Source organism: Sphingorhabdus rigui (genome assembly GCF_014196595.1).
In the GTDB taxonomy this organism is placed as follows: domain Bacteria; phylum Pseudomonadota; class Alphaproteobacteria; order Sphingomonadales; family Sphingomonadaceae; genus Sphingorhabdus_B; species Sphingorhabdus_B rigui.
On record NZ_JACIEA010000001.1, the window covers coordinates 1507993 to 1563486 of the forward strand.

60 protein-coding genes and 2 tRNA genes (2 of these 62 cut by a window edge) are annotated in these 55494 nt (G+C 57.2%); 28 read left to right on the forward strand and 34 right to left on the reverse strand.

The features are described from left to right. Window positions 1–831 carry the 3' portion of a C13 family peptidase gene (locus tag GGR91_RS06925; protein WP_183941344.1) on the forward strand. The gene continues 129 nt to the left of window position 1, outside the view, so the window shows 831 of its 960 coding nt (coding positions 130–960); the start codon falls outside the window, past its left edge; its stop codon occupies window positions 829–831. Here the strand turns inward: GGR91_RS06925 and GGR91_RS06930 are convergent. Next, a complete protein-coding gene (locus tag GGR91_RS06930) occupies window positions 815–1261 on the reverse strand; it encodes a MarR family winged helix-turn-helix transcriptional regulator (RefSeq protein ID WP_183941346.1) in 447 nt (148 codons plus the stop codon). The genes GGR91_RS06925 and GGR91_RS06930 overlap by 17 nt on opposite strands. A gap of 36 nt (window positions 1262–1297) precedes the next feature. Beyond that, complete coding sequence (gene maiA, locus GGR91_RS06935) at window positions 1298–1930, reverse strand: maleylacetoacetate isomerase (protein WP_183941348.1); 633 nt, start codon at window positions 1928–1930, stop codon at window positions 1298–1300. A gap of 93 nt (window positions 1931–2023) precedes the next feature. Between maiA and GGR91_RS06940 the strand changes: the two genes are divergently transcribed. Further along, window positions 2024–2446 carry a DUF2147 domain-containing protein gene (locus GGR91_RS06940; RefSeq protein WP_183941350.1) on the forward strand — a complete coding sequence of 141 codons (423 nt, stop codon included), beginning with the start codon at window positions 2024–2026 and terminating at the stop codon, window positions 2444–2446. 24 nt (window positions 2447–2470) lie between these two features. On the opposite strand, the gene GGR91_RS06945 is transcribed toward GGR91_RS06940, so the two are convergent. Then, window positions 2471–3328: an ABC transporter permease gene (locus GGR91_RS06945; protein WP_183941352.1), complete on the reverse strand. Its 858-nt coding sequence runs from the start codon at window positions 3326–3328 to the stop codon at window positions 2471–2473. Between the two features lie 91 nt (window positions 3329–3419). Here GGR91_RS06945 and GGR91_RS06950 point away from each other — a divergent pair, with 91 nt between their 5' ends. Together GGR91_RS06950 and parE are read left to right on the forward strand one after the other, a co-directional pair. Continuing rightward, window positions 3420–4094, forward strand: a complete 675-nt coding sequence (locus GGR91_RS06950; RefSeq protein ID WP_183941354.1) for a GcrA family cell cycle regulator — start codon at window positions 3420–3422, stop codon at window positions 4092–4094. Window positions 4095–4178: 84 nt separating this feature from the next. Next, the gene (parE, locus tag GGR91_RS06955) at window positions 4179–6167 is read left to right on the forward strand and encodes a DNA topoisomerase IV subunit B (protein WP_183941356.1); all 1989 of its coding nucleotides are present in this window, start codon (window positions 4179–4181) and stop codon (window positions 6165–6167) included. Between the two features lie 30 nt (window positions 6168–6197). Here parE and GGR91_RS06960 read toward each other — a convergent pair whose 3' ends face one another. From GGR91_RS06960 to GGR91_RS07020, 13 genes are all read right to left on the reverse strand, one after another. After that, a complete protein-coding gene (locus GGR91_RS06960) occupies window positions 6198–6992 on the reverse strand; it encodes a LysR family transcriptional regulator (protein ID WP_183941358.1) in 795 nt (264 codons plus the stop codon). Between the two features lie 7 nt (window positions 6993–6999). Continuing rightward, complete coding sequence (gene apaG, locus GGR91_RS06965; RefSeq protein WP_322788776.1) at window positions 7000–7410, reverse strand: Co2+/Mg2+ efflux protein ApaG; 411 nt, start codon at window positions 7408–7410, stop codon at window positions 7000–7002. Beyond that, on the reverse strand, window positions 7407–8615 hold the full coding sequence (locus GGR91_RS06970; RefSeq protein WP_183941360.1) for a trans-sulfuration enzyme family protein: 1209 nt from the start codon (window positions 8613–8615) through the stop codon (window positions 7407–7409). The genes apaG and GGR91_RS06970 overlap by 4 nt, the downstream gene beginning before the upstream one ends. Window positions 8616–8642: 27 nt before the next feature. Continuing rightward, window positions 8643–9689, reverse strand: a complete 1047-nt coding sequence (leuB, locus tag GGR91_RS06975) for a 3-isopropylmalate dehydrogenase (RefSeq protein ID WP_183941362.1) — start codon at window positions 9687–9689, stop codon at window positions 8643–8645. A 138-nt stretch (window positions 9690–9827) separates the two neighbouring features. After that, window positions 9828–10418, reverse strand: a complete 591-nt coding sequence (gene recO, locus GGR91_RS06980) for a DNA repair protein RecO (RefSeq protein WP_183941364.1) — start codon at window positions 10416–10418, stop codon at window positions 9828–9830. Window positions 10419–10455: 37 nt separating this feature from the next. Then, the gene (locus GGR91_RS06985) at window positions 10456–10776 is read right to left on the reverse strand and encodes a hypothetical protein (RefSeq protein ID WP_183941366.1); all 321 of its coding nucleotides are present in this window, start codon (window positions 10774–10776) and stop codon (window positions 10456–10458) included. Window positions 10777–10838: 62 nt separating this feature from the next. Beyond that, window positions 10839–11729, reverse strand: a complete 891-nt coding sequence (locus GGR91_RS06990; RefSeq protein ID WP_183941368.1) for an alpha/beta fold hydrolase — start codon at window positions 11727–11729, stop codon at window positions 10839–10841. A 55-nt stretch (window positions 11730–11784) separates the two neighbouring features. Further along, entirely contained in the window at window positions 11785–13722 is a 1938-nt protein-coding gene (gene uvrC, locus GGR91_RS06995) for an excinuclease ABC subunit UvrC (protein ID WP_183941370.1), read from the reverse strand. A gap of 109 nt (window positions 13723–13831) precedes the next feature. Then, the gene (locus tag GGR91_RS07000) at window positions 13832–14476 is read right to left on the reverse strand and encodes a F0F1 ATP synthase subunit B family protein (RefSeq protein WP_183941372.1); all 645 of its coding nucleotides are present in this window, start codon (window positions 14474–14476) and stop codon (window positions 13832–13834) included. Then, window positions 14469–14963 carry a F0F1 ATP synthase subunit B family protein gene (locus GGR91_RS07005; protein WP_183941374.1) on the reverse strand — a complete coding sequence of 165 codons (495 nt, stop codon included), beginning with the start codon at window positions 14961–14963 and terminating at the stop codon, window positions 14469–14471. The genes GGR91_RS07000 and GGR91_RS07005 overlap by 8 nt, the downstream gene beginning before the upstream one ends. Window positions 14964–15021: 58 nt before the next feature. Next, window positions 15022–15249 carry a F0F1 ATP synthase subunit C gene (locus tag GGR91_RS07010; RefSeq protein ID WP_125229901.1) on the reverse strand — a complete coding sequence of 76 codons (228 nt, stop codon included), beginning with the start codon at window positions 15247–15249 and terminating at the stop codon, window positions 15022–15024. Between the two features lie 43 nt (window positions 15250–15292). After that, window positions 15293–16048 carry a F0F1 ATP synthase subunit A gene (locus GGR91_RS07015; protein WP_183941587.1) on the reverse strand — a complete coding sequence of 252 codons (756 nt, stop codon included), beginning with the start codon at window positions 16046–16048 and terminating at the stop codon, window positions 15293–15295. A 67-nt stretch (window positions 16049–16115) separates the two neighbouring features. Next, the gene (locus tag GGR91_RS07020; RefSeq protein WP_183941376.1) at window positions 16116–16433 is read right to left on the reverse strand and encodes an AtpZ/AtpI family protein; all 318 of its coding nucleotides are present in this window, start codon (window positions 16431–16433) and stop codon (window positions 16116–16118) included. Window positions 16434–16754: 321 nt separating this feature from the next. Between GGR91_RS07020 and radC the strand changes: the two genes are divergently transcribed. Next, the gene (gene radC, locus GGR91_RS07025; RefSeq protein ID WP_183941378.1) at window positions 16755–17450 is read left to right on the forward strand and encodes a RadC family protein; all 696 of its coding nucleotides are present in this window, start codon (window positions 16755–16757) and stop codon (window positions 17448–17450) included. 47 nt (window positions 17451–17497) lie between these two features. Beyond that, complete coding sequence (locus GGR91_RS07030; protein WP_183941380.1) at window positions 17498–18751, forward strand: multidrug effflux MFS transporter; 1254 nt, start codon at window positions 17498–17500, stop codon at window positions 18749–18751. Between the two features lie 67 nt (window positions 18752–18818). Here GGR91_RS07030 and GGR91_RS07035 read toward each other — a convergent pair whose 3' ends face one another. The 4 genes from GGR91_RS07035 to GGR91_RS07050 form a co-directional block, all read right to left on the reverse strand. Next, the gene (locus GGR91_RS07035; RefSeq protein WP_246337061.1) at window positions 18819–20378 is read right to left on the reverse strand and encodes an amino acid permease; all 1560 of its coding nucleotides are present in this window, start codon (window positions 20376–20378) and stop codon (window positions 18819–18821) included. Between the two features lie 65 nt (window positions 20379–20443). Then, window positions 20444–20821 carry a histidine triad nucleotide-binding protein gene (locus tag GGR91_RS07040; RefSeq protein WP_183941382.1) on the reverse strand — a complete coding sequence of 126 codons (378 nt, stop codon included), beginning with the start codon at window positions 20819–20821 and terminating at the stop codon, window positions 20444–20446. 1 nt (window position 20822) lies between these two features. Then, window positions 20823–21149: a phosphoribosyl-ATP diphosphatase gene (locus tag GGR91_RS07045; protein ID WP_183941384.1), complete on the reverse strand. Its 327-nt coding sequence runs from the start codon at window positions 21147–21149 to the stop codon at window positions 20823–20825. Further along, window positions 21149–21658, reverse strand: a complete 510-nt coding sequence (locus GGR91_RS07050; protein ID WP_183941386.1) for a MarR family winged helix-turn-helix transcriptional regulator — start codon at window positions 21656–21658, stop codon at window positions 21149–21151. Before GGR91_RS07050 ends, GGR91_RS07045 begins: the two co-directional genes overlap by 1 nt. Window positions 21659–21718: 60 nt before the next feature. Here GGR91_RS07050 and GGR91_RS07055 point away from each other — a divergent pair, with 60 nt between their 5' ends. The 3 genes from GGR91_RS07055 (at window position 21719) to GGR91_RS07065 (ending at window position 23795) form a co-directional block, all read left to right on the forward strand. Beyond that, the gene (locus GGR91_RS07055; RefSeq protein ID WP_183941388.1) at window positions 21719–22807 is read left to right on the forward strand and encodes a branched-chain amino acid aminotransferase; all 1089 of its coding nucleotides are present in this window, start codon (window positions 21719–21721) and stop codon (window positions 22805–22807) included. A 62-nt stretch (window positions 22808–22869) separates the two neighbouring features. Next, window positions 22870–22944 (forward strand) — tRNA-Gln (locus GGR91_RS07060). Between the two features lie 149 nt (window positions 22945–23093). After that, the gene (locus tag GGR91_RS07065; protein ID WP_183941389.1) at window positions 23094–23795 is read left to right on the forward strand and encodes a response regulator transcription factor; all 702 of its coding nucleotides are present in this window, start codon (window positions 23094–23096) and stop codon (window positions 23793–23795) included. Between the two features lie 91 nt (window positions 23796–23886). On the opposite strand, the gene GGR91_RS07070 is transcribed toward GGR91_RS07065, so the two are convergent. Beyond that, entirely contained in the window at window positions 23887–25260 is a 1374-nt protein-coding gene (locus GGR91_RS07070) for a class II 3-deoxy-7-phosphoheptulonate synthase (RefSeq protein ID WP_183941390.1), read from the reverse strand. A 285-nt stretch (window positions 25261–25545) separates the two neighbouring features. Here GGR91_RS07070 and petA point away from each other — a divergent pair, with 285 nt between their 5' ends. From petA to GGR91_RS07110, 8 genes are all read left to right on the forward strand, one after another. Next, on the forward strand, window positions 25546–26196 hold the full coding sequence (petA, locus tag GGR91_RS07075) for a ubiquinol-cytochrome c reductase iron-sulfur subunit (RefSeq protein WP_183941391.1): 651 nt from the start codon (window positions 25546–25548) through the stop codon (window positions 26194–26196). Window positions 26197–26210: 14 nt separating this feature from the next. Next, window positions 26211–27503 carry a cytochrome b gene (locus GGR91_RS07080; RefSeq protein WP_183941392.1) on the forward strand — a complete coding sequence of 431 codons (1293 nt, stop codon included), beginning with the start codon at window positions 26211–26213 and terminating at the stop codon, window positions 27501–27503. A gap of 18 nt (window positions 27504–27521) precedes the next feature. Next, window positions 27522–28385 (forward strand): cytochrome c1, encoded by an 864-nt coding sequence (locus GGR91_RS07085; RefSeq protein ID WP_183941393.1) that lies wholly within the window; start codon window positions 27522–27524, stop codon window positions 28383–28385. A gap of 122 nt (window positions 28386–28507) precedes the next feature. Then, window positions 28508–28581, forward strand: a tRNA-Gly gene (locus GGR91_RS07090). Window positions 28582–28729: 148 nt separating this feature from the next. Continuing rightward, window positions 28730–29305 (forward strand): EF-hand domain-containing protein, encoded by a 576-nt coding sequence (locus GGR91_RS07095; protein WP_246337062.1) that lies wholly within the window; start codon window positions 28730–28732, stop codon window positions 29303–29305. A 189-nt stretch (window positions 29306–29494) separates the two neighbouring features. Next, a complete protein-coding gene (locus GGR91_RS07100; protein ID WP_183941395.1) occupies window positions 29495–29956 on the forward strand; it encodes a tRNA (cytidine(34)-2'-O)-methyltransferase in 462 nt (153 codons plus the stop codon). Continuing rightward, window positions 29953–30810, forward strand: coding sequence for an oxygen-dependent coproporphyrinogen oxidase (gene hemF, locus GGR91_RS07105; protein WP_183941396.1), 858 nt, complete (start codon window positions 29953–29955; stop codon window positions 30808–30810). The genes GGR91_RS07100 and hemF overlap by 4 nt, the downstream gene beginning before the upstream one ends. Before the next feature lie 6 nt (window positions 30811–30816). Beyond that, a complete protein-coding gene (locus GGR91_RS07110) occupies window positions 30817–31431 on the forward strand; it encodes a GNAT family N-acetyltransferase (RefSeq protein ID WP_183941397.1) in 615 nt (204 codons plus the stop codon). Here the strand turns inward: GGR91_RS07110 and GGR91_RS07115 are convergent. Beyond that, a complete protein-coding gene (locus GGR91_RS07115; protein WP_183941398.1) occupies window positions 31394–32137 on the reverse strand; it encodes a hypothetical protein in 744 nt (247 codons plus the stop codon). The two genes, GGR91_RS07110 and GGR91_RS07115, sit on opposite strands and share 38 nt — an antisense overlap. Window positions 32138–32219: 82 nt before the next feature. On the opposite strand from GGR91_RS07115, the gene lipB reads away from it, so the two are divergent. From lipB to GGR91_RS07130, 3 genes are read left to right on the forward strand one after another with little or no spacing between them, the layout of a single operon-like run. After that, complete coding sequence (gene lipB / locus GGR91_RS07120) at window positions 32220–32897, forward strand: lipoyl(octanoyl) transferase LipB (protein WP_183941399.1); 678 nt, start codon at window positions 32220–32222, stop codon at window positions 32895–32897. Window positions 32898–32912: 15 nt separating this feature from the next. After that, window positions 32913–33209: a hypothetical protein gene (locus tag GGR91_RS07125; protein WP_183941400.1), complete on the forward strand. Its 297-nt coding sequence runs from the start codon at window positions 32913–32915 to the stop codon at window positions 33207–33209. After that, a complete protein-coding gene (locus GGR91_RS07130) occupies window positions 33206–34498 on the forward strand; it encodes an NADH:flavin oxidoreductase/NADH oxidase family protein (RefSeq protein WP_322788777.1) in 1293 nt (430 codons plus the stop codon). Before GGR91_RS07125 ends, GGR91_RS07130 begins: the two co-directional genes overlap by 4 nt. Here GGR91_RS07130 and fdxA read toward each other — a convergent pair. The 4 genes from fdxA to GGR91_RS07150 form a co-directional block, all read right to left on the reverse strand. Next, on the reverse strand, window positions 34495–34833 hold the full coding sequence (fdxA, locus tag GGR91_RS07135; protein WP_183941401.1) for a ferredoxin FdxA: 339 nt from the start codon (window positions 34831–34833) through the stop codon (window positions 34495–34497). The two genes, GGR91_RS07130 and fdxA, sit on opposite strands and share 4 nt — an antisense overlap. A 107-nt stretch (window positions 34834–34940) precedes the next feature. Continuing rightward, window positions 34941–35189, reverse strand: a complete 249-nt coding sequence (locus GGR91_RS07140; protein ID WP_183941402.1) for an RNA-binding S4 domain-containing protein — start codon at window positions 35187–35189, stop codon at window positions 34941–34943. A 15-nt stretch (window positions 35190–35204) separates the two neighbouring features. After that, entirely contained in the window at window positions 35205–37979 is a 2775-nt protein-coding gene (locus tag GGR91_RS07145) for a helicase-related protein (RefSeq protein WP_246337063.1), read from the reverse strand. A gap of 4 nt (window positions 37980–37983) precedes the next feature. Continuing rightward, window positions 37984–39219: an NAD(P)/FAD-dependent oxidoreductase gene (locus GGR91_RS07150; protein ID WP_183941403.1), complete on the reverse strand. Its 1236-nt coding sequence runs from the start codon at window positions 39217–39219 to the stop codon at window positions 37984–37986. A gap of 103 nt (window positions 39220–39322) precedes the next feature. On the opposite strand from GGR91_RS07150, the gene GGR91_RS07155 reads away from it, so the two are divergent. The 4 genes from GGR91_RS07155 (at window position 39323) to GGR91_RS07170 (ending at window position 43816) form a co-directional block, all read left to right on the forward strand. Further along, entirely contained in the window at window positions 39323–40483 is a 1161-nt protein-coding gene (locus tag GGR91_RS07155) for an isovaleryl-CoA dehydrogenase (RefSeq protein WP_183941404.1), read from the forward strand. Window positions 40484–40510: 27 nt separating this feature from the next. Continuing rightward, complete coding sequence (locus GGR91_RS07160) at window positions 40511–41245, forward strand: gamma-glutamyl-gamma-aminobutyrate hydrolase family protein (RefSeq protein ID WP_183941405.1); 735 nt, start codon at window positions 40511–40513, stop codon at window positions 41243–41245. Window positions 41246–41454: 209 nt separating this feature from the next. Next, the gene (locus tag GGR91_RS07165) at window positions 41455–42846 is read left to right on the forward strand and encodes an aspartate aminotransferase family protein (RefSeq protein WP_183941406.1); all 1392 of its coding nucleotides are present in this window, start codon (window positions 41455–41457) and stop codon (window positions 42844–42846) included. Between the two features lie 169 nt (window positions 42847–43015). Further along, entirely contained in the window at window positions 43016–43816 is an 801-nt protein-coding gene (locus tag GGR91_RS07170; protein WP_246337064.1) for an FKBP-type peptidyl-prolyl cis-trans isomerase, read from the forward strand. 28 nt (window positions 43817–43844) lie between these two features. Here GGR91_RS07170 and GGR91_RS07175 read toward each other — a convergent pair whose 3' ends face one another. The 5 genes from GGR91_RS07175 to GGR91_RS07195 form a co-directional block, all read right to left on the reverse strand. Beyond that, on the reverse strand, window positions 43845–44975 hold the full coding sequence (locus GGR91_RS07175) for an ABC transporter ATP-binding protein (protein ID WP_183941407.1): 1131 nt from the start codon (window positions 44973–44975) through the stop codon (window positions 43845–43847). Between the two features lie 11 nt (window positions 44976–44986). Beyond that, window positions 44987–45823, reverse strand: coding sequence for an ABC transporter permease (locus tag GGR91_RS07180; protein WP_183941408.1), 837 nt, complete (start codon window positions 45821–45823; stop codon window positions 44987–44989). 2 nt (window positions 45824–45825) lie between these two features. Continuing rightward, window positions 45826–46737, reverse strand: coding sequence for an ABC transporter permease (locus GGR91_RS07185; protein ID WP_183941409.1), 912 nt, complete (start codon window positions 46735–46737; stop codon window positions 45826–45828). 3 nt (window positions 46738–46740) lie between these two features. Continuing rightward, complete coding sequence (locus tag GGR91_RS07190; protein WP_183941410.1) at window positions 46741–47850, reverse strand: ABC transporter substrate-binding protein; 1110 nt, start codon at window positions 47848–47850, stop codon at window positions 46741–46743. Window positions 47851–47995: 145 nt separating this feature from the next. Continuing rightward, window positions 47996–49192, reverse strand: coding sequence for a serine hydrolase domain-containing protein (locus GGR91_RS07195; RefSeq protein WP_183941411.1), 1197 nt, complete (start codon window positions 49190–49192; stop codon window positions 47996–47998). Window positions 49193–49470: 278 nt separating this feature from the next. Here GGR91_RS07195 and GGR91_RS07200 point away from each other — a divergent pair, with 278 nt between their 5' ends. The 4 genes from GGR91_RS07200 to GGR91_RS07215 are packed head-to-tail and all read left to right on the forward strand — an operon-like array spanning window position 49471 to window position 52117. Next, window positions 49471–50079, forward strand: a complete 609-nt coding sequence (locus GGR91_RS07200) for a LemA family protein (protein ID WP_183941412.1) — start codon at window positions 49471–49473, stop codon at window positions 50077–50079. A gap of 21 nt (window positions 50080–50100) precedes the next feature. Next, the gene (locus GGR91_RS07205; protein WP_183941413.1) at window positions 50101–50901 is read left to right on the forward strand and encodes a TPM domain-containing protein; all 801 of its coding nucleotides are present in this window, start codon (window positions 50101–50103) and stop codon (window positions 50899–50901) included. Window positions 50902–50912: 11 nt separating this feature from the next. Continuing rightward, the gene (locus tag GGR91_RS07210) at window positions 50913–51602 is read left to right on the forward strand and encodes a TPM domain-containing protein (RefSeq protein ID WP_183941414.1); all 690 of its coding nucleotides are present in this window, start codon (window positions 50913–50915) and stop codon (window positions 51600–51602) included. Next, the gene (locus GGR91_RS07215; RefSeq protein WP_183941415.1) at window positions 51599–52117 is read left to right on the forward strand and encodes an NUDIX hydrolase; all 519 of its coding nucleotides are present in this window, start codon (window positions 51599–51601) and stop codon (window positions 52115–52117) included. Before GGR91_RS07210 ends, GGR91_RS07215 begins: the two co-directional genes overlap by 4 nt. On the opposite strand, the gene GGR91_RS07220 is transcribed toward GGR91_RS07215, so the two are convergent. The 3 genes from GGR91_RS07220 to GGR91_RS07230 form a co-directional block, all read right to left on the reverse strand. Beyond that, a complete protein-coding gene (locus GGR91_RS07220) occupies window positions 52114–52392 on the reverse strand; it encodes an ETC complex I subunit (protein ID WP_183941416.1) in 279 nt (92 codons plus the stop codon). The two genes, GGR91_RS07215 and GGR91_RS07220, sit on opposite strands and share 4 nt — an antisense overlap. 56 nt (window positions 52393–52448) lie before the next feature. Continuing rightward, the gene (hrpB, locus tag GGR91_RS07225) at window positions 52449–54920 is read right to left on the reverse strand and encodes an ATP-dependent helicase HrpB (protein ID WP_246337065.1); all 2472 of its coding nucleotides are present in this window, start codon (window positions 54918–54920) and stop codon (window positions 52449–52451) included. Window positions 54921–54985: 65 nt separating this feature from the next. Further along, window positions 54986–55494 carry the 3' portion of a polyprenyl synthetase family protein gene (locus GGR91_RS07230; protein WP_183941417.1) on the reverse strand. The gene runs 505 nt beyond the window's last position, so the window shows 509 of its 1014 coding nt (coding positions 506–1014); its start codon lies off the right edge, out of view; it ends in the stop codon at window positions 54986–54988.

The window sequence follows — 55494 nt, forward strand, 5'->3', positions numbered from 1 at the left end:
GCCAGCTGGTATCTGTCGCAACACACGCGCCTTACCACCGCGATAGCCAGCTTGCAGCCACAAAAGCCCGGTGTCGTCGATGCCTATGTCGTCTCGATTGGGCTCGACTCCGACGCCGTGTTCGGACGGGAATCGGCTGAAGCGGCAAAGGTTCTCGCGCGCCGCTATGGCGCAACGGGCAAAACGCTTTTCCTCGCCGCTGGCGCCGACGATGCGCCATCGGGCGCGCCGCAGGGTTCGCCATCCAATCTGGCGGTCGCGCTGGCCGCGGTTGCAGGCAAAATGGATCTAAAGGAAGACGTGCTGATTTTATTCGCCACCAGCCATGGCGACCCCGTTTCGGGACTTGCCTATCGTGACGGGAACGATGGCGTCGGCATGATTGCGCCGCAGCGATTGTCCGCGCTGCTTGATGGCGTGGGCATTCACCGCCGCATGGTGCTGCTCTCCGCTTGCTATTCAGGGATATTCATTCCGTTGCTGACCAATGATCAGACCGTCATTGTGACCGCGGCATCGTCGCAACGCACATCGTTCGGCTGCGCACCGGGCAATGACTGGACCTTTTTCGGCGACGCTTTGGTGAACAATGGCTTACGCAAGCCGCAGAAATTTGATGATGCGGTTGCCGAGGCGGTTCAGCTGATTTCCCGATGGGAAAATATGTTGAAGCTTATGCCGTCCCGGCCACAGGTCTTTGTAGGCGAGAATGCGCATGTCTGGCTTGATGCGCTGGAAGTCAAAATGCCCAAGACCGAAACCCCGAAAATGGGCCGGCCCGCAATCTCCGCCGATTACGAGCCTGCGAGCGACGCTAACCCAACTCGATGACGCGTGCGCGTAACTGCGCGAGCATTACCTCCAACTGCTTCGCTTCCCCGCTGCCCAATATCTTCTCAAGCTCGGCCTCCAACTGCAGCGCTTCGGGCACGATTTGGTCATAGAGGCTGCGGCCCGCGGCCGTCAGGGCCAAATGGTGTGACCGCCCGTCGCTGCTATTCGGCACGCGGCTTACGAGCGCGCGTTCCTCCAGCATTTTGCACGCACGGTTGACCGTCACCTTGTCCATTGCCGTGGCCGCCACCAACTCGCGCTGCGTTGCGACCTCTGCCTCCCCCAAAAGCGCCATCACCCGCCATTCGGGCACCTTAAGCGCAAATTTGCCGCGATATGCGCGCGCGATCAGGTCACTGACCGCGTTTGAGGTAATCGACAATTGATAGGGAAGGAAAGCGCTGAGCTTTAGGGTCTTTTGTGGCATAAAATTCACTCTGTTGTGGCTTGCACCGCGTGTTTGTCAGTCGGGTTTCACCTGATCCGGATGGGCAGCGATGAACGCAGGCAACGCCGTCAGCGCCGCATCAATCCGCGATAATTTGGGGAACCGGTCAAATGGGGTGTCCACCCGCCGCGCATTTGCCATTTGCGGGACAAGGCAGACATCGGCAAGGTTCGGCACGTCACCACCAAATAATCCATCGTCGGGCGCCATATTCTCAAGCGCCGTGAACCCTTCGATAATCCAGTGCCGGTACCAATTATCAACGGCCTCCTGCGACTGCCCCATTTCATCCTTCAAATAACGCAGCACGCGCAGATTATCGATCGGGTGAATATCTGCCGCGATAATCAGCGCCTGCGCCAATGTTTTGGCACGATCCGCAGGGTTGGACGATACCATCGCCGGTTCGGGATATTTGGCATCGAGATAATCGATGATCGCAAGGCTTTGCGTCAGATCATGGCCATCGATCGACAGCATGGGAACAAAGCCTTGCGGATTGCGCGCGACATAGGCCGGTGCCTTTTGTTCATTTTCCAGCAGGCTTGTCGGCACGCGTGTGTAAGGCACATTTTTGAGATTGAGGACGATGCGCACCCGGTAACTTGCCGAGGAACGCCAATAGTCGAACAGGGTGATCGCATTCATGACCCAGCAATTAGCATGGCGTTAGTAAAAGGCAAAAGCATTGCAGAGCGGCCTGCGCTTGCATATGTCTGGCGCAGCTAAAAAGGACCAAAGATGACCGACGTGAAAAAATGGATGACCGCCGCTGGATTATTGATGCTGCCCTTATCGGCACAGGCCGCTTCGCCCATTACAGGTCGATGGGTCACGCAAAGCAAGGACGGCGTAGTCGAAGTCTATCCCTGCGGCGAGCATATATGCGGCAAGCTGTCCAAATTCCTTGTGAACCCGCCAGCTGGTCCCGGCGCGAAAGACATCAATAATCCCGACAAGGCGCTGCGCAGCCGGACAATCTTGGGCATGAATGTTTTGACAGGTTTCAAAGCCGCTGGCGATGAATGGAAAGGCCAGATTTACGATCCCAAATCGGGCAAAACCTATCGATCAATTGTCTATAAAGGCAAATCGGGCAATCTGGTCGTCAAAGGATGCATTGGGCCATTTTGTCAGGCACAAACATGGACACCGGCGCGTTAAATACGAACGCACCGGACGCGGATATTAAGACCGCAATTTCCAGCCCGACCGCAGCAGCAAATAGCAGATAGTGCCAAGCACTATGTTCAGCGCAAGCAGCAACAGCGCGCCAAAAACCACGGGGCTGTCCGCCGCACCGATGAAGCCATAACGGAAACCCGAAATTGCATAGAAGAACGGGTTGGCGTGGCTAATCGCCTGAAATGTCGGTGCAAGCTTATCAACCGAATAGAACGTACCCGACAGCAACGCCGCTGGTGCAACAACGAAGTTACTGACTGCCGCGGCATGGTCGAATTTCTCCGCCCAGATTGATGTCATAACGCCAATGAGCGCCAGCATCATGGAACCCATCAGGCCAAACCACAATACGGCCCACATATGCGAAGGGGTGACATTCACGCCAGGCCACAAAACCATCGCAAGCCAGATTGTGCCGCCCACCAGAAACGCGCGTGTCACCGCAGCAAATGTCAGCGCGGCCAAAACCTCTGCATTGGACAAGGGCGGCATCAGATAATCAACAATGGTGCCCTGAATTTTACCGACCAGCAAAGAGAAGCTGGAATTGGCAAAGGCATTTTGCATCATACCCATGATGATGAGGCCAGGTGCGATGAAATCCGCAAAGGAAACACCCAGAACCTGTGGCTTAACGCTTCCCAAAGCCACGGTGAAAATAATCAGATACAATAAGGTCGTGATGGCCGGAGCCCATACCGTTTGCAGCTGCACCTTAAAGAAGCGGCGTACTTCTTTCATATACAGGGTTTGAAGCCCAACCCAGTTTACGTTGCGGATATGCCGTTCGCCGTCGGGCAGTTGCACAACGGGGTTCGCGTCCCTATCTGGGCCATGAGCGCTTTTATGGTGGATAGTCATCGCGCAATCGACTATCGGCTTGCAGGCTTAACCGCAAGGCGCAAATGCGCCGCGACTGCGGTATGACACATTAGATATTGGGAAAGTTTCTATGTCCTGGACCGACCAGCGGATTGATCAGTTAAAAGCGCTTTGGGAAAAAGGCCTGACAGCAAGCCAGATTGCCGAAGAACTTGGTGGTGTTAGCCGCAATGCCGTTATCGGCAAGGCCCATCGCTTGGGACTAAAATCGCGCCCGTCGCCTGTGAAAGCCAACGATACGGACAAAAAAGCCGCGCCGAAAAAGCCCGCGGCTGCAGCGCCTGCAAAGGCGCCGGCCCCCGCTACACCTGTGCGCCCCCGCGCCGCTGCGCCGGTAGCTGAGCCTATCGCGCCAGCGCGCGCAGATGATGACGCAGCTGAAGCACCTGTCCCGCGCGCATCGTCGATGCCACGTGTTGTATCGATCGGACCTGGCGGTTTCATGCGTCAAGGCCCCGGCGATCAGCAAGCACCCATTCCGCCAGCACCGCCACGCCGCCTTGTGCCGGCAAAGCCAAGCCCCGAAATGGCGGACAAAACGTCGTTGCTGGATTTGAACGAGCGCATTTGCCGTTGGCCCTTGGGCCACCCCGGTGAAGCCGATTTCCATTTCTGCGGCGTCCCGGTAAACCCCGGCTTTCCGTACTGCGTCGAACATTGCGGCCGTGCCTATCAGGCGCAGCTTCCACGCGGTGTGCGCCGTCCTCCGCCACCAATGCCGTTCGGCGGACCACGCGTCCGCTAAACGCGGCAGAAATATCCACAGACGATTGTCAAAGCGTTGCGCTGGTGCTTGCACCGGCGACTCTCCCGCGCCTATAGCAGTGTCATGACCGATGACCTGTTTGGCGGGAGCGCGGCAGCAACTGCCGCATCCAATGATTATACTGCTTCTGCAATTGAAGTGCTGGAGGGGCTTGAGCCGGTTCGCCGTCGCCCGGGCATGTATATTGGCGGCATCGACGAACGCGCCTTGCACCATCTCGCGTCCGAAGTGCTCGACAACTCGATGGACGAAGCCGTCGCCGGCCATGCCAGCCGTATTGAGGTGCATTTGGGCGTTGGCAACCGGCTGACCATCACCGACAATGGCCGTGGTATTCCGGTTGATCCCCATCCGAAATTTCCGGACAAATCGGCGCTTGAGGTCATTCTGACGACCTTGCACTCCGGCGGTAAGTTCACGGACAAGGCCTATGCGACATCCGGCGGCTTGCACGGCGTCGGCGTGTCTGTCGTCAACGCCCTGTCGACCGATACCGTTGTCGAAGTTGCCCGCAACAAGCAATTATATCGCCAACGTTTCGCGCAAGGCCATCCGGTCGGTAAGCTGGAAGAGCTTGGCCCCACCCCAAACCGGCGCGGAACCACCATTGCCTTCACGCCTGACCCTGAAATTTTCGGCGCGGATGCGAAGTTCAAACCCGCGCGCCTGTTCAAGCTTGCCCGGTCAAAGGCGTATTTGTTCGCTGGCGTCGAAATTCGCTGGCGGTGCGACGCGGAACTGGCAAGCGCAGATGTCCCTGCCGAAGCCGTGTTCCAATTCCCCGGTGGCTTGTCCGACCATTTGCGCGAACAGCTTGGCACCCGCGCCTGCGCGACCACAGAGTTTTTCTCTGGCACGCAAGATTTCCCCGATGCGCAAGGCCGCGTCGAATGGGCGATTTCGTGGCCGCTCTATTCCGACGGATCATATAGCTGGTATTGTAACACTATTCCCACCCCCGATGGCGGCACCCATGAAGCGGGCGTGCGCGCTGCGCTGACCAAGGGATTGCGCGCTTTTGGCGAATTGATTGGCCAGAAAAAAGCGGCGCAGATATCGGCGGAAGACATTTTCAACGAAGCCGAATTGATGTTGTCGGTGTTCATCCGCAACCCGCAATTCCAAAGCCAGACCAAAGACCGGCTGACCTCACCCGAAGCAACGCGCTTGGTGGAAAACGCCGTGCGCGACCATTTCGACCATTATCTTGCCGACAATATGGAACGCGGCAAGGCGTTGATGGGCTTCATCTTGGAAAAGGTCGACGACCGCCTGCGCCGCAAGGCAGAGCGTGAGGTCAAACGCAAAACCGCAACCTCAGGCCGCAAGGTCCGTCTGCCCGGCAAGCTGACCGATTGCGCATCGGATGACCCGACCGGCACCGAATTGTTCATCGTCGAAGGCGACAGCGCTGGCGGCAGCGCAAAGCAAGCCCGTGACCGAAAGACGCAAGCGATTTTGCCGATCCGGGGTAAAATCCTGAATGTGGCGTCGGCCACAGCAGACAAAATCCGCGCCAACAACGAAATCGCTGATCTTCAACTCGCGCTTGGCTGTGGCACGCGCAAGGACTGCAACCCCGACAATCTGCGCTATGAACGCATCATCATCATGACCGATGCGGATGTCGACGGCGCACATATTGCGACATTGTTGATGACATTCTTCTTTCAGGAAATGTCCGAAATCGTGAAGGCCGGACATCTGTTCCTCGCGCGGCCGCCGCTCTATCGCCTGACGCATGGCAGCCAAAGCGTATACGCCGCCGACGACGCGCACCGCGCCGAATTGGAAGCGACGGTTTTCAAGGGCAAGAAAGTCGACGTTGGCCGGTTTAAGGGCTTGGGTGAAATGAACCCGAACCAGTTGAAAGAAACGACGATGGACCCGGCGACCCGCTCGCTGATCCGCATTACTTTGCCGCATGAATATGAACGCCGCGCTGTCGTAAATGACCTCGTCGACCGCCTAATGGGCAAAAATCCGGAGCACCGGTTCAACTTCATTCAGGAAAATGCCGCGCAACTGGACGAGGACACGATTGACGCGTGATCGGGCGTGTTCGCTACCCAGCCGTCATCTTTAAGTTGCCGTTAAAGCCTCAACCAAGGCCTTGACCTTTTTCTGCCGCCATTGCGGCAAGGGTGCGACCAGCCAATAGGCTTCTTCGCTTTCCTTGGCATTGTCGACCGCGCGTATTTTTCCGCTCGCCAAATCGGCTTCGGCCAAAAGCAGTGGTACGGTGGCCCTGCCCAGTCCAATGGCAGCCGCGTCAATCGCAAGGCCCGCGTCGGCAAGCCGAAGCGCAGCCACGCCGTCGGCCACAGGGCAATTGGGCCAGCTAATCGGCGTTTCCGCCCCGCCTTCGGGTGCAGCGACGGTCACATGCGCGCCAGCGGCTAGCTTGACGCCTTCATGTTCGCCGGGGCCAGTGGCCAGCCGGATGGCAAGATCAAGATTGGCTTCGGTAAAATCGACAACCTCGTCCGCCGCCACCAAAGTGAAGCGCGTGTCGGGATTTGCCTTGCTGAATGTTGCCAACCGCGCGGCCAGCCATTTGGCGGTAAAATCGCGTGGCGCAGCGATGGTCAGCGAATTGGACGATTGCCCCGCCTGCATCGCGCGGACCGACTCTTCGAACTGCAAAAAGCCTGCCCGTAGCGCATCAAGGCCGTTTGTCGCCTCGTCCGTCAACTCAAGCCCCTTGGGCGTGCGGCGGAAGAGAACGACGCCTAACATATCTTCCAGCGCGCGGATCTGCTGGCCGACGGCCGCGGGCGTCACCGCAAGCTCGTCCGCCGCCTTGGTAAAGCTTAAATGCCGCGCCGAAGCGTCCAGCACGCGCAAACCATTTAAGGGCAGGTGCGTACGCTTCATCGGATGCTCAACGCGCCGAAGCCGGGGCGACCAGCGTAAACTGTGGAATTTCGGCAAGGAATGTCGAGCCATCTTCGCGGATGAACCGATATTGCCCCTCCATCGTGCCGGTGGGTGTCGGCAGTGGGCAGCCCGAGACATAATCATGGCTCTCGCCGGGCTTTAGCAAGGGCTGTTCGCCGACCACGCCATCGCCATCGACATGGTTGATTGTGCCGCGACCGTCGGTGATGCGCCAGTGCCGCGTCATCAATTGCACCGGTTCATCGCCGCCATTTTCGATGCGGATATGATAGGACCAAAACCAGCGGCCTTGCGCGGGGACCGATTGTTCGTGCAGAAAATTGGGTGACACGCGGACGGTCACGCCCTCGGTCGTTGCGCTGACCGCAAAAAAGGAATCGAGGATGCTCGTCACAGTCCCGCGGCCCTGAGCGCCTGATCCAGATCGTCGATTAGATCGGCGGGATCTTCCAAGCCAACATTGATGCGGATCATCCCTTCGCCAACGCCCATGGCTTCGCGGCCTTCGGGGCCCATGCCGTGATGGGTGGAGGATGCGGGGTGGCACATCAGGCTGCGCGCATCGCCGATATTGTTCGAAATATCGATCAGCTGCAGCGCATTGAGCAAGGCGTGCGCCTGCTTACGGCCACCATCGACTTCAAATGCAAAAATCGGCCCGCAGGCTTTCATCTGGCGCATCGCCAGTTCATGCTGCGGGTGGCTGGCAAGGCCGGGATGCATGATATGCGGCACGCGGCCTTCCAAGAATTTACCGACCGCAAGCGCATTTTCCGACTGCCGCATGGCGCGCAGTTCCAGCGTTTCCAAACCCTTGTGCACAACCCAGGCGTTGAATGGCGACAAATTAGGTCCGGTGTTGCGCTGAAACGGCAACAGCACGTCATCAATCCATTGTTGCGAACCACAAACCGCACCGGCAAGCACGCGTCCCTGCCCGTCCATCAGCTTCGTTGCGCTATAGGCGACAACATCTGCGCCATAATCCATCGGCCGTTGCAACACGCTGGTGGCAAAGGCGTTGTCGACCACCGTGGTGATGCCATGTTCTTTGGCGAGGCCGCAGACATAGGCCATGTCGACAATGTCCATCGTCGGGTTGGCGGGTGTTTCAAAGAAGAACACTTTGGTGTTCGGCTTAATCGCGGCTTTCCATGCATCATTGTCGCGGCTGTCGATCGTGGTCGTGCTGATGCCCCATTTGGGCAGCAACGTGTCCGTCAGCCAGCGGCACGAACCAAAAGCTGCGCGCGCAGCGACCACATGGTCACCTTGCGACAATTGGCACAACAACGCCGTCGTCATCGCCGCCATGCCCGTGGCTTGCGCGCGGCATGCCTCAGCCCCTTCCATCAGCGCAATGCGTTCCTCCAGCATTTGCACCGTCGGGTTTTGCAACCGCGAATAGGTCATGCCGTCCTGCTCACCCGCAAAACGGGCCGCTACGGTTTCCGCATCATCATAGGTAAAGCCAGACGAGAGGAACAACGCCTCCGACGTCTCACCATGTTCGCTACGCCATGTGCCACCACGCACTGCCTGAGTGGCAGGACGCCAATGCCGGGTGATTTCGCGATTCTGGCCAGTGGTTTTCTTCATAAGTTCGCTTTTCGGAGAGTGTAGGGTTCAGGTCAAGGCAGCAAGCACGGCGTCGCCCATTTCGCTGGTGGACATCGTCCCACCAAGATCGGGCGAACGGGCACCAGCGGCGAGTGCTTTGGCGACCGCCGCGTCAATGCGGTCGGCAATCGCGGGCATGTTGAGCGAGTAACGCAGCATCATTGCGGCGGACAAGATTGTCGCCAGCGGGTTGGCCTTGCCCTGTCCCGCAATATCGGGCGCACTGCCGTGGATGGGCTCATACAGGCCCTTCTGGTTGCTATCGAGCGAGGCGCTGGGCAGCATACCAATCGATCCGGCACACATGCTCGCCTGATCGGACAGGATATCGCCAAACAAATTGCCGGTGACGATCACGTCAAACTGGCCAGGGTTGCGCACCAGCTGCATCGCACAATTGTCGACATACATATGGCTGAGCGCCACTTCGGGATATTCGGCATGGGTTTCAATCACCACATCGCGCCACAGTTGCGAGGTTTCGAGCACATTGGCCTTGTCCACCGAGCATAATTTCTTGCCGCGGGCCATCGCGGTTTCAAAGCCGACCCGGGCAATGCGGCGCACTTCGTCCTCATTATAGGACATGATGTCATAGCCTTCGCGCTTGCCATCCGCGGTTTTGCGCATGCCCTTTTCGCCGAAATACACATCACCATTCAATTCGCGCACAATGATCATGTCGATCTGTGTGGCGACTTCGGGACGAAGCGCGCTGGCATCCGCCAGTTCGGGAAACAAGGTCGCGGGCCGCAAATTGGCAAATAAGGACAGTTCCTTGCGCAGCCCCAATATCGCCTGTTCGGGCCGCAAGTGCCGTTCCAACGCATCGCAATCGGGGTCGCCCACTGCGCCAAACAATATCGCGTCAGCGCGCTTTGCAAGGTCCAGCGTTTCGGGGGGCAGCGGATGGCCGGTGGCCTTATAGGCCGCGCCGCCAACCAGTGCCTCTTCGAAGGTCAGTCCGTCAATCGCCAACGCGTCCAATACGCGACGTGCTTGGGTGATGACTTCGGGACCAATTCCGTCCCCGGGTAATAAGGCAACTAACAAGGCGGCATTCCTCAAAAGAAACCGTAGTGCTGAGCCTGTCGAAGCACGCCTGTCGATATGGCGATGCCTTTAAGCGCCCTTCGACAGGCTCAGGGCTACGGTGTTGAATTCATGCCTCCCCTGCCAAGTGCAGCGCGGTTATGCAACTGCCCTTTTCAGGCGTTCCACCAACCGTTCGCGCGCGGCCATGACATCGGCGCGGCGGTCGCCCAGAACATGCGCGACCAAACGCTTGCGGTTTTGCGCCATCATCACCACCGGCGCGCTGTCTGCGTCATGTTCTTCGGCATAGCCAAGTTCGGCCAGCAACAAGGTTTCATATTGCGCAATCGCACCCGCCCAAACCCGTGCGGCAGGCGCCAGCTCAATCGCGGACAACAACCCGTCACACGCGCTGTACACGCGGGGGTATGGCACGCCTTCGGCCAGCGTTGCCGCGGTCAGCGCGGTGACCCAATCAATCGCCGCAATCGCCAGCGGTTCGCCCAACAAATGCGCGCGGCTGTGCAGGGGTTCAGGCGTCAGGCGCGCCAACTGCCCCGTTATGCGTGTGCGCCATGCGCCGGTGATGACATTGCCGGGGATCAGCACAGGCCGCAATTGCCGCCCCCGCGCGCCTTGCACATAGCCCGCAAGCATGCCGTAATCTTCGGAAAACGCGCGCACGATGGCGCCGGTTTCGCCGTGATTACGGACTGCACAAATGATCGCGGATGCCGTTATGTCCATGCGCCCTCATGCCAACACTGCGGCATGAGGGGAAGCGCTATCCTGCGTCGCTGTGTTCGCCGCTGATCATGAACAACGTCACGCCTGCATATTTTTCGGCGCCGGCTTCGAATAAAGGGTCAATTTCGAACACTTGTTCGGTCAGCTTCAAATCATTGAGGCCAAGCAAATGAAACGCGCCCAGCTTTTTCTCACGCGGCGGCTCTCCATGCTTTTCCAGCGTAATGGCGTCGATAAACAGCGCGTTGTTCTTGGAATAGAGCACGTGCGGGGCAAGCTTCATCGCCACATTATTATAGGTGGCGGTCACACATTTTTTGAGCGCGATAGCCTCAAGCAGCAATTGGTTGGTCGTCATCGGCTTAGATTATCCAACCAACCGGCGCGCGCAAGTATAAATTGTGCGGTGCAGCATTTTCATCAATGCGCTTGCTTGGCGTGTCCGGCGATCAAATCCAATATGCGGCCAACTTGCGAGGGCGGCAGATCATGCGCCATGTCGTCGATAATCTCCAGCCGCGCGCCGGGGATGTGGCGGGCGATATCCTCGCTGCCTTCTTTGGGCACAAGCGGGTCCGCACCGCCATGGACAACAAGGGTGGGCACCTTAATTGTCTTGAGCCGGTCAACGCGGCTGCCATCGGCGATGATCGCCAGCAACTGCCGCCGCGTGCCGACCGGATAATAGCCCCGGTCGAACGCTTTGGCGGCCATTTCGGCGTGGGCATTTTCTGGGCGCGCTGGATCGGGGAAGGAAAACGCATTGACCAGCTCGGCTCCGAACGCGACAGCCTCCTCTCGGCTGGCGTCTGGCGGGCGCTTGACCATGAATTGGCGCTGGATATCGGGGCGCGCGCCGGGAAGCCCAGCCTTACCACTCGACGACATGATCGAGGTCATGCTCAACGTCCGTTCGGGGTAGTTGGCTGCCATCAATTGGACGATCATCCCGCCCATCGACGCGCCGACCACATGCGCCTTGTCGATGCCCAGCGCATCCAGCAGTCCAATGCCGTCTGCCGCCATGTCACCCAGCGTGTACGGAACGCGCACCGGCAGCCCTATTCGCGCCTTGAACATCGTCCAGACCAGATGGGGCGTCTTTGCCCCCTCCATCCGCTGTGACAGGCCAACGTCGCGATTGTCATAATGGATGACGCGGTAGCCCTTGCTGACAAGGCCGTGAATGAACTCGTCGGGCCACGCAATCATCTGCGCACCAAGACCCATGACGAGCAGGATGACCGGACCATCGGCTGGGCCGTTTTCCTCATAATATATGTCGATATTATTGGCGCGGATATTTGGCATGATGTTCTCCCCTACCCGCCATTCTAATCAGCTGCTTGCCAACTGCAAGGCCACATCATCCGCCCGCATGGTAGAAATCATACACCGTCTGCGCCACGGCGGCGGACACCCCCGGCGCTTTCTGCAAATCTTCAAGGCTGGCATTGCGCACGGCGCGCGCGGTGCCGAAATGGAGCAATAAAGCCTTTTTCCGCGAAGGCCCGACGCCCGGCACTTCGTCCAGCGGGCTCACGGTTATCGCCTTGCTGCGCTTCGCACGGTGCGCGCCAATGGCGTAACGGTGCACCTCATCGCGCAGGCGCTGCAGGTAGAACAGGACCGGCGCGTTTACCGGCAAGGTCAATTCGCGTCCGTCGGGGAAGTGAAAAACTTCGCGGCCATCACGGCCATGATGTGGGCCTTTGGCAATGGCGATCAACGGCACGTCATCGACACCAATTTCCTCCAGCGCCGCCTTCACGCTGCTCATCTGCCCCTTGCCGCCGTCGATCAGCACAAGGTCAGGCCACTGCCCGCTATCGCGGTCGGGATCATCTTCCTGCGCGCGCGCAAAGCGGCGCTGGAACACCTCACGCATCATCGCAAAATCGTCGTCAGTCGCCGCCTGTTTGATGTTAAACTTGCGATACTGGCCCTTGATAAAGCCTTCGGGTCCGGCAACGACCATCGCGCCAAGCGCGTTCGTGCCCTGAATATGGCTATTGTCGTAAATCTCGATCCGGCGGGGCGGTTCGGGCAGTTCAAACAGGTCCGCCACCTCTTGCAGCAACTTGCCCTGCGTCGTGCTCTCTGCCAAGCGCCGGTCAAGCGCCTCTTCAGCATTGCGCGTGGCCTGTTTGACCAACCGCACGCGGTCGCCGCGCTGCGGCACGCTGATTTCAATCTTACGCTCGGCACGTTCGGACAATGCCTCAGCCAACAGATCGGCCTCGGTCAATTCGCGGTCGAGCAATATGCTTTTGGCGGGCGGCACATCTTCGTAAAATTGCGCAAGGAAGCTGGTGAACACCTCATCCTCGGTCATTTCCGCAACATGTGACGGAAAAAACGAACGATGCCCCCAATTTTGCCCGCCGCGGATGAAAAACGCCTGAATACCCATCACGCCATTACGGTGGGCCAAGGCAAAGATATCGGCATCGCCAACGCCTTGCGCGTTAATCGCCTGCGACCCTTGAATGAAGGTCAGCGCCTTCAACCGGTCGCGCAGCATGGCCGCACGTTCGAAATCGAGCGCCTCGGCCGCGCCCTCCATTTCCTTCGCCAGCTTTGCCTGCACGGCAGAAGATTTGCCGTCGAGGAAGGATTTGGCATCGGCAACCAGACCGTCATAGGACTGGTCATCAATCCGGCCAACGCATGGGGCGGAGCAGCGCTTGATTTGATACAACAGGCATGGCCGGTCGCGATTGTTGAAAAAGCTGTCCGAACAGCTGCGCAACAGAAACAGCTTTTGCAACGCATTCAGCGTCTGGTTGACCGATCCGGCGCTGGCAAAGGGGCCATAATAATGCCCCTTGTTCCGCCGTGCACCGCGATGTTTCTGGATACGCGGGAATTTATGATCCACCCGCAGCAGGATGAAGGGGAAGCTTTTGTCGTCACGCAGCAGCACATTATATGCCGGACGATAGCGTTTGATCAGCTGCGCCTCCAACAACAGCGCCTCCGCCTCGCTGTTAGTGGTCACAATCGTCATTGAACGGGTGAGCGCAACCATTCTGCGCAGGCGATTGGGCAAGCGGTCAATCTGCACATAATTGCTGACGCGGTTTTTGAGCGCACGCGCCTTGCCGACATATAATATTTCGCCGCGCGCATCGTGCATCCGGTACACGCCGGGTTTCAGCGGCAAGGTCTTCAGGACATTGCGGATGGCGGCAGTGCCGGTTTCCAGATCAGGTGTGTCCGCGCCACGCACGGCGTAGGTCGCCTGCTCCTCGTTAAAGCGAGAAGCCGCATTGGGTTGATCGGGGCGGTCGGCTTTGGACATGTCGGGGTGATGTAGGCAACGTCGGTGCGCTACACAATCTCATTCCCGCAAATGCGCGGCATGATTATATATCGGAAGCTGTGTTCCCGCCTGCGCGGGAACGAGAAGCTTAGTTCAGCGAGGCGATCGCTTGATCGATTAGGGCTGCGTCGGCCTTTGCATCATGATGCGCGGCGATCAATTGCGCTGCAGCGGCGGCAGCAGCACTTGCGGCCTTGTTGCGGACATCGGCAATTGCGGCGCGCTCGGCAGCGGCAATCTTTTCTTCAGCCGCCTTGGCACGGCGTTCGATCAATGCGGTCGCATCGCTCTTTGCGCGGGCAACAATCTGCTTCGCTTCAGCTTCGGCAGAGGCTTTCATCGCATCGGCATCACGCGCCGCCTGCTTTGCCTTTGCTTCATACTCGACCTTGATATTTTCGGCTTCGGCACGCAGCGCGGTTGCTTGGTCCAGCTGCTGCTTAATGCCGGCAATCTGTCCGTCCAATGCGCCAGCGATCATCGCGGGCACTTTTTTCCAGATTGCCAAGATGATGACTGCAAGCATCGCCAAAGCCACCAGCATCGAAGCGTCAAAGCCAAGAGCCGAAGGCGTGACATGCTCTTCTGCGCCGCCATGCGCTTCGGTCGAAGCGTGCGCAGCGGGCGCGGCGGTTTCAGCGGTGGGCGCCGCAGCGGGTGCGGCGGTTTCTGCTACTGGAGCAACGGCGGTTGTTGCCACTGCTGTGTCGGTGGATGCTGCTGGATTAGCCATTGGACATTACCGCCTTCACTGCTTTTGCGGCCTGCGCCGGGGTAACTTTCGCGCCCGAAACCTTGGCAACGATATCCGCAGCGGCGTCCGCAGCCACGGTTTCGATGCTTGCCATTGCCTTGGCTGTTGCAGCCGAAAGCGCAGCTTCCGCAGCGGCGAGCTTTACGCCCACTTCCGCGTCGGCTTTCGCCAAACGGGCATCCGCGTCTTTCGCGCCTTTTGCTTTCGCATCGCTCGCTTTGGCTTGGGCCGCAGCCCGCGCAGCAGCAAGTCCTGCTTCGCCACTATCCCCCAGATCATCCGCTTCGGCACGCGCAAGCTCGGCAGCCGCAAGGTCGTCCGCAATCTTGCGATTACGTGCGTCCATCGTTGCTTCCACTTTTGGCAACATGCCATGACCGATCGTAAAATAGACCAAGCCAAAGACAATCATCAGCCAAAAAAACTGTGATGCATAAGTTTCAAGAATCTGGGCAATTTGTGGCATATTACGCGCTCATCCTATTGAGGAAATGCCCCGGCGGTTGCCGGGGCGAAACCGTCAATTAGGCAACGAAGATCAGGATCATCGCGATAACGAACGCGAGCAGACCGAGAAGTTCGACGGCGGCGAAGCCGATGAACAGACGGCCCTGCTGGCTGTCAGCTGCTGCTGGGTTACGCAACGCGCCCTGAAGGAACGAGCTAAAAACGTTACCAACACCGCCAGCGGCGATACCGGCACCAATTGCTGCCAGACCGGCACCGATCATTTGGGCTGCTTCTGCGTCCATGATAATAACTCCTGTTAGAAAATAAAACTTAGTGGTTGAAATCTTAGTGCAAATTGACGGCGTCGTTGATGTACAGCGACGTCAAAAGTGCAAAAACATACGCCTGAATAGCACAAACGAGCAGTTCAAGCAGGGTAATACCAATCATCAAAACAAAGGCCGGGAAGCTGACAATCATCGGCACCCAAGCGGCTTCTGCATTCAGACCGTTAATCACAAATCCGGCCAGCACCTTCATCAGGATGTGCCCAGCGGTCATCGCAACGAACAAACGCAGCGCGAGGCTGAATGGACGGATCATGAATGAGAATAGTTCAATGACCGGGATCAGCCACATCAATGCCAATGGCGTGCCTTGCGGAACAAACAGGCTGAAGAAATGCAGGCCATGCCGCCAGAAGCCGACGACCAATACGGTGCCAAAGCTGAACAGCGCCAGCACGGCGGTGACGGTCAAATGGCTGGTAATGGTGAAGGGATGCACGCCGGGGACGATACCGAACGGCATCATGCCCATGAAGTTCGCCATCAGGATGAACATGAACAACGAGAACACCAAAGGCACATATTTCTTGCCTTCGGGACCGACATTTGCGGTCAGCATGTTGTTGATGAAGCCCGTGACGCCTTCGACAGCCATCTGCCAGCGGCCGGGGACCATTTCGCGCTTCATTCCGCCCGCCATGAACACCCACAGCGCGCCCAGAACAAGCACCATGAACAACGATGAGTTGGTGAAGGAGACGTCGTAACCTGCAAGATCAAGCTGCGCGAGCGGCTCAATCTTGAACTGGTACATCGGATCGATTTTGCCGCTTTCGCCTGCCACGTTCACTACCCTGTTATATGCACGTCAAGCGCCCGGTTTAGTCCGGACGCTCTGCTGAAATCTTTATTATATTCCTGAAGGCGACTGCAATGCCCAAGAACATGCAGGTCAACAGGAGCGCAGGTGCGATACCCAGCCAGCGGTCCAAGACCCAGCCAACCAAAGCACCACCAGCAGGACCCGCGATCAACTCGGTTAAAACCCTGTTCCCTTGCCGCATTCCTTTGGCTGGAGCCTGATCTTGACCTGAGCGTTCTGCTTCGGCTTTCCGCGCCGCTTTCAGCTGCATATCCAACGACACGAGCCGGGCGTCACTTTTGCCTTTTCCATCCTGCCCGGAATTGTCCGACATCATGTGATTCCATCCAAATAAACACACGGAACCGCCACGCAATCGGGGCAACCCCGCCTAGGCATCGGCGCTTTAGGAGAGCGCCTGCGTCAAGTCAACAGCGCGTCGCCAAGAATGTTGCGTCGCAACAGAAAGGGCCGAAGCATCACTGCCCCGGCCTGCTATTTTCGTTCGGCTGATACCCTTATATCTTGGTCATCCTGAACATGCTTCAGTTGTTACGGACAGCGCGAGTCCCATTCAGATGCGCTGGAATCGCGTCAATCGACTTGCACCCGCCGCAAAAATCACCAAAAAGGTCATTATCGCAAAAGGACAGTGCTGATGGCGGACGGCGCGGATAAAATCGAACATCATGGCACCGGCCACCGCGCGCGTTTGCGCAAGCGGCTTTTTGAACAGCAAGGCGAAGGCCTGCACGACCATGAGCTTGTGGAATATTTGCTCGCCCTGGCCATTCCGCGCCGCGACACAAAGCAAATCGCCAAGGATCTGATCGCGCGATACGGCAGCCTGTCGGCCTTGTTAACGGCCGATGCCGACAGCATCATGCGCGAAAAGTGGATGGGCGAAACAAGTGTTGCTGCACTGAAAATCGTTCAAGTGGCGGCCCTGCGTCTCTTGAGCGCACCCGTCCGCGAGATGCCGATTTTGTCATCATGGCAGGCATTGCTGGACTATCTGCGCGCCGACATGGCGCATCTGACCATTGAGCGCGTGCGGACCTTATATCTCAACAGCAAAAATATGCTGATCCGCGATGAGGTTGCGAGCGAAGGATCGGTCGATCAGGCGGCGATTTACACCCGCGAAGTTATCCGGCGCGCGATGGACTTGGGCGCAGCGGCCATCATCCTGGTCCACAACCACCCCAGCGGCGATAGCAGCCCCAGCCGGCAAGACATTGCCATGACCCGCGACATTGCGGAGGCGGGGCAGAAGTTCGGGATAACCGTGCATGACCATATCATCATCGGCAAAGACGGCTTTTCCAGCATGCGGAGCGCCGGGCTGATTTAAAGATTTAGCGGGTGGAATTATTGCGGCTGCTACCCCATAGCCGCAACATGACCTCCCCAGCTTCTGCAAAAAAATCCATTGGCCCGCGCGAATTGACCATCATGATGGCATCGCTGATGGCGCTGAACGCCTTGGCCATTGATTCCATGTTGCCCGCCTTTCCCGCCATGGCGCAGGGGCTGAAGGTTACCGATCCCAACCAGATCCAATATATTATTTCCGTCTTTCTGGCCGGCACCGGCATTGGTGCGCTGATCTATGGTCCGCTGTCTGACCGCTATGGCCGCAAGCCAATATTGCTGATTGCCATAATTGGCGCCGCCGTTTTTTCGCTCGCCTGTTCGATTACGCCAGACTTTGAAATGATGCTCGCGATGCGTTTCGCGCATGGTTTGCTCGCGGCGGCAATGGGCGTGCTGGTCATCTCCGTTATCCGGGACCAGTTCGAAGGTGACGCAATGGCGCGGCGGATGTCGACCATCTTCCTGATCTTTATGATCGTGCCGATCATTGCGCCAACCATCGGGCAAATGGTCCTCCTGTTTGCGGGCTGGCGGACAATATTCGACCTGATGGCTTTCATGGCCGTGGCGGCCGCCATTTGGGTATATCTGCGCCTGCCCGAAACACTTGCGCCCGAAAATGTCATTCCGATTGAACCCCACGCGCTGGCAAAGGCATGGAAAGCCGTCGTCCTTCACCGCAACGCTGCCGGATATATGATTGGCGCCGGCATCGTTCAGGGCGCTTTGTTCGGCTATCTCAACAGCTCGCAACAAATGTTCGACAAGGTGTTCAATGCAGCCGACTTTTTCACGATTGGTTTTGCCATCATTGCCATCGGCATCGCTGCGTCCAACTTCACCAATTCGCGAATTGTGGAGCGTTTTGGTGCGCGCCGCGTATCGCACACCGCGCTTTTGACCTTTATCACCCTTGGCGCGTTGCAATTGGTCGCTGCACAGTTCGCGCCGAAATCAATGCCGTTGTTCCTACTGTTGCTGACGGGCAACATGGCGATGATTGGGTTTATCGGATCCAACTTCTCGTCGATTGCGATGACACCCTTTGGCCATGTCGCGGGCGCGGCGTCATCGTTTCAGACTTTCGTGCGCACTGGCTTGGCCGCCTCGCTCGGCGCGATCATCGGACAGCAATTTGACGGCAGCGTCTTTCCTGTCGCGCTTGGCTTTCTGTGTTGCGGGCTTGCCGCGCTGACGTTGGTTCTATGGTGCGAAAAGGGGAAGCTGTTCACGCGTCCCGGCACGACCCAACCTATTCCCGCTGACCCGCGCAGCTAGGGTCAGGACCTAGGCAAAGAAAAGGGGCGCCGAAGCGCCCCTGCCCTTTTGCGTTTTCGCGGTAACCTTAGTCCACAACTGGACCAGGGAATTCACCCATATCCGGTGCGTCGTCCGCCAGCTGGTCATGCTGCAGGTTTGAATTGCGCATGCCATAAACGAAGTACAGCACGATGGCACCGATCAGGAAGTATACGAAGAACATCAGCACGTTGTAAGGCACTGTCCTGATCAGATACAGGCATGACAAGATGCCGAGGATCGGTGTCAGCGGATAGAATGGTACCGAAAAGCCACGTGGCAGATCAGGCGCTGCACGGCGCAGATACATGACCGACAGGCAGACGATGGCAAAGGCTGCCAATGTGCCGACCGAGGTCATGTCACCCAGAACGTTGATGTCAAAGAAGCCTGCTGCAACCGCCGTGATCGTACCGACCAACAATGTGTTGATATATGGCGTGTGGAACTTTGGATGCACTTTGGAGAAGATCTTCGGCAACAGACCGTCACGGGCCATGGTGTAGAAGATACGCGTTTGGGCATACATTAGCACCAGAACGACCGAGGTCAGACCAATGATTGCGCCGACCTTGATCGTCTTTGCCAACCAAGCCCATTGTGGACCAAAGCTGTCAACAACGACCGCGACAGGATCGGGCACGTTCAATGTTGCATAAGGCACGAGCAAGGTCATGATTGCTGCCACCAGCATATAGATGACGGTACAGACAATCAGCGAACCGATGATACCAAATGGCATGTCGCGTTTTGGGTCCTTAGCTTCCTGACCAGCGGTCGAGACAGCTTCAAAACCGATATAAGCGAAGAAGACGATCGATGCAGCACGCATGATGCCATCAATACCGAATGCACCTTCACCGGTATTTTCTGGGATGAACGGCGTCCAGTTCTTTGCCACCAGTTCAGGCAAGTTGGTGAGGACAAGATAGCCGCCGACCAAAATAAATGCCACAAGAACGCTGACCTTGATCGCAACGATGACGTTGTTGACCTTAGCCGATTCCGACACACCCACCATCAGCAACAGCGCAAGCGCCATGCAGATGAGGAACGCAGGAAGGTTGAAGATTGCGGTTACCGCAGCGCCATCAACCAACAGAGGTACACCGTCACGCATGACCGCATGTCCGGTTGGTCCGGTAAATTGCGGCGGGATGACCAGGCCGAAGTCCGCCAGCAAGCTGACGACATATCCGCCCCAGCCAACGGCGACCACCGATGCGGCAAGGCCGTATTCGAGCAGCAGCAACGCACCCATGATCCAGGCAACAAATTCGCCCAATGTGGTGTAGCTGTAGGTGTAGGCCGACCCGGAAACAGGCAGCGTTGACGAAAGTTCGGCATAGCACAGGCCGGCAAAAGCGCAGACGATCCCCGCCACGACGAAGGACAGCAGAACAGCAGGGCCGGCATGCAATGCAGCGGCACTACCCGTGCGAACGAAAATGCCCGCACCAATGATGCACCCAACGCCCAAAAGCAGAAGGTTCCACTTGCCCAACGAACGCTTCAATTCGCTGTTGGCCGACTCTCTTTGTACTTGTGCGATCGTTTTGCGCGCGAACATGCGCTGCATCACGGATTGCTGCTCAATCGCCATCATAATCTCCCCGATGGATTTCTTATCGCGCGGAACCTAGCCTCTAAAAGTCTCCGCGCAACTGAATTTCATCGCATAAGCATCGGTCCGAGCGGTTTTCCACCAAAAATATGGACATGCAGGTGCGGAACCTCTTGATGTGAATCCATTCCGATATTGGCGAGCAACCGATATCCGGGTTCGACCAGACCCAATGCGCGCGCGACGTGGCCAACAGCGCGCACAAATCCGGCTATTTCCGCATCGCTCGCGTTGGCACTAAAATCGTCCCAGCTGACATAAGCGCCTTTGGGAATAACAAGAACATGCGTCGGTGCCTGCGGATTGATGTCGTGAAAGGCAAGCGCCAAGTCATCTTCAAAAACGGTATTGCAGGGAATTTCTCCGCGCAGGATTTTCGCAAAGATATTCTGGTCATCGTAAGGCAATGTCGGATCAATCGGCATCTTATTCTCCAGAATTGTCGCGCGCGGCCTTTTCCACCAGACCGGATACGCCTTCCCTGCGGTCAAGTTCGGCGAGAACATCGTCAAATGCCACCCCGCCCTCGGCAAGCAAGATCATCAAGTGGAAAAGCAGGTCTGCTGCTTCAGCGGTCAGGTGGTCGGCATCGCCCGAAAGCGCGGCGATGATCGTCTCGGTGGCTTCTTCGCCAACTTTCTGCGCGATTTTACCGCGCCCTTTGGCGAATAACGACGCCACATAGCTGCTATCGGGCGCAGCGTTCGACCGCTGGGCGATGGTGTGTTCAAGTCGTGCAAGCGTGTCGCGCATCAAATGTCCTTCTGCAAGGCGATAACCATGGCCTTGTCCTCTGCGGGTATCAACCCTTCCAAAACGCGCCAGAAGCCTGTGACCGATTCCTGCCCGGCTGCGGCATAAGCAGCCGCAAGGCTCGTGCGCAGCGCATCAAATAGCTGCGCTTCAAAGCGGACACCCTCTGCGGTCAAACGCAGCAGCTTCTGTCGCCGGTCGACCACGCCCGTGCGCGTTTCAATCAACGCTTTTTCCGCCAAGTCGGTCAACACCCTGCCCAGCGACTGTTTCGTGATCGCAAGGATTTTGAGCAATTCGCTAATCGTCAGGTCGGGTTGGCGGGCGATGAAATACAGTGCGCGATGATGCGCGCGGCCAAGGCCATGCTCGGCCAATCCGTCATCTATAGCGCGCGTGAGCCGCGTATAACCGAAAAACAAAAGCTCAACGCCGCGCCGCACCTCATGCTCGCGCAGAAACAAGGGTGACGCCGTCGGCGCAGCAGATACAGAAGATGGGGCAGCCATATTGACGTATCTAAGCCCAGCCCATAGGACGAAGCAAGACCCTAACTGACGAGAGCAACTATGACGTCCGGCGCATTTCCATTTGAGGCGAATCCAAATCCCGTTGACGCGGCGGAACGCGCGGCGCGGCTCGTCGATCCCGGTTTTGGTCGTGTGTTTACCGATCATATGGTCACCATCCGCTATTCGGACGCCAAAGGCTGGCATGACGCGAAAGTCGGTCCCCGCGCACCGCTCACACTCGATCCAGCGACCGCTGTGCTGCATTATGCACAAGAAATATTTGAAGGTTTAAAGGCCTACCGCCTTGCAGACGGATCGATGGCGCTGTTTCGCCCCGAACAAAATGCCCGCCGTTTCCAGCGGTCGGCCAAGCGCCTTGCCATGCCCGAACTGCCTGAAGAGATGTTTCTGCAGGCGTGCCGCCAACTGGTTCAGGTCGACAAGGACTGGTTTCCGCCCATCGATGGCGGGTCCATTTATTTGCGCCCCTTCATGATCGCCAGCGAAGTGTTTTTGGGCGTGAAGCCATCGGCGGAATATCTGTTCATGGTCATCGCGTCATCGGCTGGGAATTATTTTAAAAGCGGTGCACCCGCGATTTCGATTTGGGTATCCGAACACTATACCCGTGCCGCACGCGGCGGAACGGGCGCGGCAAAGTGCGGCGGTAATTATGCCGCCAGCCTTGTCGCCCAATCCGAAGCCATTCGTCAGGGTTGTGACCAGGTCGTCTTTCTGGACGCCGCCGAACATCGCTGGGTCGAAGAACTTGGCGGCATGAACCTGTTTTTCCTGTTCGATGACGGTTCATTGCTGACACCGCCAACCGACGGCACGATATTGGAAGGCATCACCCGCGATTCGGTTCTGACCCTTGCCCGTGAACAAGGTTTGAACGTCCGTGAGGAGCGCTACGCGATGGACCAATGGCGCGCCGATGCCGAATCTGGGCGGCTCGTTGAAGTGTTTGCCTGTGGCACTGCGGCGGTCGTGACCCCTGTTGGCACTGTGAAATCCTCCCAAGGCGCCTTCACCATTGGCGCGGGCGGTGCGGGGCAAATGACCCAGCAAATCCGCACAAAACTTGTGGATATCCAACGCGGAGCGGCAGCAGACACCCATGGTTGGGTGCAACGCATCGATTAAGCTGTTGCGCTACGAGATTCGCACGATATAAGCCGCGCACAACGGCCAGTTTGCTGGCTTGCTGGGGCGTCGCCAAGCGGTAAGGCAGCGGCTTTTGATGCCGCCATTCGCAGGTTCGATCCCTGCCGCCCCAGCCACTTTCGTAATCTGCGTTACGTTAAAACCCCATTTGAAAATGTAAAAGTTTGTAAATGTTTTGGGTCCATATCTGCTCACTCAATGCTTATCGGCGTATTTAAACCAGGAACGCCGGTATTCGACAGTTTATTGAGGGGCAGGCCAAAACATGCGGATAGCAATTGCGGACGATGAGCCGGAGGTCGTGCATCATCTAAAAGAAATCGTTCAAGAACTTGGCTATGATGCGGTTGGATATACCGATGGCGACGCCCTGATGCAGACCTTGGCCTGTGATTCATTCGATTTGCTTATGCTCGATTGGAACATGCCCGGGAAAGACGGTCTCGAGATTTTGAAATGGATGCAAGAAACCCTGCCCGAACGGCCACCCGTCCTTATGATCACAAACAGGTCTGCAAAAAAAGATGTAACCGAGGCGCTGTATGCCGGCGCTGCTGATTATATCAGCAAGCCTGAGGATCGCGTCGTTATCGCGGGACGCATCAGTGCCATGTTGCGCCGCGGCGCAATTGGCAGCACTTTTGATACCGAGGCAACATACGGCATCTATCGCTTAAATCGGATTGAACAGACGGTCTTTGTGAATGGGCAGATAATTGCACTCACGGCCAAAGAGTTTGAATTGGCCGACTTTTTCTTCCGCAATGTCAACCGCACATTGTCACGCAACAATCTGATGAAAGCGATCTGGCGGACGACAGCAAACTTGGCCACGCGCACGTTGGACATGCATATCTCTCGCGTGCGTTCAAAGTTGAATCTGCAGCCTGAAAACGGTTTCCGCATTTTAACGGTTTTCGGCTATGGCTACCGCTTGGAAACCGCCACAAAAGTTCGCTCGTTTTGAGCGCGCGAGGGATTCGGCCCATACCTATGCACAAAGCACGGTGACAATGATGAAGCGCAGACACGCTTCACCATCGTTCCGTCACCGATGCTTATGCGGCTTTCTTCGCCCGCTCGGTCATTTCCTGATTAAGTATGTCTGCCAACAGGAAAGCGAGTTCCAGCGATTGCGCGGCATTCAACCGTGGGTCGCAATGCGTGTGGTACCGATCTGCCAAACCTTCGTCGGTCACGGCAACCGCACCGCCGGTGCATTCGGTGACATTCTGGCCCGTCATCTCAATATGGATGCCGCCGCCAAAGCTGCCTTCTGCACGGTGCACGGCAAAGAAGCCGCGGACTTCAGCCAAAATACGTTCGAACGGCCGCGTTTTATATCCGCTGGCGGATTTGACGACATTGCCGTGCATCGGATCGCACGACCAGATAACAGGATGCCCCTCGCGCTGGACGGCACGCACCAAAGTGGGCAATCCGCTCTCAACCTTGTCATAACCATAACGCGAGATCAGCGTGATCCGGCCCGCTTCGCGCGACGGGTTCAACCCATCCAACATGCGCAACAGTGCGTCGGGCTCAAGGCTTGGTCCGCATTTGATACCGATTGGGTTCCCGATGCCGCGCAAAAATTCGACATGTGCCGAACCGTCAAAGCGGGTGCGGTCGCCGATCCACAGGAAGTGCGCCGACGTATCGTACCAATCGCCGGTCAGGCTGTCCTGACGGGTCATTGCCTGCTCATACGGCAACAACAATGCCTCGTGGCTGGTGTAAAAGCTCGTGCCCTTAATCTGCGGGACAGTCTCTGGCGTGATGCCACAGGCCTCCATGAAAGCCAGCGCCTCGCTAATGCGATCCGCAGTTTCTTTATATTTCTGCGCCCATGGCGAGCGGCCCATATAATCGTGCGTCCACGCATTGACCTGCTGCAGATTGGCGTAACCGCCGTTGGAAAACGCGCGCAACAGGTTCAGCGTTGACGCCGCCTGGCTGTATGCTCGGATCATCCGTGCCGGGTCAGGCTCGCGGCCTTCGGCAACAAATTCGATGTCGTTGATAATGTCGCCGAAATAGCTGGGCAGTTCGACGCCATTGATCGTTTCAGTCGGGGTTGAGCGTGGCTTGGCAAACTGGCCAGCCATCCGGCCCAATTTCACAACCGGCAATTTGCCCGCAAAGGTCAGCACCACCGCCATTTGCAGAATGACGCGGAATGTATCGCGGATATTATTGGGATGAAACTCGGCAAAGCTTTCGGCGCAATCGCCGCCCTGCAACAGAAACGCCTTTCCGTCGGCGACCTTGGCCAGATCCGCCGTTAGATTGCGCGCCTCGCCTGCAAAAACCAGCGGCGGATAGTTGCGCAACGTCTCTTCGGTTGCGGCAAGTGCGGCTGCATCCTTATATTCAGGCATGTGAATGCCCGTCGCGCTTCTCCAGCTATCCGGCGTCCAAGGTGTCGCCATGCGATCTACTCCAACAATAATCATTCAAAAGACGCGCCCTTTAGGCTTAATATGTTGCGAGAAGCAAGCATTAGCCGCGAATTTACGCCGGTTTTGCAAAATGCAATCGCCATGGCGCGCTTTGCTATGCGCACTGCCAAATTCCCTGTTGGCAAAAAGGGCTAAAGGCGTCTATCAGGCCCGCTGAATCGACCCAATTGTAAGGCGAAAGGCTTTTCAGCTTGGGAAGAGACGGGATTTCGACGCTATTGCGGATTAACCGCCGCAACGCAAAAAGGGCAGATTATGTCGACAGTCAAAAAGACAAAAAGCACGGCGAAAAAGCCGGCAGTAAAAAAGCCGGCGGCTGCGCCGGCAGCTTCAGTCGCAACGAAAGCGGCAGCTGGTGCGCAGAATCATGATGGCGCAGAAGGTTCGGGCGTTCGTCGCCGTGACTTCATTCACGTCGCCGCGGTCAGCTTCGCGGGCGTAGGCGCCGCAGCGGTTGCGATGCCATTGGTATCGCAGATGAGCGCAAGCGCGGACGTGCTGGCACTCGCCTCAATCGAGGTGGACGTTGCCGCTATCCAGCCAGGTCAGTCCATTAAGACCAGCTGGCGCAAACAACCGGTGTTCATCCGCAATCTGACGCCTGCAGAAATCGAAGAAGCAAATAAGGTTGATGTTGGTTCGCTGCGCGATCCACAAACACTTGCTGAACGTACCAAGCCCGGCAAAGAAAATTGGCTGATCACGCTTGGCGTATGCACCCATTTAGGTTGCGTGCCGCTTGGTGCAGCAGCTGGTGAAGTTAAGGGTGAATATGGCGGCTATTTCTGCCCATGCCATGGTTCGCATTATGACACCGCCGCACGTATCCGGAAGGGTCCAGCTCCGCTGAACCTAGCTGTTCCGGAGTTCGCATTCATTTCTGACACAGTCGTCAAAATCGGTTGAGGAGCTAAAACGCGATGAGCTTCCCTTGGGCACAAGAATATAAACCGCAGGGTGCGGTGAGCAAATGGGTCGACGAACGTCTTCCTTTGCCACGCCTTGTATATAACGCGGTTGGCGCCGGATATCCGGTACCCCGTAACCTCAATTACTTCTGGAACTTCGGCGTCCTTGCGGGCGTTGCTTTGGTTATCCAGATTGTGACCGGCATCGTGTTGGCCATGCATTATTATGCAAGTGTCGACGGCGCGTTCAACAGCGTCGAACATATCATGCGCGATGTGAACTCGGGCTGGTTTGTGCGCTATGCGCATATGAACGGCGCAAGCTTCTTCTTCATCGTGGTCTACATCCATATCTTCCGCGGTCTTTTCTATGGTTCATATAAAGCACCACGCGAAATGATCTGGTTGCTGGGCGTCACCATCTTCTTGTTGATGATGGCGACTGCGTTCATGGGCTATGTGCTTCCATGGGGCCAAATGAGCTTCTGGGGTGCGCAGGTTATCACGGGCTTCTTCTCCGCCATTCCATTGGTGGGTGAACCGCTGCGTCAGCTGCTCTTGGGCGGTTTTGCGCCGGACCAAGCTGCATTGAACCGTTTCTTCTCGCTGCACTATTTACTGCCATTCGTCATTGCTGGTGTCATCATCCTGCACATTTGGGCATTGCACATTCCAGGGTCTTCAAACCCAACGGGCGTGAGCGTAAAGGGTGAGCAGGACACGGTTCCATTCCACCCATATTACACCGCAAAAGACGGCTTCGGCTTGGGGATCTTCTTGATCTTCTTCGTTGCGGTTACCTTCTTTGCGCCAAATATGCTGGGCCACCCGGACAACTATATTCCGGCGAACCCGCTTTCGACGCCAGCGCACATCGTGCCTGAATGGTATTTCTTGCCCTTCTACGCGATTTTGAAGGCGTTCACGGTCGACTTCGGCATTCCGTTCACCGGCATCATCATCATCCCAGCAAAGTTGATGGGCGTGCTTGCGATGTTCGGCTCGATCTTGCTGCTGTTCTTCCTGCCTTGGTTGGACACGTCGCCCGTGCGTTCGGGACATTATCGTCCATTGTTCCGCAAGTTCTTCTGGTATGGCCTGATCCCAAGTCTCGTCATCCTGACCTATTGCGGTGGCAAACCTCCATATACCCAGTGGGTTGTACTCAGCCAGCTTGCGGCAGCGTACTATTTCGCTCACTTCTTGATCATCTTGCCGATCGTTTCGCGCATTGAACGGCCGCTTCCGCTGCCAAATTCAATCACCGAAGCTGTCACCGGCAAACCGCTTCCAGCGGCTGCGTAAAACAGGGAAAGCATAATCATGGTTCGTTTAGTTGCTTTTTTGGTAGGCCTGTTTTTCAGCGGCATGCTGTTGCTTGGCCTTGGGGACACCGTCATCACTGCGATCAAGGAACCCGCCGTTCCTTCGGTTGAGGCGGAGTTCCACGAAGAGACTTTGCCCGTCAAATTTGCCCATGACGGTCCGTTGGGCAAATATGACCGCGGTCAATTACAACGTGGCTTGAAGGTCTATTCCGAAGTCTGCGCCGCTTGCCACAGTTTGAAGCTGGTCTCGTTCCGCGATTTCGCGGCACTGGGTTATAGCGAAGATCAGGTCAAAGCGCTTGCAAAGGCATGGAAGACCGAAGTTCCAAGCATCAACCCTGAAACGGGTGAGCCTGCGACACGTCCAGCCATTCCTGCGGACAAAATTCCTTCGCCATTTGCGAACGAAGTTGCAGCACGTGCGGCTAACAACAACGCGCTTCCGCCAGATCTTTCGTTGATCACAAAGGCACGTGAAAATGGCCCTGCATATGTGTATTCATTGCTGCTCGGCTATCGTGACCAAGCTGGTTACAAGAACGAAGACGGCAAGGAACTGCTGAAGGAATTCCCTGAAGCGGCGACACCTGCCGGCCTGCACTTCAACCCATGGTTTGCTAACCTGAACATCGCAATGGCAGCACCGATCGCTGCGGATGACCAAGTTACCTATGACGATGGTACGAAGGCCACCAAGGCGCAGATGGCGAAAGACGTCTCTGCGTTCCTGACCTGGGCTGCGGAACCAAAGATGGAAAACCGCAAAAGCGCCGGTTGGGCAGCCCTTGGCTTCCTACTCGTCTTCACAGTGCTGGCTTGGATGTCCTACAAAACAATCTGGGCAGACAAGAAGCATTGATAAAAAAAACAGCATAGTTTTTGGGAAGGGCCGCTTTTGCGGCCCTTTCTTTTGCAATCTGGGCGTTGACGCTCGAGCCGTATAATGGCAATAGCGGCGCTCAAGACGGCCCATGGCCAGTCGCGGGTATAGCATAGTGGTAATGCACTAGCCTTCCAAGCTAGCTAGAGGGGTTCGATTCCCCTTACCCGCTCCAACTTTCCGCAGCCTCAAAACCTCTTGGAACATGCCGCAGCTGATACAGTTTGCGACAGACATGCTTTGCCTCGGCAAACTGTTGCGAAATATTCAGCTTATATGCGTTACACCTGCAGCCCCGCGGACGATCATAAGGAGCGATGAGGATGAAGAAACTTTCAATTTATGCTGGCCTAATGGCCTTTTCGGCAATGTCAGCGTCAGCAATATATGCCGCGCCCGATGGAAGGGCAGACCAAGACGGCAATCGCATTATCACCAAAGCAGAAGCCATGGCCGCTGCTGATGCGCATTTTGCCATGATGGACGCCAATGCTGATGGCACGCTGAATGACAGCGACAAGACCGCGATGCTGGCTAAGCGCTTTGCCGCAATCGATACCGACAAAAACGGCTCGATCAGCCAAGCTGAATTCATGGCCGCACATGAAATGCGCGATGAGCACCGCGCGGACCGACGCGAAAAGCGCATGGAGCATGGCAAAATGGGCAAGCGTCATGAGCACGAAGGTGGCCGTGACGGACGTATGGATATAATGGCGCGTGTGGACAGCAATGGTGACAAGGCGATATCGCAGACAGAATTCCGTGCTGCCGCTGAAGCCCGCTTCGCCAAAGCCGATGCCAATAAAGATGGCAGCATCTCCCCCGACGAGCGCAAGGCCGGACGCAAGGGTGGCTGGAACGAACCAATGGCCCCTGCCCAGCCCAACGGCGGCTAACAGACTTGGCTAGCGCGGTCTTCTCCCCCCTTTCGGACCGCGCCTTTCTTGGCCGGAGCTGCTTTGCCGTCTCCGGCCTTTTTTGTTGCTAATGTCTGTCCAACGACCGAGCATCGCCCGCGGGCGCGGTTGCCATGAAGGCCACATACGGTCTAATCGTCACGCATTGGTTTCCATCGGAGAGTTTTCATGCGCATCGCGCTCTATCAACCGGACATGGCCGGCAATGTCGGGGCGGTATTACGCACAACCGCATGCTTTTGCGTCCAATGCGACATCATTGAACCTTGCGGTTTCCCCTTTTCCGAACGTGCATTGAGGCGCGCCGGTATGGATTATGTCGCCCATGCAAAGATTCAGCGCCACACCGACTGGTCGGCGTTTCTTGAAACATTGAACGGCGCGCGGTTGGTGCTGATGTCGAGCAAGGCGTCAACCGCCCTGCCCGCATTCGCCTTTCGGCCCGATGATGTCATCCTGATGGGGTCGGAAAGTACCGGCGCACCACCCGAAGTGCATGCGCGCGCCGACGCCCGCGTATATATTCCAATGGGCGCTGGATTTCGGTCCTTGAACATTTCGGTGTCGGCTGGCATCGCATTGGCAGAAGGTCTTCGGCAGACCCAGCAATTTCCGGAAGGTGCAGTATGACCCTGGTCCTCGACAATCGGCAGCAAGCGGCGCGCAGTTGGTTCGAATCGCTGCGCGACAGCATTTGTGCGGCGTTTGAAGCCATCGAACGCGAAGCCGGATCAGACGCATCATTCGAATATATCCCTTGGGATCGCCACGACCATGACGGTTCGCCCGGCGGCGGCGGCGTGCGCGGCGTGATGAAGGGTAAAATCTTTGAAAAGGTTGGCGTGAACGTTTCGACCGTAGGGGGCAGCTTCAACCCCGAATTTGCCAAGACCATTCATGGCGCGGCTGAAGACCCAAATTTCTTCGCGACCGGTATCAGCCTCGTCGCGCATATGGCCAATCCACATGTGCCAGCGGTGCATATGAATACACGCTATCTCGTGACCACGAAAAGCTGGTTTGGCGGCGGTGCTGATCTCAACCCGCCCATCCCTTACGAAGAAGACACGGCCGACTTCCACGCGCGCCTGCGTGCGGCCTGCGCGCCTTATGGCCCCGACGTGTACGAACGTTATCGCAAATGGGCGGAGGATTATTTCTGGATCCCCCACCGCAACGTGCATCGCGGTGTTGGCGGTATTTTCTATGACCATCTGGAAAACAGCAGCGATGCCATTTTCGACCAGAATTTTGCACTGACCCGCGATGTCGGCGAAGCTTTCCTCGATATCTTTCCCAAGCTGGTGCGCCGCCGGATGAATCAGCCATTCACCGCCGAAGAAAAGCAGGCGCAGCGGCGCTGGCGCGGGCTCTACGCCGAATTCAATCTTGTATATGACCGCGGCACGACCTTTGGCCTGAAAACCGGCGGAAATGTTGACGCGATTTTGATGAGCCTTCCGCCCGACGTCGCGTGGGATTAATCCAAAATGCCGTATAGCCCGATTGCCGATGGCGACCTTGGTGCCATTGTAACCTCGCTGGAAATGACCAAGCGTCCGCCATTGCGCGCGCTGCCTGCGTCAGATTTGCGGCTAGAGCCATGGCACGCCCCGCATGCCGACAAATACCGCACGCTCTATCGCCGTATCGGCGAACCTTGGCTGTGGTTCTCACGCCTTGAGATGGACGACGAGACGCTGATTGCGACCATTCACGACCCCAAGGTCCGGATTTGGGCGGTGGTCGACAGGCGCGGGATTGAAGTTGGCATATTGGAGCTCGACTTCAGAACCGAGGGTGCATGTGAAATTGCCTTTTTCGGCCTGATCCCCGAACTTGCTGGCAAGGGCCATGGCAAATGGTTGATGGCCATGGCGCTTCAGCTCGGCTGGGCAGAAGCTGGCGTGCAACGCATGTGGGTGCATACATGCACGCTGGACGGTCCCACCGCGCTCGCCTTTTACCAAAAGGCCGGGTTCACGGCCTATCAACGGCAATTGGAAACATTTGCAGACCCGCGGATCAGCGGCCTCATCCCGCGCGATGCAGCGCCGCATATTCCGATTATTGGGGTGCCGTCTGTGCCCCAAGCTGACGATTAACCACCGTCGCAGCGATAACATAAATAACGGCCTCAACCGCCGCGAAAAACGCGCTGACCGCAGCTTGGACGACGGGAATTCCGCCCTCACCCGCAACTGCTTCGCATATGCCCGCGACGGCATCACCAACGATCCCTGAAACCAGGCGTATAGCGACCGCGATAAACAGCGTCAGTATCACTATGGCCCAACCGCATGTGCGCGTTGTCGCCCAAGTCTGCTTCACCGCATCGATGATGCCAAGCCCCGGTTCTTGCGCGATGACCGCTGGCAGCACGGCAAAACGGCCCGTGAGATAAAGTCCGGGAATGATGAACAGCAAAAACCCCGCAAATGTCGCCCAACCGGTCAATATGGTCGCAGTCAAATATGTCGGGAACAATGCGGCCGCGATGACAAGCGCGTCGCCCACCTGCGCCAATTTGCGTCCCGAAATCAGGACATAAAGCGCAAGGCTGCCATACATTGTGACAAGCATCGCCGGCAACAAGACCGGCCAATTCGCCGCGAAATAGCCGCTGAACGCCGCGATGACTTTGGTTGTGTCGTCAAAGCTTTCAAGGACGAGCGGTGGCGCCAAATAGCCCGCGATCCAGTTCGACATGAAAATGAAAAAGCCCGCAATGGCGATAATGGCTTCACGATGCGCAGCGAATGAAGCGCGCGCATCTTTGGCCACCGCACGATAATCAAGCCTCTTTTGCATATACACTCCCTGACCCTAGCTGCGCGGGGTAGAGGCTGACATATCCGGTGGCAAGCGGCTTGCACCATGCTAAGCAGCGCGGATGAAGATCGATGGCAATATTGATTGGGACGTTTCCGAAGGGCTAACCCCCTATCCCGAAGCCGTTGCCCGTATGGAAACGTTGCAGGCGGCGATCCGTGAGGAAAATGCACGGGAGCTTATCTGGTTGCTGGAACACCCGCCATTATACACAGGCGGAACGAGCGCAGACCCGGCAGAATTGCTGAGCACCGCATTTCCCGTGTACGACACCGGACGCGGCGGACGGTACACCTATCATGGGCCGGGGCAGCGGGTGGGCTATGTCATGCTTGACCTTGCCAAGCATTGCAAAGATGTCCGCTGTTATGTGCATGCGCTCGAGGGTTGGGTTATCGCTGCGCTTGGCCATTTCGGTGTGGAGGCACGCCGCGCCGAAGGCCGTGTTGGCATATGGTGCGACACCAAAAATGGTCAGGAAGCAAAAATCGGCGCAATCGGCGTGCGAATCCGCAGATGGGTGACGATGCACGGCTTTGCGGTGAATATTGCGCCTGATTTGAATCATTTCGGCGGCATCGTTCCGTGCGGGATATCCGAATATCCGGTCACAAGCCTCGCGGACCTTGGCATTGACGCATCAATGCAGGACTTCGACGCAGCCTTGCGCGCCACCTTCCCCGACTTTCTCATTAACCTTGCCAAAGCGGGCGGAAATTGTACGGTCGCGCCGGAATAGAGAACTGAGGACGATATGCGTTTCACCATCATAGCACCTGCCTTTGCAGCCTTGCTGGCATTGACCGCCTGTGGCGGCGGTAAAGAAGACAATCAGGTCACAGAAACGCGGATGGATAATCTCGAAAGCCTTAAAGGCACGATCAGTGACGACATGATCAACACCGACGAATCCACCGATGAGGCACCTGTTGAAGCGATGCCCGTGCGTGCCGATACCGATGCTGAAAAAGCAACGCCGGAAAAAAGCGACGAACCCAAAACCGATGGTTCAGACGAACCAAAAATTGAAGAACCAAGCGAGCCAAAGTGATCTTAAGTAGCGCCATACAACTGCCCTGTGGGGCCGTACTCAAAAACAGAATAGCAAAAGCCGCGATGACCGAGGGGTTGGCGGACACGCAAGGCGTGCCCACGCCCGAGTTACAGCGCCTGTACGGTATCTGGTCGGACGGAGGCGCTGGTCTTCAGATTTCCGGCAACATCCATATTGACGCCGACCATCTGGAACGGCCCGGAAACGTCTTTTTCAGCGGACAGCCGGACGAAGCGATGATGGATGCGCTCAAATCATGGACCAAGGCTGCGACGCGCAATGGCAACCATTTTTGGGCGCAGATAAGCCATGCGGGCCGCCAGACCATGCGTGGCATCAATCCACGTCCAAAGGCGCCGTCAGCGGTCAAGCTGGGCCTGCCCGGCGGACAATTTGGAATGCCGGTTGCATTGACCGAGGATGAAATTCTAAACCTGATTGGCCGTTTCGGCCAAGCGGCGCTGCATTGCCAAAATGCCGGGTTCACGGGCGTTCAAATCCATGCTGCGCACGGCTATCTGATCTCACAATTCCTCAGCCCGAAGTCAAACCAGCGCACCGATCGTTGGGGGGGCAGCCTCGTCAACCGTGCCCGCTTCCTGATGTTCACCGTCAACACCGTCCGGACTTTGGTTGGCCCCGCATTCCCGATTTCGGTCAAGCTGAACAGCGCGGATTTCCAACGCGGCGGTTTTGCTTTTGAAGACAGCCTTCAGGTGGCCCGCTGGCTTCAGGATGCTGGCGTGGATTTGATCGAGATATCGGGCGGCACGTATGAGCAGCCCAAGCTATTGGGCATTGAGGGGATGGAAGCCGAAGAGACGCAGACCGTCGCGGAAACCACACTCGCACGCGAAGCCTATTTCGTTGATTTTGCAAAAGCGATGAAGAGTGAGCTGACCATTCCATTGATGGTCACCGGCGGTTTCCGCAGCGCATCCGCCATGGAACAGGCGCTTCGCAACAGGGCGGCCGATGTTATCGGATTGGCGCGGCCATTATGCGTCATGCCCGAAGCGCCAAAGCGGCTGCTCGGTGGCTTGGCGATGCTGCCCAAGGTTGAAAACCAGCTTAAGCTTTTGCCCGAGTGGCTATCCAGCCTACGCAAGATAAAGGCGGTGCGCGGGATTGAAGGTTTTGCGACCCAATATTGGTTTTACAGCCAGATATACGCGCTAGGACGTACCGGCCGGACGAAGCCGACCGTCACGGTCTTCGAGGCTCTACGCGAAGTAGAATCCTATCAAAGAAGCTGGCTTAAAGAGCGGCGCGCCGCGAAGGCTTAATCGCCTTCGCCGGGCTCAGCGCTGAAATATTTGTCGAACTTGCCTTCTTCGCCCTTATGCTCATCTGCGTCTGCAGGCGGTTCGCGGCTGGATGTGATGTTCGGCCATTCTGCGCTATAGGTTGCGTTCAGCTCAAGCCATTGTTCCAAACCGCTTTCGGTGTCTGGCAAAATCGCTTCTGCAGGGCATTCGGGTTCGCACACGCCGCAATCGATGCACTCATTTGGGTTGATGACGAGCATATTGTCGCCTTCATAGAAGCAATCCACCGGACACACTTCAACGCAGTCCATATATTTGCAGCGGATGCAGGCATCGGTAACGACATAAGTCATTGGCGGAACTCTCCCATACACGACGGCGGATTAGCCGTTTCGATACGTCTGCCTATTGCGAGGTGCAGGGGGAAGTCAACGCCGGATTGCACCGAGTCGCCAATTTTTTAGTCGATACGCTGATAGAAAAGCTGCGCCTCTGATGCAGGACCTCGCCGAACAGGGACAGAGAGCAGCTTTAACGTCAAAACAGCATCGCCCAATGGCATGGTGATGATATCGCCAATGCGCACCGCAGCGCTGCCCTTTTCGATCCGGCGGCCATTCAACCTTATATGGCCAGCCTCCGCCCAACTGAGCGCGAGCGAACGGCTTTTGGCCAATCGCAGAAAGAACAGCAGCTTGTCGATCCGCAAGGCTTGCCCGACCTTTTAGAACTTGAGGCCTTTGAGCGCAGCCAATTGCAAGGCCAATGCCGACGGCGGCGCACTTGGCTTTGGCGCTGGCGGTGTGCGATCGGGCTTACCCTTCGGCTTTGCCGACGCGTGCGGCTTTCGTTCTGCAGAAGCATGCGGCCTGCGCTGTTCGGGCGGACGTGGCTTGGGCAAGCCCACCCAACGCCAATGCGTCAGCACAACTGGCGCGGTTTCTTTTGGCGCGGTTTGCTCTTGCGCAACGGCGTCGGCGACTATTGCTTCAACTGCGGCTTCAGCCTCAGGCGCTGGTGTGGTTTCGACTGGCGTGCTTTCTTCGACCACGGGCGTTTCGTCAGCCGGAACGGCATCAGCGACGGCCTCCGTTACAACCGCCGCTTCGGCGGGGCGGAAACCGGCGTCGCGCATCAGCGCTTTCAAACCGGCCTCGCTAATACCCAGCGAGGTTGCAAAGGCCATGTCCATGCCAAAGGCATTGTTCTGCCAGCGCGCTTCATGCGCTTTTTTGATCACGCGTTCGGCCAAATCGATACGCACATATTCATCACCAATCCGGCGATAGCCCGCATTTCTGGCCTCCGACGGGTTCGCAAAATTCCATGTTTTCAAATGCACCGCGCTTTCGGGTGGCAGCACAGGCATGGCGCGGTTGTCGCGTGCGGCAAACAAGGCTGCGCGCCATTTGGCGGCAGCGGGCTTCAACGCGGCGTGGTGATAAATATCGAGCGCGCCGAAAACGATACCGCCCTTGCGTGCGGCCCCGCGGGCTTCCTTGGGCAGCGCGGCGATGGCGTCGGCAAGATAATGCCGCCCCGCAATCCCACCTTCATCCGCAAGGCGCACGGCAAGCGCACGGACGTTGCCGTCGACATCAGCTTGCTGGGCGAGGTCGAGCAATCCGACAATGCCGCCCATCGCCTTTGCCAGTTGGCTTTCAATCCAGCTTTCCGCGCGCGTGACAATCTCGCGCAGGGCGTCGCCTTCCAATCCGGCGACAGCCTTTACGGTCGAAAATGCAGGTTGAAGCAGCGTACGCCCCTTGGTCAATGTGCCCAGAAGGTCATCCTTCCAGAAGATCGAAGGTTTACCCTCCCCATCGGCTGCGAGCGAGAATGCGCTATCCTCTGCCATAGATACGTCCTTTGCCTTTTGTCTCAAATGCGCTGCCAGATGTCGTTCTGCGGCAGCCAATAATAATTTACGGTCACCCGCTTTTGCCGCCGGGTCAACCCGAAAGGCAAATCCTTGTAAAGTCCCAATGTCTTCGCCATCGACCAGAACGCGATTATCCTGCTGGATTTCAACGGGTAACAGCCCGACATCGCCAGCACCTTTGCGCAGCAACATTGACGTGCGTTTGTCGACAAACCGCTGACGCAGCGCATCGTGCAACGCGTCCGATAATTTTTCTTCGAGCGCCCGCGCGCGTTCGGCCATCGCTGGCGGGTTGGCCAGCCAATCGTTCCGGTGCGCGATATAGGTCCATGTCCGCACCGCTGCGATTCGGGCGGACAGCGTGTCGACGTCGCCTTGAATATTATCCAGCCGCGCCAGCTCGTTGGCGTAAATGCCGTGCGGAATGACGCGCGCGCCCTGCCCCAGATATTGCCATAAGGACGCGACAAAGCGGCTATGATGCTCCTCACCCATTTGCCGGAAATCCGGCAAGCAGGCCACTTCCCACAACCGCGCCACATCAACAGGATGCCGGATCAGCGATTTCACATCGGGCATTTCGGCCAGTCGCTTGAGCACCAAAAGGTCGATGACCTTGGGCGCGGGCAACAGGCCCGGACGGCCCGGTTTTTTCTCAAGATCCGCAATCAGCGTCGCGATGTCGTTAAATCTTGGCTTTGCCTCGCGCCAAAATAGCCAGTCCAGCCTTGGGAAACTGTGCCCCTCAATCGCCAGCACCTCTTCGGGGGTAAACTCGCTGCCTTCGCCCGCGAGCGTGCCAAAGCTTCCGTCCCGTTGGTGCCGTCCGGCCCGCCCCGCGATTTGCGCCATTTCGGCGACGGTCAACCTGCGTCTGCGCGAACCGTCAAATTTCGACAGGCTGACAAAGGCGACATGTGCGACATCAAGGTTCAGCCCCATGCCAATCGCATCTGTGGCCACGAGATAATCAACCTCGCCCGACTGGAACATCGCCACCTGCGCATTGCGGGTGCGCGGCGACAAGGCCCCCATGACCACCGCAGCGCCGCCCCGCATCCGGCGTAATGTTTCGGCGACTGCATACACCTGCTCAATCGAAAACGCGACGATGGCAGACCGTTTGGGCAGCCGGGACAGCTTCTTTGCGCCGGCATAGCTTAACGTGGAAAAGCGCGGGCGCGAGATGATCTCCGCATCGGGCAGCAGCGACCGGATGATCGGGCGCAGGCTTTCCGAACCCAAGATCATCGTTTCCTCACGTCCGCGGGCATGCAAGATGCGGTCTGTAAAAATATGCCCGCGCTCGGGGTCCGCCCCCAATTGCGCTTCGTCAATTGCAACGAAGGCAAATTCCTTGTGGATCGGCATGCTTTCCACGGTGCAGCAATACCAGCGCGCCTGTGGCGGCTCGATCCGCTCTTCGCCCGTAATCAGCGCGACATTTTGCGCGCCTTTAATCGCCACCAGCCGGTCATAGATTTCCCGCGCCAGCAGCCGCAATGGAAAGCCGATCATTCCGCTCGAATGGGCGCACATCCGCTCAACAGCGAGATGGGTCTTGCCGGTGTTGGTTGGACCTAAAATGGCCGTGAGGGCGGAACGGACTGGCGGCAAAAGTTTAGGTGGCTGTCAATTCTGCAGCGAGTTCTTTCAAGGGAACTTCGGTGTTTGCCAATTGTTCAGCGGAAGGCGACAAGCCCTCGGTCACAAAGGCGCGGCCCTGCACATAATCCTTGGTCGCGTTCACACAATCAAGGGCAATGACACGGCCCGATTTCAAATAGATCAGCGAAAAGCTGCGTGCCTCCAAATCACCGCGCAGCACAGTCGTGTCATAGCCGGCGCTGATGCCAACGGTTTGCAGCCTTAAGTCATATTGGTTTGACCAGAACCACGGCACCGCATGATATTCGGTCAACGCACCCATCAGGCTTTTCGCCACCGCATTGGCCATGTCATTGGCATTCTGCACCGATTCCACGCGCATGATATTGCCGCCGGCAAAGCTGTTGGCATGGGCCGCGCAATCACCAATGGCAAAGATATCTGGCAAGGACGTCCGGCAATAAGCGTCGACGTCAACCCCAGCGCCGCCAGCGGCACCCGCCGTCAACAAAGGCGCAACCGAAGGGATGATGCCAATGCCAACGATGACCATTTGCGCAGGTATAACTTCGCCATCGGTCAAGCGAACGCCGGTGGCGACATCGTCGCCTTCAATCGCCGCAATGCCGACGTTCAGACGCAGATCGACGCCATGGCTGCGATGTTCAGATTCATAAAAACGCGACAGCGGTTCGCCAGCGACCCGCGCAAGCACGCGATCCATCGCCTCCAGCACCGTCACTTTCTTACCCATTTTACGCAGCACCGCTGCGGCCTCAAGCCCGATATAGCCACCGCCGACAATCACAACGTCCGCGACATCATCCAGGCCTTCGACCATGTGATCCACATCGGCCCGGGTCCTGACAACATGCACGCCGCGTAGGTTGCCCCCCGTGACCGGCAATTGCCGCGGGTCGCCGCCTGTGGCCCAGATCATATGGCCATAAGTGATGACTGTGCCGTCAGCAGTCGTGACGGAATGCGCGGCGGCATCCACCGTCTCCACCCGCTGGCCAAGCAACATATCCACCGAACGCTCCGCCCAAAACGCAGCAGGCCGGATCATGATGCGTTCAAACGGCTTGTCGCCCGCAAAATAGTCCTTGGACAATGGTGGGCGCTCATAAGGATATTCAGGTTCGGCATTGACGATAGCGATGCTGCCTTCGAATTTTGCCTGCCGCAATGCGATGGCCGCTTGCGCACCGCCATGGCCGCCACCGACGATGAGAATGTCATAATGCATCGTTCAAGATTCGCTCATTAGGAAAATATCAAAAGTGCGGTAAGCAAAAGGTCAGCAACTGGCTAGTCCCATGCTTGCGGCACTATCAAATAAATGGCAGAGGATGGCGATGACTTTAGACTTTGCCCTCGGCGAAAATGCCGACATGATCCGCGATACCACCAAGCGCTTTGCGACGGATAAAATCGCGCCCTTGGCCACCAAAATTGATGCCGATGACTGGTTTCCACGGGAAGAATTATGGCCAGCCATGGGCGCGCTTGGGCTGCACGGCATGACGGTTGCACAAGAAGATGGCGGCCTTGGCCTTGGCTATTTGGAACATGTTGTCGCCGTTGAGGAGGTCAGCCGGGCGTCGGCATCCATCGGACTGTCTTATGGCGCGCATTCCAATCTGTGCGTCAACCAGATCGCGCGTTGGGCCTCGCCCGAGCAAAAGGCGAAATATCTGCCCAAGCTGATTTCGGGCGAACATGTCGGCAGTTTGGCCATGTCCGAAACCGGCGCAGGTTCGGACGTTGTTTCGATGAAGCTGAAGGCCGAAGCGGTTCAGGGCGGTTACATATTGAACGGTACGAAATTCTGGATCACCAACGCGCCTTATGCGGACACTTTGGTTGTCTATGCCAAGACCGCGCCTGAGGCTGCATCGCGCGGCATCACCGCCTTTCTGATCGAGAAAGGCATGGAGGGTTTTTCCATCGGCCAGAAAATCGACAAGGTCGGGATGCGCGGATCGCCCACGGCGGAACTGGTGTTCAACGACTGCTTCGTATCCGAAGAACAGATGATGGGCCCGTTGCATGGCGGCGTTGGCGTGTTGATGTCGGGTCTGGATTATGAGCGCGTTGTTCTCGCCGGGCTTCAACTTGGCGTGATGCAGGCCTGCCTTGACGTCGTCTTGCCCTATGTCCGCGAACGCAAGCAGTTCGGCAAACCCATCGGCAGTTTCCAACTGATGCAGGCGAAGATTGCCGACATGTATGTCGCGCTCAATTCTGCCCGCAGCTATGTTTACAATGTCGCGCGCGCATGTGACGCGGGCCAGACCACCCGCTTTGACGCAGCAGGCGCGATCCTGTTGGCCAGCGAAAACGCCGTGAAGGTGGCGGGCGAAGCCATTCAGGCACTGGGCGGCGCTGGCTATACCAAGGATTGGCCGGTCGAGCGTTATTGGCGCGATGCCAAATTGCTCGACATTGGTGCAGGAACAAATGAAATTCGCCGGATGTTGATTGGCCGGGAGCTGATCGGAGCGGCGTGAGCAAAAGATGACGCAGGAGTCAGCAGAATGAGCCGTCCGGTATTGGGTGTCATCGCGTGTAACCGCATGGTCGGCAACGAAGTCGCCCAAGCCGTGATGAACCGCTATATCCGCGCGGCCATGACCTATGCTGATGTGGCGGCGTTAATCATCCCCTCGCTGCCCGACCTGATGACCGCCGCTGAAGTCGCGCCACGGATCGACGGCATATTGCTGACCGGCAGCCCGTCAAATGTCGCGACGCGGCATTATGGTGAGGAAGGCGGCGATGGCCCCTTTGACGACGGCCGCGACGAGATCGCGATGTCCATGGTCGACCGCATGATTGACGCGCGCAAGCCCGTCTTTGGCATTTGCCGGGGTTTTCAGGAAATCAACGTCGCCTTAGGCGGAACGTTGCGCCGCGATACGAGCGCGAGCGATACCCTTATCCGCCATCACGCACCGGACGATGTTGATTTCGACGCCATGTTCGACCACCGCCATCCGGTTGAACTTGCCGACGGTGGTATGCTGTCCAATGCTTATGCCAAAGGCGCGTTGGACGTAAACTCGGTGCATTTTCAAGGCATCGGCACGCTCGCGGATGGTCTGACGGTGGAGGCGCGCGCACCCGATGGACTTATAGAGGCCTATAGCGCCCGACCCAATGGCGCCCCCTTGCTGGCGGTCCAGTGGCACCCCGAATGGGGGACGGAAAATGACGCGGATTCGCAAACCTATTTCCACCTTTTGGGAAAGGCGTTAAGAGGTAATCTGTGAACATAAATGTGACCCGTTATAACCGCTATCAAGCACGGATAGGCTTTTCGCCCTGAATTGAATTCGGGCGCTGCCCTATCGCTCCCCTCCCGCAAGCGGGAGGGGCTGGGGGTGGGCCTGCAACGGCTAGATCAGATAGATCGCCTGCGGCTCCCACCCTCCCCTAACCCCTCCCGCCTGCCGGAGGGGAACATTATGGAGACCTTTTCATGCCCCGCAATTACGACATCGCCGAACTTCGCCGTTTAGACATCGCCCACCATTTGCCCGCGCAAGCCGACTGGCAGGAAATCGAAGACCTGGGCGGCAGCCGCATCATCACCCATGCTGACGGCTGCTATATCCATGATGGCGACGGCAATCGCATTTTGGACGGAATGGCTGGCCTGTGGTGTGTCAACGTGGGCTATGGCCGCGATGAGCTTGCTGAGGTTGCGCGCGAACAAATGCTGGAGCTGCCATATTATAACAGTTTCTTCAAAACCGCGAACGCACCAGCCATCTTGCTGGCCGAAAAGATTGCGAGCCTGACTGGCGGCCGCCTGCCACATGTGTTTTTCAACAGCTCCGGTTCCGAAGCCAATGACACGATATTACGGATGGTGCGCCATTATTGGCAGGTGAAGGGCGAACATAGCCGCACCATCGTTATCAGCCGCCACAATGCCTATCATGGCTCCACCGTGGCGGGCGTCAGCATGGGCGGAATGAAGGTCATGCACGGCCAAGGCTTCCCTGCCCCCGGCATCTTGCCGATGGCGGGTATTGAACATGTCCGCCAGCCTTATTGGTACAATGAAGGCCGCGATATGACGCCTGAAGATTTCGGCACGGCATGCGCGCAAGCCATTGAGGATAAGATATTAGAAGTAGGCCCGGAAAATGTCGCTGCCTTCATTGGTGAGCCGGTACAAGGCGCAGGCGGCGTTATCATTCCGCCAGCCAATTACTGGCCGCAGGTGGAAGCAATCTGCCGCAAATATGGCATATTGTTGGTCTGTGACGAGGTTATCTGCGGCTTTGGCCGCACCGGCAATATTTGGGGCCACGAAACCGTTGGCGTAAAACCGGACATCATCGCCATGGCCAAGGGGCTGTCGTCGGGTTACCTGCCGATTTCGGCTGTCGCCGTGAGCGCGGAGATCGTCCAGGTCATTAAAACCGGTGGCGATTTCGTTCATGGCTACACCTATTCGGGGCACCCCGTCGCATCCGCCGTCGCCTTACGCAATATCGAGATTATGGAGCGCGAGGGATTGTTCGAAAAAGTCCGGAACGAAACCGGCCCCTATCTTGCCGAAAAGCTGGCGACACTGCGCGACCACCCCCTGGTCGGTGAAGCCCGCTCGGTTGGCTTGCTTGGCGCGGTCGAGGTTGTTGCCGACAAGGCCACTGGCGCGCGTTTCGGCGGGGCTGAAGGCACGGCAGGGCCAATGGTACGCGATATCTGCATCCGCAACGGCCTGATGGTGCGCGGCATCCGCGACAGCATCGTAATGTGCCCGCCACTGATTATCACGCCGTCGCAGATCGATGATTTGATTGGCATCATTCGCACGTCACTGGATGAGGCCGAGCCGAAGTTACGCGCGATCGGGTAGGTTATTTAGTCCGTCTATTTCCGTCATGCTGAACTCGTTTCAGCATCTTACTTACGGCGGCCAATAAGTAAGACCCTGAAACAAGTTCAGGGTGACGGGTCTGGATGATCAGCACTACGGTAAGTTGTTCACGCTAGACAAACCACATCCAATGATTACCTAGGACCCCATGAAATCCAAAATGCTCCAGCGCGCCCTCACGGCTGCCGTCACCCCTGCCCTGCTTCTTCAATTTACGCCTGCACATGCGGCGGCCCCGGTTGCGGCAAAGCCCAAGCCATCCGTTCTCACCTGCACGACCACGACACCGGAAGGTCTGTCCTACACCGTCATTAAGGCGGGTAAAGGCGAACGTCCGAATGCTGAATCGCGCGTGATCGTGAATTATAAGGGCATGCTGACCGCTGACGGCACCGAGTTTGATTCAGGGCAAGGCGCACAGTTTCCCGTTGGCGGCGTCATCCCCGGTTTTGCGCAGGGTCTGCAATTGATGCAGGCGGGCGGCAGCTACCGTCTCTGCATCCCGTCAAAGCTTGGCTATGGCGCGGCAGGCACTGGTCCCATCCCCGCCAATGCGGATCTGGTGTTCGAAGTCGATTTGCTGTCCTTCAAAAACCCTGCGCCAAAGCCAGTCATTCCAGTGGCAGAACGCAGTTGTTCGCAAACCACGGCAAGCGGACTTGGCTTTGACCTCATAAAGGCCGGCGCGGGCAAGAGCGCGACCGATAGCGACATGGCGCTGGTCGACTTCACCGTTTTTGACGCCAGCACCGGCGTCGTGCAGCAGCAGCGCGAATGGGAAAAAATTGCGTTGAGCCAAGCATCGCCCGTGTTCGGCGAGGGGCTGAAAATGATGCAGGCAGGCTCAACCTATCGTTTTTGCATGCCCAAGGGCGCTGATTCCGGTCCCGAAAGCAACATCATCGTGACCTTGTTGGATGTCCGGCCTGCGCCAACCGCTGACAATTAAGGGGAATCGCGGCGGACGGACTTTGCGTCTAGCTTAATAGGACCACGGGGCTGTCCGCACGCCAGTGCATGCTGACCTTGTCGTCCCATGTGAAATCCTCTTGATCATGGCGTGACAGGTTTGGGCGGCTGACGCGGATCATCTGTCCGCCATCCAGCTGGATTTCATACAGCGTGATATCGCCGAGATAGCTCATGCCCTTAATCGTGCCGCGCGCGAGGTTGTGGCCATCGGGGGCGTCTTGGGCGGCTGCGCGAACGGCTTTGCCTTCGCCGGGCACATGCAGGTAAATCTTTTCGGGACGCAGCGCGACCCAGACATCGGCGCCATGCGGTCCGGTGACACCATGGTTGAGGTAAATTTTGCCAAGGCCGGGGCAATCAACGGCGGCCTTATCCGGCTCGTCCAGCGTCAACTTGCCCTCAAAAATGTTCACGGAACCCACAAAATCGGCCACGAAGCGGTTGGCGGGATATTCATAGAGATCAGCAGGTGGCGCAAGCTGTGCGACTTCGCCTTTGTTGATGACGGCAACCCGGCTTGCCATCGACAATGCCTCATCCTGATCATGCGTGACCGTGACAAAGGTAATGCCGACCTTGTCCTGCAGATCAGCCAATTCAAACTGCATCTGCGCGCGCAATTTGGCGTCGAGCGCAGACAAAGGTTCATCGAGCAACAGCACCTTTGGCCGCATCACCAGACTGCGCGCGAGGGCAACGCGCTGGCGCTGCCCACCCGACATCTGGTCCGGCATCCGGTCTTCAAATCCGCCCAATTTCACCAGCTCAAGCGCTTCGGCAACGCGGTCGCGAATCTCGCCCTTAGATACGCCAGCTATGCGCAGGCCATAGCCGACATTGTCGGTGACGTTCATGTGCGGAAAGACGGCGTAGCTTTGGAATACCATGTTCACGGGCCGCTTGTTCGGCGGCACAAGGCTCATATCCTGCCCGTCGATAAAGATCTGCCCCTCGGTCGGCATTTCAAAGCCGGCGATCATCCGCAGCAGCGTGGTTTTGCCGCAGCCGGACGGTCCCAACAGAACGAAGAATTCGCCTGCGAGAATATCCAGACTGATATTATCGACAGCGGTCACCTTGCCAAAGCGTTTGGACACATTGCGGATTTGAATGATGGGCTGTTTGGCTTGGGTCATAAGCATGATCTCTAATGGGTTTCCGCAATGCCCTTCACGCCCTGCAGTTTCAGCGCGATGAAGGTCAGGATGACAGTAAGGAGGATGAGGATTGTCGACGCGGCGTTCACCTCTGGCGTGACCGAGAAACGGACCATCGAATATACCTTCACCGGGAAGGTAATCGTGTCCGGACCGCTGGTGAAAAAGGTGATGACGAAATCATCGAGACTAAGCGTGAACGCCAAAAGCGCACCGGCCACCAACGCCGGCCGTATGTGCGGCAGCAGGACATCGCGAAACGCCTGCCATTCCGTCGCGCCAAGGTCCTTTGCGGCCTCTTCCTCTTCCTTGTTAAAACTCGCCAAGCGCGCACGCACAACCATGGCAACGAACGGGAAACAGAACGTAATATGCGCAATCGTGATCGCGGAAAGATTGAGCGGCCATGCCAAATCGGTTGGCCAGTCGACTTTCGCAAAAAAGATCAAAAATGCGACGCCCAAACAAATCTCAGGAACAATAATCGGCAGGGACATGGTCCCTTCGACCAGCCCCTTGAACGGAAACCGGAACCGCCAGAGCGCAACCGCCGCGAGTGCGCCAATCACAAGGCTGACGATCGTCGCAAGCGCCGCGATGGTGAGCGAGTTGACCAACGCCTCCACCAGACTGTCGTTGTTCAGCGCTTTCTCATAATATTTGAGGGTAAAGCCCTTCCACACGACATTGCGCTTACTGTCGTTAAAACTGAAGATCATCAATATGATGAGCGGCGCGTAGAGGAACAGCATGGTCAATCCGACCCAACTGCGCATCCACAGCTTTCTGGTATATTCCAACGGCGCGATGGGGGTGCGATTGAACATCTTCACGCCGCCTTCACTTTGTTCGAACGCATCGATTGAAACGCGATCAGAATGAACATTGCGTAGATGAGCAGGAACGAAAGCGCAGCGCCAAATGGCCAGTCATTCGCACGTTTGAATTGCCGTTCGATAACATTGGCGATCATCTGGCTGTCTGTCCCGCCCATAAGATCAGGGGTCAGATACGCACCAAGTGCCGGGATCAATGTAATCATCACGCCCGCGACAATGCCCGGTGCGGCCAGCGGAACCACGATCTGCATAAAGGTTTTGAGATGCCCTGCCCCCAAATCGAGGCTGGCCTCAATCAGGCTTTTGTCCAGCCGGTCGAGCGCGGAATAGAGCGGCAAGACCATGAAAGGCAGATGGACATAGACCAGCCCAAGCACGACCGCGAAATTATTGTACAGCAACTGCACGGGCGTCCACGCGTCGAGCGGCTGCATGCCGACAAGCGTACGCAGCCAACTGGCGCCTTCCCACAGTCCGGCCAAGCCCTTGTTCATATATCCGTTGGTGCCCATCAGCGCCATCAACGCATAAGTGCGGATTAACAGATTGGTCCAAAAGGGCAGCATGATGCCAAGCAGCAGCCATGGTCGCCATTTTGGCGCGGCGAAGGTAATCGCCATGGCAACCGGAAAGCCGATGATCAGGCACAAGAGCGTGGTCAGCCCCGCGACCGCAAAGCTTTTCAGAAAAATCGATACATACAGCCACTCGGTCGCGCGCTTGTAATTGTCGAGCGTGCCGGAAATTTCAATGTCGGCAGGCCCGGCATTCTGCCCAAAGCTGTACAGCCAAACAATGGCCATGGGTGCCACAAAGAACAGGGCGAGCCAGAATACCGGTGCCGTAACAACGGCGGCAAAAGGTTTCTTCTGGCTTTTCCAGTCTTGCAGCGCCCCCGACATATTTTAGGCCGCCCGCACGCGGGTGAACGCCTCCTCATATTTTGGCTGAAGCTCTGGATTGAACTTTGCATATTCGCATTTCGCCAAAACATCTGCTGGCGGGAAGATGACCGGATTGTTCTTGTACGCATCGGGCATCAGCGCCTTTGCGGCGTCATTTGGCGTTGGATACAAAATCGTTTCGGTAATCTTTTTGCCAGCTTCGGCATCCAGCAAATAGTTGATGAATGCGTGGGCATTTTTCGGATGCGGCGCGCCCTTGGGAATGCACAGATTGTCGGAGTTCAGCTGGCTGCCTTCTTTGGGAATGACAAAACCAATGTCGGAATCTTCGACCATCGCCTGCGCAATGTCGCCATTATATTCGAGCACCAGATCGACTTCGCCCTTAAGCAACAAGTCCTGACCATTGTCTTCGTGGAAGGCTTTGATGTTCGGCTTTTGCTTGATCATCATGGCTTCGATGGCCTTCAAATCGGCATCGGTCAGGCCGTTGACCGACTTGCCCATATATTTCCCGTAAAGCCGGAACATGTCGCCCGCCTCGGACAGCACGGCGATGCGGCCTTTATATTCATCACTGTCGAACAGCACTTTCCAGCTGTCCGGCACAGCCTTCACCTTGGACTTGCGGTAGCCAATGCCCAGCGCCAACCAGGTGTAAGGCATCGAATATTTGCGTGCCGGATCATAGGGGACATCCTGATAATCTTTGGCAACATTTTTGAAGTTCGGAATTTGCGCTTGATCAAGCGGCATCAGCATATCGGCCGCGGCCATACGCTCCACAAAATCATTGGATGGGACGATAACGTCATAGCCCGGGTTTCCGGCGCGCAGCTTGGCGAACAGTTCGTCATTGCTGGCGAACAGCGTCATGTTGACGTCTACGCCAGCGCTGTCCTTATAATCTTCCAAGGTGGTTTCGCCGATATAGGTGTCCCAATTGTAGAAGTTCAGCTTCGCCTCTTCACCATTGGCCAGCTTCTTCGCTTCTTTCTCACCGCAACCAGCAAGCGCGCCGGTCAGCGAGAAACCAACAGCGGCAACGCCCATCCCTTTTAACATGGCCCGGCGGTTGCTGCCCGCGTGTAAAAACGTCTTAAAGTCCATGATTAATCTCCAGCAGAAGCATATCGTTAACATGCACATGCTGGACTATTAATGGGACTTAGAAAAGACCCTTTTTTCCGCGTGTTGCGGCGCAATTTTATTGCGATTTAACGCAATTATTGTGCACCGCAACATAACACCTCATTCAACGCTTCTTCGCGTCGGCGTCGACCGCAGCTTGGACCGCCTTGTAGAAGGCTTCACGCCCTGCACCCACGGTGTCGGGATCGGTCGCCTTTGGCCAATTGCTGTTGGACGCAATGATCAGCTTCCGTTTGGGATCAATGAAGATGCCCTGCCCGAAAATACCTTGGGCGGCATAGCTGCCGTCATCATAGGTCCACCATTGATAGCCATAGCCCCTGCCAGCCATACCGATGTCGGCTTGCTTCACCGTCGCAGATGCCAACCAGTTATCCGGCCATATGCTCTGCCCGTTTATCTTGGCACCACCCATAACGAACAAGCCAAAACGGGCATAATCACGGGTCGAGGCCTGAATGCAGCAGCCGCTGATTTCATGCCCGGTTGAACCCAAAAGCCAGCTTGCGTCTTGTTCCATGCCATAAGGTGCCCAGACCTTTTCGGACAGATAATCAGACAGCTTTTTCTTGGTGGCAGAACTGACCAACACGCCGATCAGGTTGGTTTCGCCAGTCTTATACACCCACTTCGTTCCGGCGGGCGCTTCACGCGGCAAATTGCGCATATAGCTGACCGTTACATCCATGCCCTTTTCGGGCTTGTGCAGGTTGAACAATGCGACGTCGGATTTGGGATCGGCATAATCCTCATTCCATCTTACGCCCGACGTCATCGTCAGCAGCTGCGCAATGGTCACGTCGTCATAAGCAGAACCCTTTAGATCGGGAATATAGGCCGAGACCATGTCGTCGACGCTTTTGATATAGCCATCCTTAATGGCGGCACCGACCAATGTTGAGGTGAAGGACTTGGCGACGGAGAAGCTTGTCCACTTGCCCTGCGCATCAAAATCGAGACCGTATTTTTCAACACGGATCTTGCCATCTTGGACAATGACGAGGCCAGCGGTACGCTGCGCCTTCATATAGGCGTCGACATCCATATCAATGTTCAGCGGCTCGCCCTTGGGCATGGGATAGACCGTGTCACCCGTTTTGATGATGTTCGATTTCGCCAATATGGGAATGCGGTCCAATGCGCGGAAACCGGCGTCGCGTTGCTCAACGCTCCAGAACAGCACATTAGCGTCCGTCGGCAGGTGCGAGATGAGCGCTTTCATATCCTTGTCCGCGCTGGCCCAGAAACCGCCAGCCGCAGCCGCGATCACGATAATTATACCCAATATCCATTTTTTCATCTTGCTCCCCCACCGGTCATTTTTTGAGCGACGTTCATTCCGCCGTCCCTGAATCCACCTTCGCAATACATCAGATAATAGCGCGAAAGCGAAATGAATTTATCATCACAACCATTGGGCGGCGCATCGCTTTACAGTGCTGGACACCGAAAACATGCCAGATTGCATGCACAAACGATAGCAGACATTGCGAAAGCGGGACCTGCGCCTTATGTATGTAACACACGCCGGTTAAACGGCTGAAATCTGGGCGACAGCCCGTTGGAGGAGCTCTTTCGATGCGTAACCAAGTTGTAAAATCTTTGCTATTAACCGCTGCGGCCCTCTCTCTTGCAAGCTGCGGCATCAACAGCGTTCCGACCGCTGAGGAAAATGCCAAGGCAAAATGGGCCGACGTCCAGGCCGCGTTTCAAGAGCGCGCGAACCTTATTCCCAACTTGGCGAATGTCGTCAAAGGTGCAGCTGCGCAGGAAAACAAAACCTTGACCGAAGTCATCGAGGCGCGCGCGCGCGCGACGTCACCAAATATTCAGGTCAATCCTGATGACCTGAGCGATCCCGCAAAAATGGCTGCTTTTCAGGCTGCGCAAAACCAATTGTCGGGCAGCCTCTCGCGGCTTCTCGTATCGGTTGAGCAATATCCGCAGTTGAAGAGCCAAGAGGGCTATCTGAAACTGCAGGATCAGCTGGAAGGTCAGGAAAACCGCGTGCGCATCACCTTGCGCGATTATAACGAGGCTGTGCGTGGGTATAACACCACCATCCGCACATTCCCCGATATCATCGGCGCGAAGATCATCCATGGCGCGCAACCGATGATCCCATATCAAGCCACCACGCAAGGCGCCGAAACCGCACCGGCGCTTGATATGGCGCCTGCAACTTAACCCCTTGTTGGGATGACACACATGAAAAAGGCCCTTGGCCTGCTGACAGCGCTGCTTTTGACCTTAACCGGTCAGGCAGCGCTTGCGCAAAACTTCCCCACGCTTTCGGGCCGCGTTGTCGATCAGGCGGACTTGCTCGATCCGCAGCAAGAGGCGGCGTTGACCGCCAAGCTGCAGGGGCTGGAAACGCGCACCAAGCGGCAGTTGGTGGTGGCGACATTAAACAGCCTCGAAGGCTATGAAATATCCGATTATGGATATCGGCTTGGCCGCCAATGGGCGCTTGGGCAGGATGGCAAAGGCGAGACCGAAAAAGACAATGGCGCGATCCTGATCGTCGCGCCCAATGAACGCAAAATGCGGATCGAGGTTGGCTATGGTCTTGAACCCGTCCTGACCGACGGCCTGTCATCAACCATCATTCGCAACGACATCACGCCACTTTTCAAGGCGGGTGATTTTGCCGGCGGTATTAATGCCGGTGTCGACCGCATCGTCACGCAGCTTGAGTTACCGGCCGACGAAGCCGCCAAAATCGCGCAAGCGGCGGAGCAACGTCAGGGCAAGGACGAAGGCATACCGTTCGGCGCGATTATCTTCATCCTGTTCCTGATCTTCTTCGTATTTCTGCCGATGATCCGGTCGATGAACGGTGGCGGGCGCAAGCACCGGCGCGGCGGCATCGCTCCGGTCATCATCTGGGGCGGTGGCGGTGGCTTCGGCGGTGGTGGCGGCTTCGGCGGTGGTGGCGGCTTCGGCGGCGGTGGTTTTGGCGGGGGCGGCGGCAGCTTCGGCGGCGGCGGTGCTTCGGGTGGTTGGTAGAAAGTATCGTTATGGCCTTAACTAAAATTAGCCGGATGACCGAAGCCGACCTCGAATTGGTAACGGCTGCAGTTGCGGATGCCGAGCATCACACAAGCGGCGAAATCGTGACCATCGTCACCGATCTGTCCGATCATTATGAAGACATCGGCATCGCCTGGGCAAGCGGCGTCGCCTTTGTGGCGCTTGCAACCTATGCGACGTTCCCTAACGCCTACATCGGCCTCATCAACCGCCTGACCGGTGGTTGGGGCCATGAATATACTACCAACGAATATGTCGCGCTGCTTCTGACAGCGGTTGCCCTGAAATGGGTTGGGACATGGCTGATTCTGAAATGGATGCCGTTGCGTCTTTGGCTAACACCCAAAGCGACAAAATTGGCACGCGTGCGTAACCATGCGATCAGCCTGTTTAAGGTCGGAACCGAATCCAAGACCGTCGGTCGCACCGGCGTTTTGTTATATTTGTCGATGTTGGAACATCGTGCCGAAATCGTCGCGGACGAAGCCATTGCATCAAAGGTCGCGCCAGAAGTTTGGGGCGATGCCATGGTTGCGCTGCTTGACCATGTGAAGGCGGGTAACCCCGGACAGGGTGTTGCCGCCGCCGTTGCGCAAATGGGTGTTGTTTTGGCGGATCATTTCCCCAAAGGCAGCGAAAACCCCAACGAACTACCGGACAGGCTTATCCAGCTATGAATGCAGACGAGGACGTCGAAAACGTGATGTGGCAAGGCCGCTTCATCACGGCGAAGACACGCGGAACATGGGAATATGTCAGTCGCGCGCGCGGTATCAAGGCAGGCGTTATCTTGGCGGTCGAAGATGACCATGTCCTGCTTGTCGAACAATATCGCGTGCCTCTTGGCGCAAATTGCATCGAGCTTCCCGCTGGTCTGATTGGCGACCATGACGAAGACGAGGACACGCTCACCTCTGCCGCACGCGAGCTTGAGGAAGAAACCGGCTATCGGGCAGACACCCTCGAAATCGTCGGCGAGTTTTTCTCATCCCCCGGCATGGTCAGCGAAAGCTTTTCACTGGTGCGCGCACATGGCCTTACGAAAATAAGCGAAGGCGGCGGTGTTGATGGCGAGAATATCATCGTCCATCGCGTTGCCCTGCCCGATGTGCCCCGCTTCGTTCAATCCAAGCGCGACGAGGGCTGCGTTGTCGACGTCAAGCTGCTGATGCTGCCCGGGATGCTGTTTTAACGGAAGTTATCCGCATAAGCCTGAAGCTTCAGGGTCTTCGGCGGTGTTGGAATGTAGGTCGCAGCGATGCCATTTTTGTCGGCATAAGCGCGCGCGGCATCAAGCGTTGGAAAGGTCAAACGGACCTGCGATTGCGTGTCGCCTGACCCCGCCCAACCCATCAGCGGATCGGCCTTGCGCGGTTCATTCGACTGAAACTCGAGTACCCACTCGTCCGTGTGGCCACGGCCCGATTGCATGGCATTTTTGGGACGCTGAAAAATACGGGCTGACATGGATATTTCCTGAAAATTACGTTCGCGAATGCCTTGCCCGAACGGCACTGGATTCGTCAAGCGTTGCGGGGCACATCGCGCGCTTGCGCCTTCTTCGTCTTCAGGCTGGCCACACTCTCCCAAGGCGCATCGGGCCAGTTATGCCGAGGATATCTGCCCCGCATTTCTTTGGCCACGTCCCGCCAGCTACCGCGCCAAAACTCTGGCAGATTGCGGGTGGTCTGGATGGGACGGCCAGCAGGCGACGTCAGGCTTAACACCAACGCGATGCGCTCCGCGCCAACCGTGGGATGGCTATCAAGGCCAAACAAGCCCTGTACGCGCAGCTCAACCGTTGGCCCGGCCTCTGCTGCATAATCGATGGCATGGGTCGTTCCTGGCGGACTGACAAAGGATGCTGGCGCAATTTGGTCAATGCGGGTGCGCTGATCCCAGCCCAGCATATTGTCGAGCGCTGTCGACAATGCCGAGGGTGACACATCGCGCAACCGGTTCACGCCGATCAGCAGCGGCAAAAGCCATTGCTCCGCCGCTTCCAATAATGCCTCGTCACTGACAGCAGCAATGCCCGCAAATTGTGCGCGCTCACGAAGCGCCAGCGCCGCTTTTGACCATGGCAGTGCACCCACACCCATTTCGCGCACCGCGGCCAGTAACGCACGCGCCACGGCCGCTTGGTCGGGTTTTTCTATGCGACCTTCGCTTAAGACGATCGCACCGATCCGCCGCTGCGCGCGTGCATCCACGCGGTCGGCGTTCTTATCGTAAGACAGGGTCTCTTCCTGCGTTATCCGCTCGGCAAAATGGCTGAGTATCTCGGCTTCCGTCAGTGGCGCGGCGGACAATATGCGCGCGCCCGATGCGGCGCCTTGAACATCGGCCACCGCGAGCCATTCTTCGCGCGCCAGAAGCGACGCGGTATCCAACTGCAACCCGCGTCCCATCGCGCTAATCCATTTTTCGCCTTTGTTATCGCGGCGCTTGGCAATGCGATCGGGATAGGCGGTGGCGATGAGGCCGCCGATGCTGAGCGGTTCTTGTCCGCCAGCGCCGCTGCGGCACATCCGCGATATGCGCTGCGCCAGCTTGCGTGCGGCATCCGCCTTAGGGCTGCGTTCGCCGACAAAGCGTTCAAACCGCGTTTCGATATTCTCGCCTTGCCCGCCAAGTCCGCGTTCCTGCAGCAGCAGGGCCAGCATCGCTGCATCCTCACCCTGTCCGCTCTTGGACGCTTCTACGACCATATGTGCGAGCGGTGGCGGTAATGGGAGGTCCGCAAGCTGAACGCCATGCGGCGTAATATGCCCCGACGCGTCGAGCGCGTTGATAGACAACAGCAACTTTCGCGCTTGCTGAAGCGCGGGTGCTGGCGGGCCATCAAGCCAGCGCAACTTGGTCGGATCATTCTCCCCCCAACGTGCGCAGTCGAGCAGCAACGGCGCGAGATCGCTTTCCAATATTTCGGGCGGGTCAAATGGGGGAAGCCCGCCATTGCCGGCTTCCTGCCACAGCCGATAGGCAACGCCCGCCTGCTGCCGCGCGGCACGCCCTGCCCGCTGGGTTACCGCAGACAGGCTCGCGCGCTCGGTCACCAGCCGGGTAACGCCAGCGGCTTGGTCGAACCGCGCGCGCCGCGCCAAGCCGCTGTCGATGACGATGCGAACGCCATCAATGGTCAGGCTGGTCTCGGCGATGTTGGTCGCAAAAATGATTTTCCGGCGCTGCTGCGCGTCACGGCGGACCGCGAGCCTTTGCGCCGCCGGGTCAATTTGGCCATGCAGTTTATGCACGACGATGTTTTCGCCAATACTACCGAGACTGTCCACGGCGCGATCAATCTCGCGCACGCCGGGTAAGAAAACGAGAATATCGCCGTCTTCCTCGGACAACGCCTGCCGGACCGCGCGCACGATATCCGCTTCGATGGCTTGTTCGGCGCGGCGGCCGACATAGCGGAAATCCAGCGGCCATCTTTCACCATCGCTCTCGACGACTGGTGCATCGCCCATCAACTGCGAAAATCTGGAACCATCCAACGTTGCCGACATGGCCAGCACACGTAGATCGGGCCGGAATGCGGTTTGTGCCTCAAGCGCAAGCGCAAGGCCAAAGTCGCTGTCGATGCTGCGTTCATGGACTTCGTCAAACAACACCGCAGAAACGCCGGCAAGCTCAGGATCGCTAATGATACGGTTCCGAAAAATGCCCTCGGTCATGACCAATATACGGCTATTGGGGCCTTGTTTGCTATCCAACCGTGTGGTGTAGCCAACCCGTCCCCCGACGGCTTCGCCCAGCCCCTCCGCAATGCGCTCTGCCGCCATACGCGCGGCAAGGCGGCGGGGGGACAGCAGCAAAATCTGGCCATCGCAATAAGGTTCATCCAACAATGCCGGGGCGACCATAGTGGTCTTGCCCGCCCCTGGCGGCGCAATCAGGACGGCATTGGGTGATGCACGCAACGATGCCAGCAGGTCTGGCATAACGGCCATGACGGGCAGCATTTGGTCCGATGTCTGTTCAGCCATGATGGTTTGCGGCTGTAGTCATGAATTGCGCCTATGCCCGTGCTGCATCGGCACTGACCGTGCGATCAATATGCGCGTGCTATGGCGAATTCGACCGCCTCAGTCAGCGCAGATTTGGCTTCACCATTGGGGAAATGCGCAATCGCATCAATTGCGCGTTGGCCATAATGCCGCGCGCGATCCAGCGTGTCGTCAATCGCATTATGCGCCTGAAGCAATGTGCGCGCATGCTTCAGATCTGCGTCCGAAATCCGGTTACCAAGCATCGCATCGCGCCAGAATTTCTGTTCATCGGCATTGCCACGGATATGGGCCAGAATGACGGGCAAGGTTACCTTGCCATCGCGGAAATCGTCGCCGCTGTCTTTGCCCATGGTTGCGCCATCGGACACATAATCAATGGCGTCGTCAACCAATTGAAATGCGATCCCCAGATTGCGACCATACGCGTCCAGCGACATTTCTTGCGCATCGCCGCTTTCGGCCACGACCGCCGCAATCCGGCAGGCCGCTGCGAACAACGCCGCAGTCTTCGATCCAATGATTTCGAGATATTTTTCTTCGGTCGTCGAAA

What these genes read in the sequence shown, in the direction of transcription:
- petA (WP_183941391.1), top strand. Translation starts at nt 25,546, where the DNA reads ATGTCGACAGTCAAAAAGACAAAAAGCACGGCGAAAAAGCCGGCAGTA.
- GGR91_RS07205 (WP_183941413.1), top strand. Translation starts at nt 50,101, where the DNA reads ATGAAAAAGGCCCTTGGCCTGCTGACAGCGCTGCTTTTGACCTTAACC.
- GGR91_RS07170 (WP_246337064.1), top strand. Translation starts at nt 43,016, where the DNA reads ATGAAATCCAAAATGCTCCAGCGCGCCCTCACGGCTGCCGTCACCCCT.
- GGR91_RS06985 (WP_183941366.1), bottom strand. Translation starts at nt 10,776, where the DNA reads ATGACGACCAACCAATTGCTGCTTGAGGCTATCGCGCTCAAAAAATGT.
- GGR91_RS07095 (WP_246337062.1), top strand. Translation starts at nt 28,730, where the DNA reads ATGAAGAAACTTTCAATTTATGCTGGCCTAATGGCCTTTTCGGCAATG.
- GGR91_RS07220 (WP_183941416.1), bottom strand. Translation starts at nt 52,392, where the DNA reads ATGTCAGCCCGTATTTTTCAGCGTCCCAAAAATGCCATGCAATCGGGC.
- GGR91_RS07015 (WP_183941587.1), bottom strand. Translation starts at nt 16,048, where the DNA reads ATGTACCAGTTCAAGATTGAGCCGCTCGCGCAGCTTGATCTTGCAGGT.
- GGR91_RS07210 (WP_183941414.1), top strand. Translation starts at nt 50,913, where the DNA reads ATGGCCTTAACTAAAATTAGCCGGATGACCGAAGCCGACCTCGAATTG.
- GGR91_RS06945 (WP_183941352.1), bottom strand. Translation starts at nt 3,328, where the DNA reads ATGACTATCCACCATAAAAGCGCTCATGGCCCAGATAGGGACGCGAAC.
- lipB (WP_183941399.1), top strand. Translation starts at nt 32,220, where the DNA reads ATGAAGATCGATGGCAATATTGATTGGGACGTTTCCGAAGGGCTAACC.
- GGR91_RS06940 (WP_183941350.1), top strand. Translation starts at nt 2,024, where the DNA reads ATGACCGACGTGAAAAAATGGATGACCGCCGCTGGATTATTGATGCTG.
- GGR91_RS07030 (WP_183941380.1), top strand. Translation starts at nt 17,498, where the DNA reads ATGACCTCCCCAGCTTCTGCAAAAAAATCCATTGGCCCGCGCGAATTG.
- GGR91_RS06950 (WP_183941354.1), top strand. Translation starts at nt 3,420, where the DNA reads ATGTCCTGGACCGACCAGCGGATTGATCAGTTAAAAGCGCTTTGGGAA.
- GGR91_RS07165 (WP_183941406.1), top strand. Translation starts at nt 41,455, where the DNA reads ATGCCCCGCAATTACGACATCGCCGAACTTCGCCGTTTAGACATCGCC.
- uvrC (WP_183941370.1), bottom strand. Translation starts at nt 13,722, where the DNA reads ATGTCCAAAGCCGACCGCCCCGATCAACCCAATGCGGCTTCTCGCTTT.
- fdxA (WP_183941401.1), bottom strand. Translation starts at nt 34,833, where the DNA reads ATGACTTATGTCGTTACCGATGCCTGCATCCGCTGCAAATATATGGAC.
- radC (WP_183941378.1), top strand. Translation starts at nt 16,755, where the DNA reads ATGGCGGACGGCGCGGATAAAATCGAACATCATGGCACCGGCCACCGC.
- GGR91_RS07005 (WP_183941374.1), bottom strand. Translation starts at nt 14,963, where the DNA reads ATGCCACAAATTGCCCAGATTCTTGAAACTTATGCATCACAGTTTTTT.
- GGR91_RS07010 (WP_125229901.1), bottom strand. Translation starts at nt 15,249, where the DNA reads ATGGACGCAGAAGCAGCCCAAATGATCGGTGCCGGTCTGGCAGCAATT.
- GGR91_RS07100 (WP_183941395.1), top strand. Translation starts at nt 29,495, where the DNA reads ATGCGCATCGCGCTCTATCAACCGGACATGGCCGGCAATGTCGGGGCG.
- GGR91_RS07020 (WP_183941376.1), bottom strand. Translation starts at nt 16,433, where the DNA reads ATGATGTCGGACAATTCCGGGCAGGATGGAAAAGGCAAAAGTGACGCC.
- GGR91_RS07110 (WP_183941397.1), top strand. Translation starts at nt 30,817, where the DNA reads ATGCCGTATAGCCCGATTGCCGATGGCGACCTTGGTGCCATTGTAACC.
- GGR91_RS07115 (WP_183941398.1), bottom strand. Translation starts at nt 32,137, where the DNA reads ATGCAAAAGAGGCTTGATTATCGTGCGGTGGCCAAAGATGCGCGCGCT.
- GGR91_RS07150 (WP_183941403.1), bottom strand. Translation starts at nt 39,219, where the DNA reads ATGCATTATGACATTCTCATCGTCGGTGGCGGCCATGGCGGTGCGCAA.
- GGR91_RS07175 (WP_183941407.1), bottom strand. Translation starts at nt 44,975, where the DNA reads ATGACCCAAGCCAAACAGCCCATCATTCAAATCCGCAATGTGTCCAAA.
- GGR91_RS07000 (WP_183941372.1), bottom strand. Translation starts at nt 14,476, where the DNA reads ATGGCTAATCCAGCAGCATCCACCGACACAGCAGTGGCAACAACCGCC.
- GGR91_RS07200 (WP_183941412.1), top strand. Translation starts at nt 49,471, where the DNA reads ATGCGTAACCAAGTTGTAAAATCTTTGCTATTAACCGCTGCGGCCCTC.
- GGR91_RS07180 (WP_183941408.1), bottom strand. Translation starts at nt 45,823, where the DNA reads ATGTTCAATCGCACCCCCATCGCGCCGTTGGAATATACCAGAAAGCTG.
- GGR91_RS07070 (WP_183941390.1), bottom strand. Translation starts at nt 25,260, where the DNA reads ATGGCGACACCTTGGACGCCGGATAGCTGGAGAAGCGCGACGGGCATT.
- GGR91_RS06990 (WP_183941368.1), bottom strand. Translation starts at nt 11,729, where the DNA reads ATGCCAAATATCCGCGCCAATAATATCGACATATATTATGAGGAAAAC.
- GGR91_RS06930 (WP_183941346.1), bottom strand. Translation starts at nt 1,261, where the DNA reads ATGCCACAAAAGACCCTAAAGCTCAGCGCTTTCCTTCCCTATCAATTG.
- GGR91_RS06960 (WP_183941358.1), bottom strand. Translation starts at nt 6,992, where the DNA reads ATGAAGCGTACGCACCTGCCCTTAAATGGTTTGCGCGTGCTGGACGCT.
- GGR91_RS07125 (WP_183941400.1), top strand. Translation starts at nt 32,913, where the DNA reads ATGCGTTTCACCATCATAGCACCTGCCTTTGCAGCCTTGCTGGCATTG.
- GGR91_RS07035 (WP_246337061.1), bottom strand. Translation starts at nt 20,378, where the DNA reads ATGATGGCGATTGAGCAGCAATCCGTGATGCAGCGCATGTTCGCGCGC.
- recO (WP_183941364.1), bottom strand. Translation starts at nt 10,418, where the DNA reads ATGGACATAACGGCATCCGCGATCATTTGTGCAGTCCGTAATCACGGC.
- hemF (WP_183941396.1), top strand. Translation starts at nt 29,953, where the DNA reads ATGACCCTGGTCCTCGACAATCGGCAGCAAGCGGCGCGCAGTTGGTTC.
- hrpB (WP_246337065.1), bottom strand. Translation starts at nt 54,920, where the DNA reads ATGGCTGAACAGACATCGGACCAAATGCTGCCCGTCATGGCCGTTATG.
- GGR91_RS07155 (WP_183941404.1), top strand. Translation starts at nt 39,323, where the DNA reads ATGGCGATGACTTTAGACTTTGCCCTCGGCGAAAATGCCGACATGATC.
- GGR91_RS07055 (WP_183941388.1), top strand. Translation starts at nt 21,719, where the DNA reads ATGACGTCCGGCGCATTTCCATTTGAGGCGAATCCAAATCCCGTTGAC.
- GGR91_RS07080 (WP_183941392.1), top strand. Translation starts at nt 26,211, where the DNA reads ATGAGCTTCCCTTGGGCACAAGAATATAAACCGCAGGGTGCGGTGAGC.
- parE (WP_183941356.1), top strand. Translation starts at nt 4,179, where the DNA reads ATGACCGATGACCTGTTTGGCGGGAGCGCGGCAGCAACTGCCGCATCC.
- GGR91_RS07050 (WP_183941386.1), bottom strand. Translation starts at nt 21,658, where the DNA reads ATGGCTGCCCCATCTTCTGTATCTGCTGCGCCGACGGCGTCACCCTTG.
- GGR91_RS06970 (WP_183941360.1), bottom strand. Translation starts at nt 8,615, where the DNA reads ATGAAGAAAACCACTGGCCAGAATCGCGAAATCACCCGGCATTGGCGT.
- GGR91_RS07065 (WP_183941389.1), top strand. Translation starts at nt 23,094, where the DNA reads ATGCGGATAGCAATTGCGGACGATGAGCCGGAGGTCGTGCATCATCTA.
- GGR91_RS07085 (WP_183941393.1), top strand. Translation starts at nt 27,522, where the DNA reads ATGGTTCGTTTAGTTGCTTTTTTGGTAGGCCTGTTTTTCAGCGGCATG.
- GGR91_RS07160 (WP_183941405.1), top strand. Translation starts at nt 40,511, where the DNA reads ATGAGCCGTCCGGTATTGGGTGTCATCGCGTGTAACCGCATGGTCGGC.
- GGR91_RS07045 (WP_183941384.1), bottom strand. Translation starts at nt 21,149, where the DNA reads ATGCGCGACACGCTTGCACGACTTGAACACACCATCGCCCAGCGGTCG.
- GGR91_RS07190 (WP_183941410.1), bottom strand. Translation starts at nt 47,850, where the DNA reads ATGGACTTTAAGACGTTTTTACACGCGGGCAGCAACCGCCGGGCCATG.
- GGR91_RS07215 (WP_183941415.1), top strand. Translation starts at nt 51,599, where the DNA reads ATGAATGCAGACGAGGACGTCGAAAACGTGATGTGGCAAGGCCGCTTC.
- GGR91_RS07185 (WP_183941409.1), bottom strand. Translation starts at nt 46,737, where the DNA reads ATGTCGGGGGCGCTGCAAGACTGGAAAAGCCAGAAGAAACCTTTTGCC.
- GGR91_RS07040 (WP_183941382.1), bottom strand. Translation starts at nt 20,821, where the DNA reads ATGCCGATTGATCCGACATTGCCTTACGATGACCAGAATATCTTTGCG.
- GGR91_RS07195 (WP_183941411.1), bottom strand. Translation starts at nt 49,192, where the DNA reads ATGAAAAAATGGATATTGGGTATAATTATCGTGATCGCGGCTGCGGCT.
- maiA (WP_183941348.1), bottom strand. Translation starts at nt 1,930, where the DNA reads ATGAATGCGATCACCCTGTTCGACTATTGGCGTTCCTCGGCAAGTTAC.